This window comes from Cupriavidus sp. BIC8F, from assembly GCF_032465815.1.
Taxonomy (GTDB): domain Bacteria; phylum Pseudomonadota; class Gammaproteobacteria; order Burkholderiales; family Burkholderiaceae; genus Cupriavidus; species Cupriavidus necator.
The window spans coordinates 56,833-113,417 of the sequence record NZ_CP136094.1; the positions used below are offsets into that span (position 1 = coordinate 56,833).

Sequence of the window (56,585 nt, forward strand, 5' to 3'; positions counted from 1 at the left end):
CTCTCGCAGAAGATCGCCAAGATCAGCATGTTCCGCGCCTGGGGCATTACCTCCCCCCAGATGGCGCAGGATCTGGACACGGCTACCAGGGAATTCGCAGCCGCGCAGGAGCTTCTCACCTCGGCGCCGCAAAACACCGAGGCAATCCGTCGCGAACTGCTGCTGGCCGGCTCTCAGTGGCTGTTCTTTGAAGAGGCACTCAATCAGACCGGGGTCAGTCGCGCGGAACAGTTGAGAAACATCGCCACGACCAGCGAGCGCATTCTTCAGGTGATGGATGACGTCACCGGCATGTATGAAGAGATGCCCAGGTAACGTGGGTGCGTGAACGAGCTATGCCAGACGCGGCTCGACAGGCAGCCACGCTTGCAATGCCTGCCAGGCACGCAGCTTTTCCGGGTAGGGCAAGGTATGGGCGGGACTACTGGAAGGAAGCTTGATGATCCGGTGATGGTCGTCATGCTGCCCAAGGGCCTTCAAACCGATACGCGCAGCAGTGCCGCCATTGAAGGCGATGACAGCCAGCCCGGGGAGTGATTCGATCAGGCTTGCCAGGTCGTTGCCGGCGTGATCCCGGATATTGCTGTCCAGGCTGCCCTCACGCTTCGCTTGCGCCACCACGTCCCACAGACCGACGTGATGCGCCAGAAGCGTTTGCAGCCGCGCGGCATAGTCCATGTGGACCAGGTCTTCACCCAGAACCTCACCGGTCAGACGCCAGAACTGATTCTGCCGATGCGCGTAATACTGGCTTTGCGCCAGTGACGCCTCGCCCGGCAGGCTGCCGAGAATAAGGATGCGCGTGCCGGCGTCAACGACAGGCGGGAAGCACCGCTTCAGCGTCATCGGTCACGCGCTCCGTTACAACACATTGAGATGGGAATCCCCCGCCGCGTGCGCGGCGAGGGCAGCCCGGGGGTCAGGCCAGCAGCTTGTTGACGCGCTGCACATACGCAGCCGGATCGTCCAGCATGCCGCCTTCGGCCAGCAGCGCCTGGTCGAACAGCACCTGCACGCGGTCGCTGAAGGCATCGCCCTCGGGGAGATCGCGCAGTTTCTGCACCAGCGCGTGTTCCGGGTTCAGTTCCAGGATCGGCTGGGCGTCCGGCGCCTTCTGGCCGGCCTGCTTCAGCAGGCGCTGCAGGTAGCCGCTCATGTCGCCTTCGTCAGAGACCAGGCACGAGGCCGACGCGGTCAGGCGCAGCGTCACTCGCACGTCCTTGGCCTTGCCGTCGAGCACGGCCTTGGCGCGTTCGACCACGTCCTTCCAGTCGGCCTCGGCCCTTTCCTGCTCGGCCTTCTCGGCTTCGTCGGCGAGCTTGCCCAGGTCCAGGTCGCCGCGCGCGACCGACACCAGTTCCTTGCCGTCGAACTCGCGCAGGAACGACAGCATCCATTCGTCGACGCGGTCGGTCAGCAGCACCACTTCGATCCCCTTCTTGCGGAACACTTCCAGGTGCGGGCTGTTCTTCGCGGCGGACCAGGTATCGGCCGTGACGTAGTAGATCTTGTCCTGGCCTTCCTTCATGCGGCCGACGTAGGCGGCCAGCGCCACGTTCTGCTCGGCGGTGTCGTTGTGCGTGGAGGCAAAGCGCAGCAGCTTCGCCACGCGCTCCAGGTTGGCCTGGTCTTCGCCGATGCCTTCCTTGAGCGCCTGGCCGAATTGCTGCCAGAAGGTGGTGTACTTGGCGCGCTCGGCTTCTTCTTCACTGTCGGCCAGCGTTTCCAGCATCGACAGCACGCGCTTGGTGCAGCCCTCGCGGATGGCCTTGACGTCGCGGCTTTCCTGCAGCAGTTCGCGCGATACGTTCAGCGGCAGGTCGGCGGAATCGACCACGCCCTTGACCCAGCGCAGGTAGCCCGGCAGCAGCTGGTCGGCATCGTCCATGATGAAGACGCGCTTGACGTACAGCTTCAGGCCGGCCTTGTGGTTGCGGTCCCACAGGTCGAACGGGGCGCGCGCCGGGATATAGAGCAGCTGGGTGTATTCGCTGCGGCCTTCCACGCGGTTGTGGGTCCAGGCCAGCGGCGTTTCGCTGTCGTGGTGCGCGATATGCTGGTAGAAGGCGGTGTACTGCTCGTCGGTGATGTCCGACTTGTTGCGGGTCCACAGCGCGCTGGCCTGGTTGACGCTTTCCCACTCGTCCGTGCGCTTGTAGGCGCTGGTCTCGGCATCCCACACCTCCTTGGGCATGCGGATCGGCAGCGAGATATGGTCCGAGTACTTCTGGATGATGCCCTTCAGGCGCCATGCCGAGAGGAAATCGTCCTCGCCCTCGCGCAGGTGCAGCGTGATGGTGGTGCCGCGCTCTGCGCGGGCGATGGCATCGATGGTGAACTCACCGTCGCCAGTGCTTTCCCAGCGCACCGCGTCTTCGGCGCCCAGGCCGGCGCGGCGCGTTTCCACCGTCACCTTGTCGGCAACGATAAAGGCCGAGTAGAAGCCCACGCCAAACTGTCCGATCAGCGCGGCGTCCTTCTGCTGGTCACCGGACAGCTGCTGGAAAAACTCCTTGGTGCCCGAGCGGGCGATGGTGCCGAGGTTGCGGATGGCCTCGTCGCGGCTCATGCCGATGCCGTTGTCGGTGATCGTCAGCGTGCGCGCCTGCGGATCGGCCTCGATGCGGATGGCCAGGTCGGCGTCGTTTTCCAGCAGGGACGGGTTCGCAATCGCCTCGAAGCGCAGCTTGTCGGTGGCGTCCGAAGCATTCGAGACCAGCTCGCGCAGGAAGATTTCCTTGTTGCTGTACAGCGAGTGGATCATCAGGTGCAGCAGTTGCTTCACTTCCGCCTGGAAGCTCATCGTCTCGTGCGGTGCGGTCATGGTTCTCCTCTTGGAAACAGGCGAATCTGGAAAGTGGGTGTGGCCACGGTCATGTGGCCGGTGCCGCCAGACATAGGGCCGCCCGGGCCGTTTTTCAAGGCCCGGGTGCTGCCGGGATGTGACTTAAAGGCGCTCGAGCTGGCGCGCCAGGAAGGCCAGCATGTCCGGGTGGCCGCTGCTGGCAACGTTGAAGCGCATCCAGCCCGACGGCATCTGCGACGGCGAGAACAGGCTGCCCGGGGCGAACAGGTAGCCCTCTTCATGCCCCGCGGTGGCGATCGCGTTGGTATCGCGGCCGGTATCGGCCCACAGGTACATGCCGGCGTGCTGACCGGGAAAGAGGCGCAGGCCCAGCCGCTCCAGCTCGCGCCGGGTTTCGTCGCGGGCGCGGTCCAGCCGGGTGCGCACGCGCTCCACATGCTTGCGGTAGTGGCCCTCGGTCAGCACCTTGTACAGCACGCGCTCGTTGATCTCCGGCGTGGCCAGCCCCGCCAGCAGCTTGCTGTCCGTCAGCGCCGACGCCATCTCCGGGTGCGCGGCGATAAAGCCCACGCGCAGGTTGGCCGCCAGGGTCTTGGAAAAGCTGCCCAGGTAGATCACCCGACGCAGCTGGTCCAGGCTGGCCAGCCGGGTGGCGGCGTGGCCGGGCGGGCACAGGTCGCAGTAGATATCGTCCTCGACGATCAGGAAGTCGTACTGCTCGGCCAGGCGCAGCAGCTGGAAGGCCTTGGCCGCCGACAGCGAGGTGCCGGTGGGGTTGTGCAGCACCGAGTTGATCACGAACAGCTTGGGCCGCCGTGCCTGCACGATGCGCTCCAGCGCCTCCAGGTCCGGCCCCTCGGCGGTGTACGGCACGCCGATCACCTGGGCGCCCTGCGCGGCAAAGCGGCCGAACATCACGAACCAGGCCGGGTCGCCCACCAGCACCGTGTCGCCGGGCTGCAGGTAGAGCCGCGCGATCAGGTCCAGGGCCTGGGTGATGCCCGAGGTCAGCACGATCTGCTCGGCGCTGGCACCGATCTCCAGTTCTTCCAGCCGGGTGCGCAGCTGCTGGCGCAGCGGCAGAAAACCCTGCGGCGTGCCGCTGGCCAGGAAATGGTTGCCGGGCTGGCGGCCCAGCCCGCGCAGCGCGCTGGCAATCAGTTCGCCGTCGAGCCAGTCATTGGGCAGGAAGCCCAGCCCGGGCGCCTTGTGCACCTCGGCGGTATGGAACATGCTGCGCAGCAGCCAGGTCACGTCGATATTGCGCGCCACCGCCACGCCGCCCGACACCGGCGCCGCGGGCGCGGCCGGGGCGCGCTCGCGCACGTAGAAGCCGGAGCCGCGGCGCGATTCCAGGTAGCCCAGCGCCACCAGCCGCTCATAGGCCTCGACCACGGTAAAGCGCGAGATGCCCTTCTCCTGCGCCAGCTGCCGGATCGACGGCATGCGCATGCCGGCGCGGAACACGCGCTCGTCGATGCGCATGCGGGCCCATTCGGTCAGCTGCTCGACCAGCGTCATCTGCGCCGAGGGGATCGGATCCGGGAAGCGCTCGGTGGGCGGCACCACCAGCCGCAGCGCGCGGCCGGAGGCATGCCCCGATGTGCTTTGGGCGTCGCCTCCGCTATCCTTCTGACGGGCGACGGTGGCGGTCTCGCTGCCGGCGTCGCCGTCCCTGCTGTTGGCATCCATGTGCTGCTCCCGCAACTGTACTGAATACGATCCGCTCAACTGTACCGGTACTGTACCGACTACCTTGTCTACCATCAAGCCAAGATGAAGCTCGCCCTCGATCACCTCGTCATCGCCGCGCCCGACCTGGACGCCGGCACGGACTACGTTGCCGGCCTGCTGGGCATTACGCCCCAGGGCGGCGGCGCGCACACGGCCATGGCCACGCACAACCGCGTGCTGGGCATGTTCGGCGGCGTCTACCTGGAAGTGATCGCGGTCGACCCGGCGGCAACGGCGCCGACCCGTGCGCGCTGGTTCGGCCTGGACACCGAGGCCGTGCAGCAGCGCCTGCGCGACGGCCCGTTCCTGCTGCACTGGGCCGCGCGCGTGGAACGCCCCGCCGACCTGGGCCGGTGGCAGGCGCAGTACCCGGAGCGCATCGCCCCGGTTATCCCGATGACCCGCGGCGGCCTGCACTGGCGCATCACCGTGCCCGAGGACGGCAGCCTGCCGGCCTGGCCGGGCGAAGCCGACAGCGCCGGCGATGGCCTGCTGCCCAGCCTGATCCAGTGGGACGTGGCCAGCTACCCCGGCGTCAGCCTGCCGCGGCAGGACCTGGCGCTGCGCAAGCTGTCCGGGCGCCACCCGCGTGCCGAACTGCTGCGCCAGGGGCTGGCCTGGCTGGGCGCCGCCCCCCTCATCGCCATCGAGCAGGCCGACGGCCCGCCCGAACTGATTGCCGAAATCGAAACCGCGCAAGGCATCCGCACCCTGCGCTAGCCACACCCAGAACAAGCCCACCAGGAGACCCCCGATGTCCGCCACCCGCAAGCGCTTCGACGAAGACCCCTACCTCGACCACTGCACCGCCACCGTGGTGGCGGCCGGCGCCGAAGGGGTCGAACTCGACGAAACAGTGTGCTACGCGCGCAGCGGCGGCCAGGCCGGCGACACCGCCATGCTGGTGCTGGCCGACGGGCGCACGGTGGCCATCGCCGACACTGTCTACGCCGACGACCGCAGCCGCATCCTGCATGTGCCCGCACCGGATGCGCCGCTGCCGCGCGTGGGCGAGCGCGTCACCGTGACCATCGACTGGGCGCGCCGCCACAAGCTGATGCGGCTGCATACCTGCCTGCACCTGCTGGGCTCGCTGATCCCGGTGCCGGTGACCGGCTGCGGCATCTCGCCGGAGTCGGCGCGGGTCGACTTCGACCTGCCGGAATCGACCCTGGACAAGGCCGACCTGACCGAGCGCCTGAACGCGCTGATCCACGCCAACACCGCGGTGCGCACCACGCTGATCACGCCGCAGGAACTGGCCGCCCAGCCCGAGCTGGTGCGCACCATCGGCGCCGCGCCGCCGGCGGGCACGGCCAGCATCCGCATCATCGAGATCCCCGGCGTGGACCGCCAGCCCTGCGGCGGCACGCACGTGGCCAACACCAGCGAGATCGGCGCGGTGGTGGTGACCAAGATCGAGAAGAAAAGCCGCACCAACCGGCGCGTGGTGGTCGCGTTCGCGTGATGGCGTCCGGCTTGCTCACCGGCCTGACGGCCGCGCAGTTCCTGGCCCTGCTGACCCTGCTCACGGTGGGCCTGTTCACGCCCGGTCCCAACACCACCATCGCCGCGGTCACCGGCGCCAACTTCGGGCTGCGCGCCACGCTGCCGCACTGCGTGGGCGTGGCCTTCGGCTTTGCCAGCATCCTGGCGCTGTGCGCGCTGGGCGTGGGCGCGCTGATTCTGGGCCAGCCCGCGCTGGCCGCCAGCGTGCATCTGGCCGGCGTGGCCTACCTGCTGTGGCTGGCGTGGAGGATCGCGCGCAGCACGGTGCTGGCGCAGAAGCAGGTGCTGCGCCCGCTGAGCGTGTGGCAGTCGGCGGTGCTGCAGTACGCCAACATCAAGGCGTGGATGCTGGCGCTGGCGGTCGCGGCCTCTTACATGACGGGCGCGCCCTCGCCGGTGCAGCGCGTGCTGCTGGTGTGCGGCGTGTTCGCCGTGCTGGGCTTTGTCAGCAATGGCGTGTACGGCGTGCTTGGCGCATCGCTGCGGCAATGGCTGCAGCAAGGCCAGCGCGTGCGCTGGTTCAACCGCGCCATGGGCGCGGCGCTGGCGCTGACCGCGCTGTGGATTGCGGTCAGCGCCAGCCCGGGCGTGCACTGACCCCCGGCAATCCGATTCCGAGCCAATGACAACCAAGACCCTGACCATGCCCGCCAACCGCCCCGCTTCACCGCCACTGACGTCTGCCCCACCGGCCTCCGGCGGCATGCTGCTCGGCTTTGTCGGCGTGGCGATCTTCAGCCAGACGCTGCCGTTCACGCGCATGGCGGTGGCCGAGCTGGACCCGATCTTTGTCGCAATGGGGCGCGCCGTGCTGGCCGCGCTGCTGGCGCTGGGGCTGCTGGCCTGGCGCGGCGCGCTGTCCGCCAGCCGCCGCCCGCGCGGCGGCCAGTGGCCGCGGCTGGCCGTGACCGCGCTGGGCGTGGTGGCGGGTTTCCCGCTGTTTTCTTCGCTGGCGATGCGCGAGGTGCCGGCCAGCCACGGCGCCATCGTGACCGGCCTGCTGCCGCTGGCGACCGCGGTATTCGCCGCCTGGTTCGGGCGTGAGCGGCCGTCGCCGGCGTTCTGGCTGTCGGCATTGGCCGGCAGCGCGCTGGTGGTGGGCTTTGCCGTCTGGCAGGGTGCCGGCGGCCTGCAGCATGCGGACTGGTACCTGTTCGCCGCCGTGGTGCTGGGCGCGCTGGGCTATGCCGAGGGCGGCAAGCTGTCGCGCGAACTGGGCGGGCTGGAGACCATCAGCTGGGCGCTGGTGGTGTCGCTGCCGGTGCTGGTGCCGGTGGTGGCCTGGCTGACCCTGCGCGACCTGCCGGCGATTGCCGTGGCGTCACCGCGCGCCTGGGGCGGCATGGCCTATGTGTCGGTGTTCTCGATGTTTGTCGGCTTCCTTTTCTGGTACGCCGGCCTCGCAAAAGGCGGCGTGGCGCGCGTCGGCCAGATACAATTGCTGCAGCCGTTCCTGACGCTGGCGGGCGGCGCGCTGATCCTGGCCGAGCCGCTTGACGCCCCCACCATCGCCTTCGCGGTGGCGGTGATCGCCGTCGTGGCCCTCGGCCGCCGCGCCGCCGTGCAGCAAAGCGCACCTGCCGCGGAAACGCCACCGATCCTCCCTGGACGCACTCACTGACTGGAGCCTACATGTCCCAAACCTCGGTCTACGACACCCTTGCCCGCCTCGGCATCGAACTGCCGGCCGTCAACGCCCCCGCCGCCGCCTATGTGATGGCCGCGCAAACCGGCAACACCGTGTTCCTGTCCGGCCATATCGCCCGCAAGGACGGCAAGGTATGGACCGGCAAGCTGGGCAAGGACATCGATACCGAGTCCGGCAAGGCCGCCGCGCGCGCGATCGCCATCGACCTGCTGGCCACGCTGCACGCGCATGTGGGCGACCTGAACCGCGTCACCCGCATCGTCAAGGTAATGAGCCTGGTCAATTCGACCCCCGAATTCACCGAGCAGCACCTGGTCACCAACGGCGCCTCGGAGCTGCTGGCCGAAGTGTTCGGCGACAAGGGCAAGCATGCGCGCAGCGCCTTTGGCGTGGCGCAAGTCCCGCTGGGCGCCTGCGTCGAGATCGAGATGATCGCCGAAGTCAAGGCGGCCTGAGGTCCGCATGCGCATCGACAACCTGCCCTTCGGCACCACCGACTGGTCGGCCATCGCACCGACCCGCCACCCCGGCGAGCAGGGCGAGGCCACCTGGCGCACGCGCCAGTTCGGCGACATCCGCGTGCGCATGGTCGAATATTCGCCGGGCTACCTGGCCGACCACTGGTGCAGCAAGGGCCATATCCTGTTCGTGCTGGACGGCGAGCTCCATACCGAGCTGGAAGACGGCCGGCAGTTCGTGCTCGGCGCGGGCACCAGCTACCAGGTAGCCGACCAGGCGGAAGCGCACCGTTCGTCCTCGCCGAAGGGCGCACGACTATTTATCGTTGACTGAGCGGCAGGCGTGCCGCTCAGCCCAGAATCCCCAGACCACAAGAGACACATCATGAAATGGGCCATCTCCCGCCGGGCGCAGCAACTGACCAGCTCGGCCATTCGCGAAATCCTGAAGGTCACCGAGCGTCCGGAAGTCATTTCGTTCGCCGGCGGCCTGCCGTCGCCGGCCTCGTTCCCGGTAGCGGCCATGGAGGCAGCGACGGCCCGTGTATTCGCCGACAACCCGCAGGCGGCGCTGCAATACGCCGCGACCGAAGGCTACCTGCCGCTGCGCGAATTCGTCGCCAGGCGCCATGGCGCGCCGGTCGAGCGCGTGCTGATCACCACCGGCTCGCAGCAGGCACTGGACCTGATCGCCAAGGTGATGATCGACCCGGGCAGCAAGGTGCTGGTGGAAACCCCAAGCTACCTCGGCGCACTGCAGGCGTTCTCGCTGTTCGAACCTGAATTCGTCTCGATCCCCAGCGACGACAAGGGCCTCCTGCCCGAGGCGCTGACGCCCGAGCTGACCGCCGGCGCGCGCTTCCTGTACGCCCTGCCCAACTTCCAGAACCCGACCGGGCGCCGCCTGCCGCTGGAGCGCCGCGAGGCGCTGGTGGCCCGCGCAAAGGAACAGGGCGTGCTGCTGGTCGAGGACGATCCCTATGGCGCGCTCAGCTACACCGGCGACCAGCTGCCCAGCCTGCTGTCGATGAACCCGGACGGCGTCATCTACATGGGCTCGTTCTCGAAGATCCTGGCCCCCGGCATGCGACTGGGCTATGTGATCGCCCCGCCCGAGCTGCACTTCAAGCTGTGCCAGGCCAAGCAGGCGTCTGACCTGCACACGCCGACCTTCACCCAGCGCGTGGCCTACGAGACCATCCGCGACGGCCTGCTCGACACGCATATCCCGACCATCCGCGAGCTCTACGGCAAACAGTGCCAGTACATGCTGGACGCGCTCAAGCGCCATATGCCCGAGGGCGTGACCTGGAACGCGCCCGAAGGCGGCATGTTCATCTGGATGGAGCTGCCCGAGGGCCTGGACAGCATGGTGATCCTGGAAGAAGCCGTGAAGCGCAACGTGGCCTATGTGCCGGGCGCGCCGTTCTACGCCAGCAACCCGAAGCGCAACGCGCTGCGCCTGGCCTTTGTCACGGTGTCGGCCGAGCGCATCGAGCAGGGCGTGGCGATCCTTGGCGAGCTGTTCCGCGAAGCCATCGCCGCGGCCGCCGCCAAGCAACCGCGCGCGGCCTGAAGCCCGGGCGCGCATCACCACTGGAGCCGACATGTTGCGTATCTGGGGCCGACTCTCCTCCATCAACGTGCAGAAAGTGGTCTGGTGCGCGCGCGAGCTGCACCTGGACCATGAGCGCCTGGATATCGGCGTGACCAAGGGCGACCTCGACACCGAGGCCTATGTGCGCCTGAACCCGAACCGCCAGATCCCCGTGATCGAGGATTTCCGCGGCACCGATGTCGGCGGCGAGCCCTTCGTGCTGTGGGAATCCAATGCGATCGTGCGGTACCTGTGCGCTCGCTACGGCGAAGGCACGCTGTGGCCCGAGGACGTCAAGGCACGCGCCTCGGCCGACCGCTGGATGGACTGGCAGACCACCGCCTTCAGCCCGGCCATGGTGACCGCGTTCCTGAACCTGGTGCGCAAGCCAAAAGCGGAGCGCGACGAGGCCGCCATCAAGGCATCGTGCGAGCGCACCGAGCCGCTGGCCGCTCTGCTGGACAAGGCGCTGGCCGGGCGCGAGTTCATCGGCGGCGACCGCTTCACCATGGCCGACATCTCGCTGGCCTGTGCCGCGCACCGCTGGATGGGGCTGCCGCTCAAGCACCAGCCGCGCCCCGACCTGGAGCGCTGGTTGAGCGCGATGCGCGCCCGCCCCGCCGCGGACGGCATCCTGGAACTGCCGCTGCGCTGAGCCGCGGCAGTTTTTTCTTTCCTGCGGTCCGGCCTTACTTCACGGCGCGCGAGCCCGATGCCGCGGTAAATACCCCCAGCCCGATAAACGCCGCGCCGGTCAGGTAGCGGCCGAACGCGCGCGCCCTGCCGGCGCGGCGCAGTGCCGGCATCACCGCGGCGGCGGCCATCACGTAGCAGGCATCGGTGGTCGCGGCAATCAGCACGAAGGCCACGCCCAGCGCCAGGCTCTGCGTCAGCGCCGAGCCCGCCGGGTTCATGAACTGCGGCAGGAAGGCGGCAAAGAAGATCGCGGTCTTGGGGTTGAGCAACGCCACCACGAAGCCGTCCCGCACCACCTGGCGCGGGCTGCGTGGCGCCACTTCCGCCGTGCCGCCGTCAGCCGCCGCGCCGCCGCCACGCAATGCGCGGATGCCCAGCCAGATCAGGTAGGCCGCCCCCGCGTACTTGACCACCGAAAACGCCAGCGCCGACACCGAGAACAGCACCGCCAGCCCCAGCGAGGCGCCGATCGCGTTGCCCAGGTTGCCCAGCGCCACCGCGCCGATCGATGCCAGCCCCGCCCGCCGGCCCTGCGCCAGCGTGCGCGTGACGATATAGACCACGGCCGGGCCGGGCGTGATGGCCAGCGCCAGGCTGGCCAGCACGAATGCGGTCAGTAAAGGCCAGGGGGGAAGGAATTCGGTCATGGGCAGCCTCATTCAATGGTTGGATGCGGGCAGCGCGCCCACGGCATGACGCCCGCCAGTATGCGCCGACCGCCGGCGCTTGCGCCAGTGCCGGCATGGCTGCCGGGCCAGTCATGCCGGCCGGTGGCAGGCACGCAGACTTTTGCAACAGGCGCCGTTTAGAGTACTCTGGCCGGTGTGCCTGGAAGGCACCACGTGCGCCGCAATGCCCCCCAGGGAAACCCTGATCCCTGAATGTGGCTCATGCCAGGCATGACGCAATGTACGGCAGCGAACACGGAACCCGTTCCTACAATCGCTGGTTCTTTCCCGCGCGCGGCGGATGCCGCTCGCCGGTGCAAAGCGCATGCACGGCGCCGAGGGCACGCAGATCGTCCCGGCGCCCGAGCCAACCTGAGGAGGACATCGATCGTGTGGAGTCAAGTCTATGACCCGCTAGGCAATATGGCGCTGTCGACCATTGCCGCGGGCGTTCCCGTCGCCGTGCTGCTGGCAGCGCTGGCGTTCTTTCATATGCAGGCCCACCTGGCGGCGGGGCTGGCGTTGCTGATCGGCATCGTGGTCGCCTCCACGGTGTTCGGCATGCCGGCGGCGATGGCCGGCAAGGCGGCGGGGCTGGGCATCGTGTCCGGGCTGTTCCCGATCGGCTGGATCGTGCTGAACATCATCTTCCTGCACCGGCTGACAACCCTTAATGGGTCATTCAAGGTCTTGCAGAACTCGATCTCCGGCATCACCGAGGACCGCCGCCTGCAACTGCTGCTGGTGGCGTTCAGCTTCGGCGCCTTCTTCGAGGGCGCGGCCGGCTTCGGCACGCCGGTGGCCGTGACCGGCGCCATCCTGATCGGCCTGGGCTTCTCGCCGCTGGCCGCCTCGGGCCTGGCGCTGATCGCCAACACCGCGCCGGTGGCCTATGGCGCGCTGGGCGCCCCGATCATCGGCCTGGCGTCGGTGACCGGGCTGGACCTGCTCGACCTGTCGGCCATGATCGGCCGCCAGCTGCCGTTCTTCTCGGTGATCGTGCCTTTCTGGCTGATCTGGGCCTTTGCCGGCTTCCGCGGCATGCTGGCGATCTGGCCGGCGATCCTGGTGGCGGGCGTGGGCTTTGCGATCCCGCAGTTCCTGGTGTCGAACTTCCATGGCCCGTGGCTGGTGGACGTGATCGCCGCGCTGGTGTCGATGGGCTCGCTGACGCTGTTCCTGAAGGTCTGGCATCCGAAGGAGATCTGGACCTCGACCAGGATCCTGGGCCGCCACGACGATTCCAAGGTCGACCATCCCGAAGCGCTCGAAGCCGATGCGCGCGCCAGCGCCGCCTCGGTCGGCATCTCGGTGGCCAAGGCCTGGATGCCGTGGGTGATCCTGACGGTGTTCGTCTTCGTCTGGGGCGTGCCCGAGTTCAAGAAACTGATGGACAGCCTGTGGGTGTGGAAATTCCCGATCCCGGGGCTGGACAAGGCCGTCGTCAAGGTGCCGCCGGTCGTGCCCAAGGACGTCATCGAAGGCGCGGTCTTCAACTTCAACGTGCTGTCGATGGCCGGCACCGGCATCTTTGTCTCGGCAATCGCCGGCGGCCTGCTGATGGGCTACTCGGTGCCGCGCCTGTTCAAGGAATACTGGGAAACCATCAAGCTGGTGCGCTACTCGCTCCTGACCATCTGCGCGATGTTCGGCGTCGGCTACCTGACCCGCTACTCGGGCCTGGATGCCACGCTGGGCCTGGCCTTCGCCCACACCGGCGTGCTCTATCCGCTGTTCGGCACCATGCTGGGCTGGCTGGGCGTGGCGCTGACCGGTTCGGACACGGCCTCGAACGTACTGTTCGGCGGCCTGCAGAAGACCACGGCGGAGCAGCTGGGCCTGTCGCCGGTGCTGATGGCCTCGGCCAACAGCTCGGGTGGCGTGATGGGCAAGATGATCGATGCGCAGTCCATCGTGGTGGCCTCGACCGCCACCAAGTGGTACGGCCACGAGGGCGACATCCTGCGCTATGTGTTCTTCCACTCGATCGTCCTGGCGATCCTGGTGGGCCTGTTCGTGACCCTGCAGGCTTATGTGCCGCCGTTCACGCATATGGTGATCCATCACCCCTGACCATTCAGCAGTTTCCGCACTGCGGTTCAGACAAGGCCCCGCCCCTGGCGGGGCTTTTCCATTGTGCAAGGCGCGTATCATGTTGTGTCTGATCCGCCGCACGCGCGCCCCCACATCCCACGAAGACGCCGGGGCGCGCCGGGCACAACGGGAACCCTGCCATGTTGCGTCGCCTGGAAAGACTGATCGACCCCTTCCGGGGCATGCCCGACCACGAGCCGCCCGGCCAGGTCTGGCGCTTCTATGCCTGGTACCTGCGCGAAGTCTGGGGCGTGTTCGCGCTGCTGTTGCTGGTGGGCCTGGTCGGCGCGCTGATCGAGGTGGCACTGTTCAGCTTCCTCGGCCGTCTGGTCGACATGGCCCAGACCACGCCCGGCGCGGAGTTCTTCAGCCGGCATCGCAATGAACTGCTGTGGATGGCGGCGGTGGCGCTGCTGCTGCGCCCGATCTTCTTCGGCCTGCACGACGTGCTGGTGCACCAGGTCATCAACCCCGGCCTGGCCAACCTGATCCGCTGGCAGAACCACCGCTACGTGCTCAAGCAGAGCCTGTCGTTCTTCCAGAACGACTTTGCCGGGCGCATCGCGCAGCGCATCATGCAGACCGGCTTCTCGCTGCGCGACTCGGCCGTGCAGGCGGTGGACGCGATCTGGCACGTGGTTATCTATGCGGTCAGCGCGCTGGTGCTGTTCGCGCAGGCCGACTGGCGGCTGATGATCCCGCTGCTGCTGTGGATCGTCTGCTACGTGGCTGCCCTGCTCCATTTCGTGCCGCGCGTGAAGCAGCGCTCGGTGGTGGCCACGGAATCGCGCTCCCGCCTGATGGGGCGCATCGTCGACGGCTACACCAATATCACCACGCTCAAGCTGTTCGCCCATACCCGGCACGAGGAAGACTATGCGCGCGACGCCATGGCCGACCAGACCGACAAGGTGCGCCTGGCCGGACGCATGATCAGCGGCATGGACATCACCATCACCGCCATGAACGGCGCGCTGATCGCCGGCACCACCGGGCTGGCGCTGTGGCTGTGGAGCGAGGGCCATGTCACCACCGGCGCGATTGCACTCACCACCGGGCTGGTGATCCGCATCAACAATATGTCGGGCTGGATCATGTGGGTGGTCAACGGCATCTTCGAGAACGTCGGACAGGTGCAGGACGGCATGAAGACGATTGCCGTGCCGCGCGTGGTCACCGACCGCGCCGACGCACAGCCGTTGCGCGTCACCCATGGCGAGGTCCGCTTCGAGCAGGTGGGATTCCACTACGGCAAGGGCTCCGGCGTCATCGAAGGCGTGGACCTGACGGTGCGCCCTGGCGAGAAGATCGGGCTGGTCGGTCCCTCCGGCGCCGGCAAGTCGACGCTGGTCAACCTGCTGCTGCGTCTCTACGACGTCGAGCGCGGCCGCATCCTGATCGACGGCCAGGACATCGCCGCGGTCACGCAGGAAAGCCTGCGCGCACAGATCGGCATGGTCACGCAGGACACCTCGCTGCTGCACCGGTCGATCCGCGACAACCTGCGCTACGGCAAGCCCGCCAGCACCGAGGCTGAACTGGCCGAAGCCCTGCACCGCGCCCGCGCCGACGAATTCACCCCGCACCTGGTCGACGCCCACGGCAATACCGGGCTGGAGGCGCAGGTTGGCGAGCGCGGCGTGAAATTGTCAGGCGGCCAGCGCCAGCGCATTGCCATCGCGCGCGTGCTGCTCAAGAATGCGCCGATCCTGATCCTGGACGAAGCCACCTCGGCCCTGGATTCGGAAGTGGAAGCGGCAATCCAGGAAAGCCTGGAAACGCTGATGCAGGGCAAGACGGTGATCGCCATCGCGCACCGGCTGTCGACGATCGCGCGCATGGACCGGCTGGTGGTGCTGGACAACGGGCATATCGTCGAGAGTGGCACGCATGCGCAATTGCAGGCGCATGGCGGGCTGTATGCGCGGCTGTGGGCGCACCAGACCGGCGGCTTCGTCGGCGTCGACTGACCGGACGGCGGGGCTAGACCAGCCCCAGCAGACCGGCCGCGCCGCCGAGCGCAACCAGCACCAGCGGATGCACCCGCGTCTTCAGCATCAGCAGCACCGTGGCGGCGGTGACCACCATCGCCGCCCAGTGCAGGTCGACGCTGCGCGCCAGCACCCAGCCCGACGCGAACATCAGGCCGATGGTCAGCGCCGCCAGCCCGCGCCGGATCAGCCCCGGCCAGCGTGCGTGCGGCGAGCGCCCGGAGAAATACTCGAAACACAAGGCGATCAGGCTCGACGGCCCGCAGATGCCGAGCATGGATATCATCGCCCCGGCCAGCCCCGCCACCTGCCAGCCGAACAGCGATACAAACAGGATGTTCGGCCCCGGCGCCGCCTGCGAGATCGCGTACATCGCCGAGAACTGCGCATCGGTCAGCCAGCCATTGGCCTCCACCAGATAGCGGTGCATGTCGGGCAGCGTGGTGCTGGCGCCACCGATCGCCAGCAGCGACAGCACGCCGAAATGGGCCAGCAGGCTGCCCAGGATTTCGCCCGGACTCATGCCTGCGCGCCCTTGCCGACGCACCACTCCCACACCAGCGCCAGTGGCACCAGCACGGCCATCACCGGCACCAGTGGCCAGCGCAGCAGGCCGATGGTGACAAAAGCGCCGGCGCCGATCAGCACGTTGCGCACGGTCATCGACAGGCTCTGCGCCAGCCGGAAGCCGGTGGCCAGCATCAGTCCGGCCGACACCGCCGTCATGCCGGTCAGCATGCGCCGCACCGCGGCGACGTCCTGGTAGTGCTGGTACAGCAGCATCAAACCCATCACCACCCCCATCGGCACCATCACCAGCCCGCCGAACGCGGCCAGCGCGCCGCGCCAGCCGGCAAAGCGCAGGCCCAGCATCAGCGCGAGGTTGATCACGTTGGGTCCGGGCAGCACCTGTCCCAGGCTGAGCAGCTCGACGAAGTCGCGGTCGTCCAGCCAGCGGTTGCGGTCGACCACCGCGCGCCGCACGAAGGGCAGCACGCCGCCGAAGCCGGACAGGCCCATGCGGGCAAATTCGATGAAAAGTTTGCGCGGACCGGGCGCGGGGGCGAGATCGGAAAGCGGGGGGACGGACATGCGGGACGAAGCGAGCGCTGTTTGATTCTTGTTATTTCGGACCGGCTACATTCCCTTATGCCGGGAATTGCAGGCGCAGCACCTGCCAACGGTTTGCTCCCTCTCCCGCAAGCGGGACAGGGAGCAAACCAACAGCGAACTCAGTTGCCGGCCGGCGGCTCCACGCGTACCGGATCGATGCGCGGCTCCTTGAGCCTGGCCTCGATCGCCTTGCCCTTGCGCGCGCGCTTGCCAACGTAGGCCTGCAAGGCCACGCCTGCCAGCTTCTGCGAGGTCGGCTTGCCGCCGCGCCCCGCGCCCGAGAGCATCAGCCCCGGCGCGCCGGCGCCCACTGCCTGCAGCAGCTTCTCCTTGGGCTCCAGCTCCATCAGGATCACGCCGCGCCCGCCTGCGGACAGCACCTTCACTTCATCGAGCGCCACCAGCAGCAGGCGGCCGTTGCCGGACAGGCAGGCCGCATGAGTCGCCTCGTCGCCCAACGGCGCCGGCACCAGTGGCGTGTCGCCGTCATCGAGCGTCAGGAACGACTTGCCGCCCTTCTGCCGGCTGATCATGTCGCCCACCTTGGTCTGGAAGCCATTGCCGCCCGCGGTGGCAATCAGCATGCGCTGCTCGGCAGCACCCGCGAAGGTATGCGCGACCTGGCTGCCGGACTGCAGCTCGATCAGCGTGGTGATGGGCACCCCGTCGCCGCGCCCGCCAGGCAGGCTGGCGACCGGCACGGAATAGACCCGTCCGTTGGTGCCGAAGGCCAGCAGCACGTCGACGGTGCGGCATTCGAAGGTGCCGTAGAGCGCGTCGCCGGCCTTGAAGGTGAACTGCTGCGCATCGTGGCCATGGCCCTGGCGCGTGCGCACCCAGCCCTTCTGCGACATCACCACCGTCACCGGTTCGTCGACCACGCGCACTTCGGCCGCGGCACGGCGTTCTTCCTGGATCAGGGTGCGGCGCGGGTCCTTGTCTTCCGGGCTGTACTGCTTGGCGTCGGTCTCGATCTCCTTGATGATGCGGCGGCGCATCATGGTTTCGGACTTGAGCAGCACGTCCAGATCGGCCTGCTCCTCGCGCAGCTCCTTCAGTTCCTTCTCGATCCGGATCGCTTCCAGGCGCGCCAGCTGACGCAGCCGGATTTCCAGGATGTCCTCGGCCTGGCGGTCGCTCAGGCCGAAGGCCTCGATCAGCGCCGGCTTGGGCTCGTCGCTCTCGCGGATGATGCGGATCACCTCGTCGATATTGAGCAGCACCAGCATCCGGCCTTCGAGGATATGGATGCGGTCCTCGACCTTGCCCAGGCGGTGGCGCGTGCGGCGCGTGACGGTGTCGAAGCGGAACGCGATCCACTCCGACAGGATCTCGCGCAGGCCCTTCTGGCGCGGGCGCCCGTCGGTGCCGATCATGACCAGGTTGATCGGCGCGCCGGATTCCAGGCTGGTATGCGCCAGCAGCGTCTGGATGAACTCCTGCTGGCCAATGTTCTTGCTCTTGGGCTCGAACACCAGCCGCACCGGCGCGTCCTTGCCGGATTCATCGCGCACCGCGTCCAGCACCGCCAGCATGGTGGCCTTGAGCTGCTGCTGGTCCTGCGTCAGCGCCTTCTTGCCGGTCTTGATCTTGGGGTTGGTGATTTCCTCGATCTCTTCCAGCACCTTCTGCGCCGAGGTGCTCGGCGGCAGCTCGGTCACCACCAGCTGCCACTGGCCGCGCGCCATCTCCTCGATGGTCCAGCGCGCGCGCACCTTCAGGCTGCCGCGGCCGCCTTCGTAGATCTGGGCGATATCGGACGCCGGCGAGATGATCTGGCCGCCGCCCGGGTAGTCCGGCCCCGGCATCAGCGCCAGCAGCTCGGCCAGCGTGATATTGGGATTGCGGATCATCGCCACGGTGGCCGCGGCGACTTCACGCAGGTTGTGCGGCGGGATCTCGGTCGCCATGCCCACCGCGATGCCCGAGGCGCCGTTGAGCAGCACGAACGGCAACCGTGCCGGCAACAGCCTGGGCTCCTGCATCGAGCCATCGTAGTTGGGGGCGAAATCGACCGTGCCTTCGTCGATCTCATCGAGCAGCAGCCGCGAGATCGGCGTCAGGCGCGCTTCGGTGTAGCGCATCGCCGCCGCGCCGTCGCCATCGCGCGAACCGAAGTTGCCCTGGCCGTCGATCAGCGGGTAGCGCAGCGAGAAGTCCTGCGCCAGGCGCACCAGCGCGTCATAGGCGGACTGGTCGCCGTGCGGGTGGAACTTGCCCAGCACATCGCCGACCACGCGCGCGGACTTGACCGGCTTGGCGTCGGCGCGCAGGCCCATCTCGTGCATCGAGAACAGGATGCGCCGTTGCACCGGCTTCTGGCCGTCGGCCACCTCGGGCAGCGCGCGGCCCTTGACCACGCTGACGGCGTAGTCAAGGTAGGCGCGCTCGGCGTAGCGCGCCAGCGTCAGCGAATCGGCCGGCTCTTCAGGTTGAAACGTGATGTCTTGTTGTTCCATGGGTAGGCAAGAATTCGGCGCGCCACGTTGAACTGCCGGCGCGCCGGGTTGCTTGTTGTTCGGGTATGCCGGTCAGGGCATGGGGCGACGCCCGCCGATGACCATCTTCACGCGCGGGCTGTCCGCGCTGGCGCTGGCGCGCTTGAGCACCGCGCCCTGCCGCGGCTGGTACAGCCGGTAAAACTGCAGCACGGTGCTGACATACTGCTGGGTCTCCGGGTAAGGCGGAATGCGGTTGTTGTAGCGCTGCACCGCGCCCTCGCCGGCGTTATAGGCAGCCAGCACCAGCTCCAGGTTGTTCGGGAACAGCTGCATCAGCCAGCTCAGGTAGCGCACGCCCGCGGTGATATTGGTGCGTGGATCGGCCAGCTTCTGCTCGACGGTGCGGCGCGCATCGGCGCTCACGCCGAAGCGCGCGCCGGTGTCGGGGATCACCTGCATCAGGCCGATCGCGCCCTTTGGCGACACCGCGCCCGGGTTGAAACCCGACTCCACCGCCATCACCGCCTTGACCAGCGCCGGGTCGACGTCCTGCTTGTCGGCGATCTGGTGGATCAGCGGCTCGACGGTCTTGATATTGGGATGGTTGACGACGTAGCGGTACAGCTTGTGCTGCTCCAGGTCGATGTCCGCGCCAGCGGCCGCCTGCGACTGCCGCGCCGCCAGGCGCCCGGTATCCAGCTTGCCGCCGTCCCTCATGAACAGCTTGTAGCGCGCATCGAGCTTCTGGTCGGCAAAGTGCGCCACGCCGTCGTCATCGATAAAGCCCCACAGCTCGGCATGCGCCGCCGGCACGAAGGCGAGCCCGGCCAGCGCCACGACGGCTGCCGCCGCCTTGCGCCATGGTTTGCCGGGAGTTCTCGTCGTCATCGTGCGTTCCAGATTACTGTCCGTTGGCGGCCGTCGGGAATGACGGCCAGGCAGACGGGGGATTATCTACCCAATCACCGGCCGCCGCTTTCCGCTCAGGTATCGCTCAGATATCGGCCTCGACCTCGTTGCCCTTCTCTTCCAGCCAGCTGCGGCGTTGCGCGGCCTCGCCCTTGCCCATCAGCATATTCATCATCTCGACGGTCTGCGGCAGGTCATATTCACCCAGCGACACGGGCAGCAAGCGCCGCGTGTCGGGGTTCATGGTGGTTTCCCAGAGCTGCTCGGCGCTCATTTCGCCCAGGCCCTTGAAGCGGGAAATCTGCCACGAGTTTTCCTTGACGCCGTCCTTGAGCAGCTTGTCCTGGATCGCCAGCAGCTCGCCTTCGTCCAGCGCGTACAGCTTCTGCGCCGGCTTCTTGCCGCGCGCGGGCGCGTCGACGCGGAACAGCGGCGGACGCGCCACACAGACGTTGCCGGTATCGATCAGCTTGGGGAAGTGCCGGAAGAACAACGTCAGCAGCAGCACCTGGATATGCGCCCCGTCCACGTCCGCGTCGGACAGGATGCAGATCTTGCCGTAGCGCAGGTTGGACAGGTCGGGCTCGTCGTTGGCGCCGTGCGGGTCCACGCCGATGGCCACAGCGATGTCGTGCACTTCGTTGTTGGCAAAGAGGCGGTCGCGCTCGGTCTCCCAGGTGTTGAGCACCTTGCCGCGCAGCGGCAGGATGGCCTGGAACTCCTTGTCGCGGCCCATCTTGGCCGAGCCGCCGGCCGAGTCGCCCTCGACCAGGAACAGTTCGTTGCGGGTCACGTCGGTGGACTCGCAGTCGGTCAGCTTGCCGGGCAGCACGGCCACGCCGGAGCCCTTTTTCTTCTCGACCTTCTGCGCCGCGCGCGTGCGCGCCTGGGCCTGGCGGATCACCAGCTCGGCCAGCTTCTTGCCGTACTCGACATGGTGGTTCAGCCACAGCTCCAGCGCCGGGCGGCTGAAGGTGGACACCAGCCGCACCGCGTCGCGGCTGTTCAGGCGTTCCTTGATCTGGCCCTGGAACTGCGGGTCCAGCACCTTGGCCGACAGCACGAACGAGGCGCGCGCAAACACGTCCTCGCTCATCAGCTTGACGCCCTTGGGCTGCAGCGCGTGCATCTCGATAAAGCTCTTCACCGCCTGGAACAGCCCTTCGCGCAGGCCGGATTCATGCGTGCCGCCGGCCGGCGTGGGGATCAGGTTGACATAGGACTCGCGCACCGGCGCGCCATCTTCGGTCCAGGCCACCACCCAGGAGGCGCCTTCGCCATCGGCAAAGCCTTCTTCGCCGGGATTGGCGTCGGGGTCGGCGAAGTGCTCGCCCTCGAACATCGGGATCACCAGCTCGGCGCCGCTGCCCTGCGCGAGGGCCTCTACGAGATAGCCCTTCAGCCCCTGGTCGTACTGCCAGGTCTGGCGCTCGCCGGTCTTCTCGGTCACCAGCGTGACCTTGACGCCCGGCAGCAGCACCGCCTTGCTGCGCAGCAGGCGCTGCAGCTCGGCCAGCGGGATCGCGGCCGAGTCGAAATACTTGGCGTCCGGCCACACTTGCACGCGGGTGCCGCTCTTCTTCTCGCCGCGCTCGATCTTGCGCGAGGCCAGCGGCACGGTCACGTCGCCGCCGGAGAAGGTCAGCGTCGAGCACATGCTGTCGCGCCACACGGTCACGTCCATCTGCGTCGACAAGGCATTGGTCACCGACACGCCCACGCCGTGCAGGCCGCCCGAGAAGGCATAGGCACCGCCCTTGCCCTTGTCGAACTTGCCGCCGGCGTGCAGCCGGGTGAAGACGATCTCGACCACCGGCACGCCTTCTTCCGGGTGGATGCCCACCGGGATGCCGCGGCCGTCGTCCTCCACGCTGAGGCTGCCGTCGCGATGCAGGGTCACCAGGATCTCGGAGCCGTGGCCGCCGAGGGCCTCGTCCGAGGCGTTATCGATCACCTCCTGCACGATATGCAGGGGGTTGTCGGTCCGGGTGTACATGCCGGGGCGCTGCTTGACCGGCTCCAGGCCTTTCAGGACCCGGATGGAAGATTCGCTGTACTGACTGGTTTTGCTCGCCATGGAGTCGCTACGAAAGTGATGGTCCCGGCTGCCACGAGGCGCACAACTGTGCACGCGCCGGGGCACCGGGCACTGCATTGTAATGGAAGCGGGCGACGGCAATCCCGCCAAAAAGGGCGCTCGCCCTGCCAGCCCGCGCCGGCGCCGGTTTGCCGGGCCGCCGCCACTTTTTGCCAGGGCGCCGGCAACGCGGGCGGCGCAGTACGCGTTTTTCCGAGCCAGAGTAAACTCGCCACCACCCGGCCCCGGCAAGCCTGATTGCCATCCCGGCACGGACAACAACAAGCACACACAATCCCTGTCGGCGCCGCCCTACCCGGCGGGACTGCCGCACACCGAGCCAAGACATGCAGAACCGACAACTCTCCCTGACCACCGTACTTGTGTGCGGCGGGCTGCTCGTGACGCTTTCGATGGGCATCCGGCACGGCTTTGGCCTGTTCAACCTGCCGATCACGCAGGCCCACGGCTGGAACCGCGAGACCTTCGCCTTTGCCCTGGCGCTGCAGAACCTGATGTGGGGCGCCAGCCAGCCCTTTGCCGGCGCGCTGGCCGACAAGTTCGGCGCGCTGCGCATCATGCTGGTTGGCGTGGCGCTGTACGTGGCCGGGCTGGTGGTGATGGCACTGGCCACCAGCGGCACCGCCTTTGCCACCGGGGCCGGCGTGATGATCGGCATCGCCCAGTCCGGCACCACCTACAGCATCGTCTACGGCGTGATCGGCCGCATTGCCAGCCCCGAAAAGCGCGTCTGGGCAATGGGCATTGCCGCCGCCGCGGGCTCGTTCGGGCAGTTCCTGATGATCCCGGTGGAGCAGGGGCTGATCTCCGGCCTGGGCTGGCAGAACGCGCTCTACGTGATGGCGCTGATGGCCTGCGTGATGCTGCCGCTGGCCCTGACGCTGCGCGAACCGCGCGAGGCGGCCCACACGGCCGGCCACCATCAGACCATCGGCCAGGCCGTGCACGAAGCCTTCGGCAACCGCAACTTCCAGCTGCTGACGCTGGGCTATTTCGTGTGCGGCTTCCAGGTGGTGTTTATCGGCGTGCATCTGGCGCCGTACCTGAAGGACCAGGGCCTGACCGACCCGAAAGTCGCGGTCGTGGCGCTGGCGCTGATCGGGCTGTTCAATGTCTTCGGCACCTATACCGCCGGCGCGCTGGGCCAGCGCCTGCCCAAGCGCTACCTGCTGTCCGCCATCTACGTGACGCGCTCGGTGGTGATCGCCGGCTACCTGCTGCTGCCGCTGACGGTGGCCAGCACCTGGGTGTTCGCCGCGCTGATGGGCTTCCTGTGGCTGTCCACGGTGCCGCTGACCAACGGCATCATCGCCCAGGTGTTCGGCGTGAAATACCTGTCGATGCTGTCGGGCGTGGTGTTCTTCTCGCACCAGATCGGCAGCTTCCTGGGGGCCTGGCTGGGCGGCTACCTCTATGACCGCACCGGCGGCTACAACACGGTGTGGCTGATCTCGATCGCGCTGGGCGTGGTGGCCGCGCTGGTGAACCTGCCGATCCGCGAGCAGGCGCTGGTGCGCGCGCAGCCGGCGGCGGCATGATGACAGCGGCCCGCGTCCGCGTGGCGAAGGCAGCCGGGCTAGCGGTGCTGGCCGGGCTGCTGGCGCTGGGGTTCGTGGGCTACCTGCGGCCGGGTTTTGTAGTCGATCTGACCAATATGGTGTTGGCGTGGTGCGGGTGACGCAGCCAGGCGCTCACCCGCCCTCGCCCTTCGACTTCGCTTCCAGCACTTCCCAGCGCTCCAGCGCTTCCAGCAGTTCCATCTCGATCTCGTCGTGCCGCGTGCCCAGCTGCACGGCCTTGGGCGCATCGCTGACATAGAGCGAACCGTCTTCCAGCTGCGCCGAGATCGCCTTCTGCTCCGTTTCCAGCGCGGCAATGCGCTCCGGCAGGCCGTCCAGCTCGCGCTGCTCCTTGTAGGACAGCTTGACGGTCCGGTTGGCGCCGCGCGCCTCGCGCGTATCCTTGCCCCGGGCCGGCTCCGCCGATTTCTGTTCTGGCTTGCGCGCCGCCTGCAGCGCCGCGCTGCGGGCCGACTGCTCGACCCAGTCGGAATACCCGCCCACCGACTCGCGCCACACGCCATCGCCCTCGGCGGCCAGGGTCGAGGTCACCACGTTGTCCAGGAAGGCGCGGTCGTGCGAAACCAGGAACACGGTGCCGCTGTAGTCCTGCAGCAGTTCTTCCAGCAGTTCCAGCGTGTCGATGTCAAGATCGTTGGTCGGCTCGTCCAGCACCAGCACATTGGCCGGGCGCGCAAACAGGCGCGCCAGCAGCAGCCGGTTGCGCTCGCCACCAGACAGCGACTTGACCGGCGAGCGCGCGCGTTCCGGCGCGAACAGGAAGTCGCCCAGGTAGCTCATCACATGCTTGCGCTGGCCGTTGACCTCGACCCAGTCGCTGCCCGGGCTGATGGTGTCGGCCAGCGAGCGCTCCAGGTCCAGCGCGGTGCGCATCTGGTCGAAGTACGCCACCTGCAGGTTGCTGCCATTGCGCACGGTGCCGCTGTCCGGCGCCAGTTCGCCCAGGATCAGCCGCAGCAGCGTGGTCTTGCCGGCGCCGTTGGGGCCGATCAGGCCGACCTTGTCGCCGCGCATGATGGTGGCGGTGAAGTCGCGCACCACCACCTTGTCGCCATAGGCCTTGCTGACGTCGGTCAGCTCCGACACGATCTTGCCGGAGCGGTCGGCCTGCGACACTTCCAGCTTGACGTTGCCCTGTACCTCGCGCCGCGCGGCGCGCTCGTTGCGCATCGCCACCAGCCGCTGGATGCGCGACACGCTGCGCGTTCGGCGCGCCTCCACCCCCTTGCGGATCCACACTTCCTCCTGCGCCAGCAGCTTGTCGAACTTGGCCTGCTCGACCTGCTCGGCCGCCAGCATCTCTTCCTTGCGCGCCTGGTAGGCGGCGAAGTTGCCAGGGAAGGACACCAGCCGGCCGCGGTCCAGTTCGATGATGCGCGTGGCCACGCGGTCCAGGAAGGCGCGGTCGTGGGTGATCAGCAGCACGCTGCCGCGGAAGCCCAGCAGCAGGTCCTCCAGCCAGCGGATCGCTTCCACGTCGAGGTGGTTGGTGGGCTCGTCCAGCAGCAGGATGTCGGGCTCGGCCACCAGCGCCTGCGCCAGCGCCACGCGTTTCTGCAGGCCGCCGGACAGTGCCTCGACGCGCGTGTGCGAATCCAGCCCAAGCCGTGCCAGCGTGGTTTCCACGCGGGTGCGCAGCTGCCAGGCGCCGGCGGCGTCCAGCTCGGACTGCAGCCGGTGCAATTCGGCGAGCGCGGCTTCGTCGTCGTGGTTCTCGGCCACGCGGTCGGCGGCGGCCTCGTAGCGCACCAGCAGGTCGTGCGCATCGCCCATGCCCTGGGAGACGGCGTCGAACACGGTGATGCCCGCCTCGAACTGCGGCTCCTGCGGCACGTAGGCGCTGGTCACGCCGCTCTGGCGCGCGATCAGCCCGTCGTCCGGCGCCGACAGCCCCGCCACGATCTTCAGCAGCGAGGACTTGCCCGAGCCGTTGCGCCCGATCAAACCCACGCGCTCGCCGGCCTCCAGCGAAAAGTCGGTGTGATCGAGCAGGGCCACGTGCCCGAAGGCAAGCTGGGCGTCGGTAATGGAAAACAGGGCCATGGGAAAAAAAACGAGACGACGAGAGAAAGGAGGGACGGCCTGGCAGCCAGGGCTGGCGTGGCACGGCAGCCCGCATTGTAGACGACCGGGGCCGGGCCAAGGCCGGCCCCAAAAAAGAAGGGCCCGCGCACTGCGGGCCCAAGAGTCTCTCCTCGGTGCCCTGCTCGCAAGGCACGAAGCCAGCATAACAACGACCCCCTGCCCGCTCCAGTCGGAAAAGTCCGTAAGGGAAAGCCCCGTCAACCGCGATTTCGGGATGCCGCCGCGGCAAATTGGTACGGCCAAGGCGCTCATGCGAAGATGTCGGCCGTGCCAATAGCCTGCCGCCGCCCCTTCCGATGACCACCGCTTCACTGAAATTGTCCGACCTGTCCGTGTCCGCGCTCGTCGCCGGGCTGGTCGCCACGCTCACCGGCTATACCAGTTCGCTGGTGCTGATGATCCAGGCCGGCCAGGCCGCCCACCTGACCGATGCCCAGATCTCGTCCTGGATCTGGGCGCTGTCGATGGGCATGGGGATCACCACCATCGGCCTGTCGCTGGCGCTGCGCGTGCCGATCGTGGTGGCTTGGTCCACGCCCGGCGCCGCGCTGCTGATCGCCAGCCTGCCCGGCGTGCCCTACGCGGAAGCCATCGGCGCCTTCCTGCTGGCCGGGCTGATGATGGCCGCGGCCGGCATGACCGGCTGGTTCGACAAGCTGATGCGCGCCCTGCCGGCCAGCATCGCCTCTGCCCTGCTGGCCGGCATCCTGTTCCGCATCAGCGTGGATGTGTTCGTGCAGGCGCAGCACCAGACTGTGCTGCTGCTGGCGATGTTCGCCGCCTACCTGCTCGGTCGACGGCTATGGCCGGCCTATGCGGTGCCAGGGGTGCTGCTGACCGGGGCGGTGATCGCCGGCATGCTCGGCCAGCTCGATTTCTCGGGCGTGCGGCTGGCGTTGGCGGTGCCGGTGTGGACCACGCCGGCGTTTTCGCTGTCGGCCTTGGTCAGCATGGCGGTTCCGCTGTTCATCGTGGCGCTGGCCTCGCAGAACATCCCCGGGCTGGCCGTGCTGCAAGCCGACGGCTACCACGTGCCGGCTTCGCGCCTGATCTCGATCACCGGCCTGACCTCGGCCGTGCTGGCGCCGTTCGGCTCGCACGGCGTCAACCTGGCGGCGATCACCGCCGCCATCTGCACCGGCCCGCAGGCCGACCCCGACCGCAACCGCCGCTATACCGCGGCCGTGGTCTGCGGCGTGGGCTACCTGGTCGCGGGCACGCTGGCCGCCAGCATCGCGGCGCTGTTTGCGGCCTTTCCGCAAGCGCTGGTGGTGGGCGTGACCGCGTTCGCGCTGATGGGCTCGATCGCCAACGGCCTGACCGTGGCCATGCAAATCCCGGCAGAGCGCGAGGCCGCGCTGCTGACCTTCATGATCACGGCGTCCGGCATGACCCTGGCGGGTGTCGGCTCTGCGTTCTGGGGCGTGGTGGGCGGCATGCTGGCGTTCCACGCGCTGCGCCAGCGCGCCGCCTGAGCATCGCCCTTCAGGCGCTAGAGCATCAGGAAAGCCACGTCCGCGTAGCCGATATGGTCGGGCGACACGCCCCTGCGGCGCTGGAACAGGACATGCTGCAGCACGCGGTCGCGGTGGGCCGCGAAGGTTTCCGGATCCAGGTTCAATGCCACGCGCGCGTAGTGCTCGGCCATCAGCTTGTAGACGCGATGGCGCACCTGCAGCATCTCGCTCGCCGCCTGGAGCCGGCTCATTTCCCCCATATGGTCGTCGTCCAGCTGACGCATGCTGACCACCACCCGGGCATGCATGCCCCGGTAGCGATCGACCTCGGCATGGGCCTTGCGCAACTCCTCGCGCAGCGACCGCACTTCCTGCAACAGCTTCAGGTTGTGCTGCACGCCGCGTTGGATGCGCGAGGCCTCTTCCAGTGCGTGGTCCGCCGCGGCAATGGTGTCCTGCCACGGATTCGCGTCCGGCGCGGGCTCCCCGTCCCCGGGCTGCGAAGACGTCCAGGCGGACGTGTCGTCGATGCCAATGTGATGCATACCGCTCCCCTTACCCCATGCCCGCCGCCGGCATCGTGAGGTTCGTGCCGGCTTGGTCGGGCTAACTACCGCGACTGCTTTATAGGACTTTCTTGTGCCGCGGGCCGGCCATGCGCCCGCTTGTTTTCGCCTTTATATCCACATTCAATCCCCCATCGCAGCTTTGCACAACCACCGCAAGGGAGGGACGCGGCTTTGGCGCAACATGCGGGGACGCTAAGATGCCGGCTTCGGCCCATTTCGGCCCACCCACTTGTGCGCTCCCATGAACGGATACCTGCTTCTTGCCCTCGCCATCGTCGCCGAAGTCATCGCCACCAGCAGCCTGAAAGCGTCACAAGGCTTTACGCGGCTGGTCCCCAGCGTGCTGGTCGTGACCGGCTATGTGGCAGCGTTCTATTTGCTGATGCTGGTGATGCGGACAGTGCCGGTAGGGATTGCCTATGCGATCTGGAGCGGGGCCGGGATCGTGCTGGTGTCGCTGATCGCGGTGGTGCTGTACCGGCAGGTGCCGGACCTGGCGGCTTGCGCGGGGATTGGTCTGATTATTGCCGGCGTCGCCGTCATTCAGCTGTTTTCGAAGACGAGCGCGCATTGATCGTGGGTATGCTCGGCAGTGGACGACATCCACCCACTCTTGCCGCAGTCCCATTTTGGGACTAGCATTGCCCACATGCGAATCATAGCGAAGAGGTCTTTGCTGCAATTCAGCAACTTCCACCCCGAAGCCAGGCAACCGTTGCTTGCCTGGCATGAAGAAGCCCGCTGCGCGGCCTGGACCGCGCCCAGGGACATCAAGGCGCGCTATGCCAGTGCCAGCTTCGTTGGCAACAATCGCATGGTCTTCAATCTCGGCGGGAACAAGTACCGGCTCATCGTCGCTGTCGCATACCGGTTGGGCATCGTCTACGTGAAGTTCGTCGGCACCCATCTCGACTATGACCGCATTGATGCCGCCACCGTGGAAATGGAGTGATCACCATGGATATCCGCCCCCTGCACACCGAAGCCGACTACCAGGAAGCGCTGGCCGCGGTCTCCGCCCTGGTCGACGCAGACCCTGCGCCCGATACGCCTGAGGGCGACAAGCTGGAAATCCTCTCCATGCTGGTGGAACGGTATGAAGCCGGGCACTTTCCACTGGATCTGCCGGATCCGATCGCCGCAATCCGCTTTCGCATGGAACAAGCTGGCCTCACGCCACGCGACATGCAACCGTACCTGGGTAACCTCAACCGCGTATATGAAGTGCTGAATGGCAAGCGCGCACTGAGTCTGGCCATGATCCGGCGGCTGCACCGTGACCTGAAGATTCCTGCGAACGTCCTGATCGCCGAGCGCAGTGCGGCGTGAGCACTGGGGAACCGATGGTGCGCGCTAGCCAAAGCGCGCATCGATCTGCGTCCTGGCCCAGTCCGAGGCATGCTGCCATGCCTCGCCTTCGCTGAAGAACAGGCCCGGAACAAGATGGTGATCGAAGACCTTGAGTGGCGCTCCATCTGCCGCTTTCGCGCAGATGGTCACCTCACCTTGCCAGGGCCCGCCAACGCCAAGGGACGTTGCCGATGCTTCATACCAGTGGTCGCGGTAATACGTGAACCCTTGGAGATCCATGTCTTTCTCCACTAGTGAGAGCTCAGGAAGGGTCAGTCGTTGGCGTCGCCCGATGTGGCCTGGTCAATCTCCCGTTTCGCGGACGCGTAGGCGTTATCGATCGCGACCGATTCCGAAGGAGCAAGCGCCCCGGTGTTGTGCCGGTGTCCGTGACCGCGGATGCCATATGACCAGTCCCACTGGCCGCTCGCGTCCTTTTTGGCCTGGATCGAGATCTCGCGGCCTTTGTATTTCAGTTCCATGGCGATCTCTCCGGAGTTTGGAGGATTGATGTGCAACGGAATGTTGTCCCCGGCGTCGGGCTAGTCCACTGTAACGCAGCCTGAGGTCAGTCGCCGCGCCGCTTGTCCTCATGCCGCGTCAGGCACTTCTGCAGGAAGCGGAACAGGGTGGTGCCGCAATGCACATTGACACGCGGCAGGCCGAAAGGGTTGTCATCGGCACACGCCAGCCCGCGCTGCGTCAGCGTGGCGTTATCGTAGCCGGCCTCGCGCACCATTTCCCGGTGCACCGCCTGCTGTTCGCCATAAGGGTAGCAAAACGCCGTGACCGGCATCGCCACCAAGTCCTCCAGCACTGCCTTGGAGGTTTCAATCTGCCGGCGGGCTTCCGCCGGCGGCAATGCCGGCAGGTGCACGTGGTCGACCGTATGGGCGCCAACCTCCTGGCCGAGACGGGCCCATTCCCGCACCTCTTCGGCATTCATCAGCGGAGCAGGCGGCACGCCCTGGCTGGCGTCCCAGACATTGCTGCCGTCGATCTGGCCGGACACAAAGTAATTGGTGGCACTAAAGCCGAACTCCGTCAGGACGGGCAGCGCATGCCGGTGGACATTGCGGAAACCGTCGTCAAACGTAATCCCGAACACTTTGCCGGTAGACTCGCCCCGAACATAGGGCATGAGTTCGCGCATCGACAGGCCGCGATAGCCCAGCCGGCGCATCCAGGCGATCTGCTGGCGGAACTGCGCGGGACTGACGGTCAGGCCACGAAACGGCGCGCCATGGGGCGGCACGCTATCAATCTGGTGATAGGTCAGGATCGGGATCGACATGGCGGGCGAGGCGCGCGGTTACTGGGTGGGGCTCCGGGTCAGCGCGGCTGGAAGGGGTTGAGGCCGCGCTCCCGGCTCGAGCACCGCGTGGTACACGGCGAGTGTGCCGGCGACGAAGGTATCCATGCCAAAGTACGCCCGACTCTTTGACAGGGCAGCCTCACCCATCTCGGCCAGCCGCTCGGGCGCCGACAGGATTTGCTCCAGCCGCGCCCGTAGTGCCTCGATGTTGGCGCATGGCACCACCCAGCCGTCCTGCCCGTCGGTCACGTTCTCGGGCAGGCCGCCGGCATCGGAAACCAGTGCCGGCAGGCCCATCGCCATTGCTTCGCGGCAGGCAAACGACAACGTCTCGCTCCGCGACAGCACAAAGGCGGTGTGCCCTGCCGCCAGGGTGGGGCGAACATCGTCCAGCAAGCCCGTAAAAACGACCTGACCGCCGAGTCCTAGCGCGGCGACCTTCCCGGTCATGCATGGCAAGGGCGCTTCGCCAGCCAGGATTACGCGCACACCGCTACGCAAGTGGACGGGCAATTGTGCAACGGCTTCCAGCAGGTCCGTCCAGCCCTTCTCGTAGCGGGTACCCGCGGTACTGACGAAGACCGTGCATGCCGAGCCCGCACCGAAGTATCGCGCCCGCAGCGCATCGGCCTCTGCCGGCGCCGGCGGTGCAAAGTGACCCATGTCGATGCCATGGGACACGGTGGTCACCGGCACACGGCTGTACGGGGAGGTGTGCAGCTTCCGGGCGACATAGTCGCTGACCGCAATTACGTGGTGGGTACCAAGCCACGCGCGCAGCCAGTTGCCGACACTGTTGCTGCGGTGATCGTTGTGCTTTGTATAGACAACGCGCGGCCGGCGCAAGGCAACCAGGCGCACCAGCATGATCAGCTTGTGGTCGGCTGAACCGTTGACATGGATGATATCGAAGCGCCCAAGGGTAATGAGCCGCCAGAGCGCCCACAGCTCGCGCAGCCAGCGCAGGCCTCGGGGCGCAAAATCAACCGCCGCCACCTCGACGCCTGCCTGCCCACTGGCAAGCCGGAACAGACGGCTGGTCCGGGGAGCCGCCACGGTCACTTCATGTGCCGGCGCCAGCCCTGCCAGCAGGTTGATGACATAGGTGTCATGCCCTCCACCGTTTCCCCGGTGAAAGTTCGTGAACAGCACTCGCAATTCTTTCTCCACCGCTGGCATTCCTTTATTGCCAGACTAGCACTCAATCATTACAGCAAATTACAGAACCACCCATGAGGGTTCGCCCGAAGTCGCAGCGGGCGGGTCCGCTTTGGCCCACATTTTCCACCTTCTTCGGCAAAAGTTCGCTAAAGCAGCGGCGGGTTAGCCATCACATTGCTTTGGGATCGGCAGCTACCACAATTGCACAGCTATCGATTGTGCCATTGTCGTAAGATTCAGTAACGTGTTGAGAATGCTTCTCGATGACAGCATCTGTCAAGGCAGCGAGCGGCAGATACCGGCCGTGAAGGGGGAGCGCTGCCAGCTTGCGCCTCGCGCTGGGTGGCAGCCAAGTCTTGTACGGCGGTATGTCGCGTGGGAAAAAAGGAACCGCCTGGCAAAGATCGGGGCCTTGCGCTGCCGTGTTTGAGGGGGTTTTTGGGGGGAAGGCCTGGTTGTGGTCCCGCCGACAGGAATCGAACCTGTATCTAGCGCTTAGGAGGCGCTCGTTCTATCCATTGAACTACGGCGAGGGACAGGACTGCCAGGATCGGGAACCGCGGGCGCGGTGATCCTGGAGACGGCCCGGAGTATATCAAAATCCGCACCTGCCCGGCTCGCCGGCGGTGGCGGATCCGTCCCGGCGGCCTCGCCCGGCAAGGCGGCCGGACGACGGCAGGCGCGTCGGCCGGCCGGCATGGCGCAGGGCACGGCGCCCCGGCCGGCGGCGGCCGCGGGCGCAACTGGCGGCGGCAGTGGCACAACTGCGGTGGCAAGCTTGTCCGCACAGGTTGCAGCGCAGTTCCCAGTCGATCAGTCCGGACATGGCAGTCTCCTTGATTCGGTGATGGCCGCGCGCCTCAGGCGAGGCTCAGGCCCAGGTTCAGGCCGCCCAGTTGGGCTTGCAGCAGCACGCCCAGCAGCAGCCAGCCGATTTGCAGCGCGGCGCGCGGGCGGCGCATGCATGTTTCCACTTGCTCGCTGCGGCTTTCGCCTGACAGGCACCAGGAGCAGAAGTGCTCACAATTGTTGGTCAGCAAGTGATAGGCGTTTTCGCCCACGCGGGAACGGGCGCGTTCGACGGCCTGGCGGCCGGCGAAGCGGGCGCAGGGTTCCGGCTTGACGGCGATGCCGAAACCGGCGGCGAACGATTCGAGGGTAGTTTCTTCAACCGGGGCGGCTTGCAGGGAGCGGGCGAAACCGGCGTAGTGGATGACGCGGCCGGCGCCGGCATAGATCCCATGATGGGCGTAGCCGTGGCGTTCGGTGACCAGGTGGGCGCCGAGCGGCAGCGGGTCGGCGAAACGATCGTCGCCGCCGGTAGCGCGTTCTTGTTTTTCCTGGATGTTCATGGCTGGCCTCGGTCTGTCTGGTTGCTGCAGGCATTGCTGCTTCATGCCAGACCAACCGCATCAACCATGCCAATACCAGGAAGGCACGGCAGGGCAACGGTTTGGCGGGAATCCGAGGGTTCTGGAGGGGATGGACTGTCGGATGGCAGCCAACCGCATGGCGGCCGATCTGTTGGCTGGCAGCCACCATTCGCCGCGCGCCGCGAGGCTTGGGCGGGCTGGCGGGAGGGATCGCGCGATGCGTACGCTGTGGTGGGTGAATGCCCGCACTGGCTGGCCGGGGTGTCGGGTCCACGCCAACGTGGCTGGCCTGCCGGCGTGCGTCCCGTTGTCCCCACCCCGCCCTGCGGCCTGCGCCAGCCTTGGGTTTCCAGCCATCCTTCTGCCGCACCCATGCTGTGGCACGTGCCTTGCTCCATACCGGTACCGCCGCCATGGCCGGCGTGCGCGGCGCCGGCGGGCAGCGGGTATTCGGGTGGATCCGCCCGTTCGTACCCTCGTCTGCGCTGCCGCTCGGGGCAGTGATCAACTTTTGCGAGATCAACTACAGCTTCTATGCTGATCAGATGAACAACCAGTTCCAGAACATCGATATCCGCAACAACGCGCCAAACGCCAATATCAATGTCCAGGGCGACCAGGGCGCGAGGAACGACGGCCGGCTGATCTGATGCTGATCTGAGAGCCAGCGCCGCCGTGCAGCGTCCCGGCTAGTCCGGGGCTTCACGCGGACCGGAGACAAGAGATTGGGTTTCGACTCGCACTTCCAGTGGACCTCGGCCGCATGCACGGACGTCGGGCGCGTGCGCGAACGCAACGAGGACGCTTGCCTGGACCTGCCCGGCCAGGGCCTGTGGGCGGTGGCCGACGGCATGGGCGGCCATGCCGTGGGGGACTTCGCCAGCCAGGCAGTGGTACAGGCGCTGGCCACGTTGCCGCCGCACCCCCGGCTGGAAGACCGGGTCGACGCCACGCGCGCGGCGCTGCAGGGCGTGAACCTGGCACTGGTCGATGAAGCGGCGCGCCTGGGCGTGCGCTGCATCGGCAGCACGGTGGTGGTGCTGCTTGCGGGCGATCGCCGATGCGCCTGCGTGTGGGCCGGCGACAGCCGCCTGTACCGGCTGCGTGGCGGCCAGTTCGCCCGCCTCACGCGCGACCATAACCAGGTCGAGCGCCTGCTGGCGCGCGGGCTGATCACACCGGAAGAAGCGCGCCACCACCCCGCGCAAAACACCATCACACGCGCCGTCGGCGCGGCCCCGACGCTGGCGCCGGAGCAGCTGCTGGCCGAGGTGGCCGATGGCGACGTCTACCTGCTGTGCAGCGATGGCCTGAGCAACGAGGTCGACGATGACGACATCGCGGCGGTGCTGGCACAGCAGGACGTTGCGCAGGCCGCGCAGACGCTGGTGCAGATGGCGCTTGATGCCGGCGGCCGCGATAACGTGTCGGTGGTGGTGCTGCGTGCGGCGGACCCCTACGGCTCAGACAAGACGCTGGTCAATCCCGAGCTGGACGCCTGAAGGCACGACCGCCAGCAGCCTCGGCCCCCTGCCCCCTGCTACCCCTTGCCGCCTTCGGCCTGCCGGCTGGCGCGGAAGTCCTTCGAGTGGATGCCGTGCTTCTTCAGCAGCATCTGCAGGTGCGAGCGGTTCATGTCGAAGCGCCGCGCCAGTTCGGCGACGGTGCCGCCGACTTCCTGCAAGCCCCGTTCGAGGAAGGCCCGCTCGGCCTCGTCGCTGGCGGCGCGCTTGGCCTCGCTCAGCGACGTCGCCATGGTGATGTCCGCGGCTGCCGTGCCCGCGCCGACCACCGCCAGCGCGGCGGGTTTCGGCCGGATATCCTGCGGCAGATGGGCCAGGTCGGCGGTATCGCCGGCCAGGCAGCTCAACCGGTACAGCAGGTTGCGCAGCTCGCGGATATTGCCCGGGTAGTCGTAGTGCAGCAGGAAGTCGCGCAGCCGCGGCGTCAGCTTGAGCGGCCGCCGCTTGAGCATGCCGGCGGCCTCGTCACTGAAGTACGACACCAGCAGCGGGATCTCGTCGCGCCGCTCGCGCAGCGACGGCAGGCTGACGTGGATCACGCTCAGGCGATAGAACAGGTCCTCGCGGAAGGTGCCGGCCTGGCTCATGCGGCGCAGGTCCTTGTTGGTCGCCGCGACGATGCGCGTATCCACCGAGATCGCCTCGTCCGAGCCCACGCGTTGGATCTCGTGCGCTTCCAGCACGCGCAGCAGCTTGACCTGCCCGGTCAGCGGCAGCTCGCCGATCTCGTCCAGGAAGATGGTGCCGGTATGCGCGCTCTCGAACTTGCCGCGGCGGTCGTTGCTGGCGCCGGTGAAGGCGCCCTTCTTGTGGCCGAACAGCTCGGATTCGAGCAGGCTGTCGGGAATCGCCCCGCAGTTGACCGAGATAAACGGCTTGTCGGTGCGTGAGCCATTGGCATGGATCACCTTGGCCATCAGCTCCTTGCCGGTGCCGCTCTCGCCATCGATCAGCACCGGCAGGTCGGTCGGCGCCGCCTTCTCGGCGATCTCCAGCGCCTCCAGCAACTTGGGGTTGTCGCCGAAGGTGCCTTCGAAAATAAAGCTGCGCTCCACCAGCGCCTGCCGGCGCTCGCGCGGCATGCGCTCGACTTCTTCCTGCGGCGGGGCGGCCTCGGCCGACGCCGCCTGCACGAAGCGCTCCTTGTGCGACAGCCCCATCACCTCGTCGCGCAGCGTGGTGGCCTGCTTGAGCAGCTTCTCGATCTCCGGCCGGTCAAGCCGCGACGACCAGCGCAGCGTGGAGCGCAGGATCTCGATCTTCTCGATCAGGCCGGCGAACGACACCGGCGAGGTGGCCGAGGCGGGGGTGGCACCCTGGTTATATAGCTTCATGCGGCACTCAGTTGCTTCTGCACCAGTTGGAAATACATGCCCTTGCGCTCGATCAGCTCCTCATGCCGGCCCTGCTCGACGATGGCGCCTTCATACAGCACCAGGATCTTGTCGGCCTGCATGATGGTGCTGAGCCGGTGCGCGATGATGACCGCGGTGCGCCCGCGCAGGATCTCCTGCATATTGGCCAGGATGTTGCTCTCTGACTGCGTGTCGAGTGCCGAGGTGGCCTCGTCGAACACCAGCAGGCGCGGGTCGTGGTACAGCGCGCGGGCAATGCACAGGCGCTGGATCTGCCCGCCGGAAAGCCCGATGCCGCGCTCGCCCACCACCTGCTCGTAGCCCAGCGGCAGCTTGCTGATAAAGGCATGGGCGTCGGCCATGCGCGCCACCTCCTCGATACGGCGCCGGTCGGGGCTGTCGTCGCCGCAGGCGATGTTCTCGGCGATGGTGCCCGAGAACAGCAGGTTGGACTGCATCACGTAGCCCACCTGCGCGCGGTAGAAGGCCGCGTCGATCACGTTCAGGTCGTAGCCGTCCACCGACATCGAGCCCTCGGTGGGCTTGTAGAAGCCCACCAGCAACTTGGCCAGCGTGGTCTTGCCGGAGCCGCTGCGCCCGACGATGGCCACCATCTCGCCCGGCCGGATGGCGAAGCTGATGTTCTCCAGCACGTAGGGCGTGTCTTCGCCGCCGTAGCGGAAGTACAGGTCCTTCATCACGATCTCGCCCTGCAGGTCGGGCAGCATCACGCGCGACAGTACGTCCTGCGGCTTCTGCTCGGGCTCCAGGTCGAGCACGTCGCCCAGGCGCTCCATCGCCACGGCGGCATCGTTGAGCTGGCCCCATAACGCCACCAGCCCCATCAGCGGCGCCAGCACGCTGCCCATGAAGGCGTTGAAGGCAATCAGCTGGCCGATGGTGAGCTCACGCTCCAGCACCAGCGTCGCGCCCACCCACAGCACCGCGATGGTGGTGGCGGCGTTGAGCAGCTGGCTCACCAGCCCCACCAGGATATGGAAGGCCTGCGCCCGGTATTGGGCGTCCAGCGCCTTGGCGTACTTGCGCTCCCAGCGCAGCCGCACCGGGCGCTCGATGCCCATGCCCTTGACGGTCTCGGCGCCGCCCAGCGTCTCCATCAGGTAGGCCTTGGCATCGGTCGACGCCGAAAACACCTCGCGCGCATAGGTCTTGACCTTCGGCGTCACCACCACCGTCAGCGCCGCGATCGGGATCACGAAGGCGATCAGCAGCAGGGTCAGCTTGACGTTGTAGAGGAACATGATGGTGAAGTAGATAAACACCATCAGCAGATTCAGCGCCGTGGTCACCGTCGACTCGGTCAGGAAGGCGCGGATGGTCTGGTTCTCCTGGAAGCGCGCGAAGATGTCGCCGGTCTTGCGCTTGGCAAAGAACGACAGCGGCAGCGACAGCGTGTGCTTGAAGAACTGCGACATCATGGCGAAGTCCATGTTGCGCACCATGAAGTTGGCCAGGTAGGCGCGGATGGTCGCCATCAGCTGCGAGAACACGCTTGAGATGATCAGCCCCACGATCAGCAGGTGCAGCAACCCCACGTTCTGGTGCACCACCACGCCGTCCAGGATGTTCTGGATGATCAGCGGCGGCACCACCCCCAGCATCTGGATCACAAAGGTGGCCAGGAACAGGTGCGCCAGGATCTTCCTGTACGGCGCCAGGTAGCCGATAAAGCGCAGCCACGGCGAGCGCGACACCGCCAGCTGGGTCATGCTCTCGCCCGGCCTGAACAGCAGGCAGGTGCCGCTCCAGCCGCGCTCGAACTCCTCCGCGCTCATCTTGCGGAAGCCGATGGCCGGGTCTGCCACCCACACCCAGCGCGACGAGATCCCGTACACCACCACGTAGTGGTAGCCCTCCCAGTGCACGATAAAGGGCAGCTCGAAGCCCATCAGCGAATCCCGCGTGCACTGCACCCCGCGCGTGGTGAAGCCGAGCGATTCGCCGGCGCGTGCCAGGCTGTCCAGCGTGGCGCCCTGGGTGGTCACGTTGGCCATCTCGCGCAGCTTGCCCAGCGTCATCGGGATGCCGTAGTGCCGGCAGATCATCGCCAGGCAGGCCGCGCCGCAATCCATCTCCTCGGCCTGCTCCACCAGCGCGAAGCGGCGGATCAGCTTCTCGCCCAACTCCGGTTTGGAATGCAGGTCCAGCAGCACCGGGCGCTTGCGCCGCTCGGCCAGCTTCTTCTGCCGATGCAGCTCGCGGTCCAGCACGCGGATGCGCTCTTCCAGCACCTCGCGCAGGCGCGGGTTGCGCTCCAGGATCAGTTGCACCGTCTTCTCGGGGATCACCAGCAGACGCACGTCGGTCTCGGCGATGGCCGAGGCCAGCTGCTCCTGCCGCATCACGCAGGCGCGCTCGCCGAAGATATCGCCCTGCCCCAGCGTGGCCAGCGGGAACTCGCTGCCCTCCTCGCTGCGCACGATGCGCACCGTGCCCTGGCGCACCACATAGAGGCGGCGATCCTCGCGCCCGTCCTGCTTCAGGATCTCCTTGCCGGCCGCCACGCGCTTGACGCCGACGCTGCGCACGGCGTCTTCCAGCTCCTGCTTGTCGAGCTTGCCGCGCAGGTCGAAGAGCCGCGCGACAAAGCCGCCGGCCGAACTGATCGCGACATAGCTGGTGATAAACGCAAGCGCCGCCGGGTTGCCCGCCACCACGGGCTCGCCCACGCTGCGCGGGATCATCAGCAGCTCGGCCTTGCCCGAGGCGCGCACCGACGACTCATGCCGGTAGTCGCGCAGCAGCGCAATATCGGCAAAGACCTCGCCGGCCTTGCGCACACCCATGCTGATTTCCTTGCCGTGCTCCTCGTTGAACACGCGCACCGAGCCGGACTTGACGACAAACAAGCCCGGCGCCGCTTCGCCGGCATTGCAGACGGTGTCGCCAAAACCGAAGGTCAGCACCTGCGCGGCTTCCGCCAGGCGTGCCAGCTCCTCCGGCGTCAGCACCGACAGGATCTCGACAGAGGCAAGAAAGGCGGCCAGCGCCGATCCTGCCTCCGGCTGGTCCGGGGCAGCCGCGGCGGCGCGATCACCGGCCTGGCCGGACTCGCTAGCGGGCTTCGATGACATGTTCCTGCGCCCTGGCCATCAGCCAGTCTTCGCGCAGCAGGCGGCGCACTTCCACCGCCACCTCGCTGTCCAGCGTGGCCGGGTGCTTGCTGCGCACCAGGAAGACCTCGAAGAAGGAACGGTCAGCCGCCGGGAACGGCCCCAGCAGGTCGCCCGGCTCGGCGTTGAAGACCTTGGCCTCGATATCGGTCTTGAGCGAGCCGCGCAGCACCTTGCCGATCTCGCCACCGCGCTCGCGCGTGTCGGCAATGGAATGCTCGCGCGCCATCTCGGCGAAGGCATCCGGATCATCCTGCAGGTACGAGATCAGCTCCTTGGCCTTGCCCTCGCTGTCGACCACGATATGGCTGACCTCGATGCTGTCGAAGCGCGGCGAGTTGAGCGCAAAGTACGCCTGCACCGCGGCCTCGCTGCAGACCTGCTCCATCATCCGCTCCTGGTAGAGGCTGTCGGTGACAAAGGCCTCGAACTCATCCAGGCTGATGTTCAGCGCATCCAGGTAGTGGTTCATGTCGGCAGCGCGATGCAGGCCCTGCACGCGGCGGAACTGGTCCGCGCGTTCCTGGATCTCCTCGGGCGTAACCACCATGCCTTGCCGCTTCGCCGCGTGCACCGTCAGTTTGTCGCGCACGATCTGCTCGATCAGCCCTTCGAACTGCCCGGTCAGCTTGAGCAGCCGCACGAACTCCTCGACGCCGAGCACCTCGTCGTCGATACGCACAATGCCAGTCATTTTCTCGGCTCCTTTGGCGGCCCCGCGCGCTTGCGCGCCAGGCTGCTGTGCTTGTGTTTCCCCCGACTGCCCCGGCAACGCTAGCCGGCCACCTCTCGGAAGGGGTCCAGCCCCAGGTCGATCAGGCGGCGTTCGCGCACCACGATCTCCGCAGTCGCGGTCATGCCGTAGCGCAACGGATACTTGTTGTCGGCCACGGCGTAGTAGTCGCGTGCCAGGCGCACGCGGCCCTCGTAGACCGGCTGCTTGTCGGGCCCGCCCGGCTTGGTGGCGGGCGAGATGAATTCCAGCGTGCCCTCGATGATCCCGTAGCGCTGGTACGGGAAGGCACTGAACTTGAGCTTGACCGGCAGGCCCTCGCGCAGGAAAGCGCGGTCACGCTCGGCGATGACGATCTTCACCACCGGGCGCGCATCCTTGGGGGCAATGCCGCCCAGCGGCGTGTTGGCCTGTACCTTGTCGCCGCGCTGGGTGGAGGTGACATCGGTGATCACGCCCGACACCGGCGCCAGGATCAGCAGGAAGTTGTCCTTGTCGATGTTCTCGAAGCGGATGCGCGCCGCCGCGTCCGCCACCAGGCGGGCGGTCTGCACCTGCAGGCGCAGCTTGTCCTCGGTGTTGGCGATCTCGCGCAGCGCCGCGTCGTACTGCACGCGCAGCCCGGCCAGGTCCTGGCCGCTGCTTTCGAGCTGGGAACTGGCCTGGGTAAGCTCGCGGCCCAGGCGTGCGTCCAGCTCTGCCAGCCGCGACTGCGCCACGCGCAGGTTGTTCTCGGCGTCCTGCGCCGCGGCGCGCTTGGCATCCACCTGCGACTGCGAAACGCCACCGCCACCCGGCAACGCCAGCAGGCGCGCGTAGCGGTCCTGCTCCTGGCGCGCGAATTCACGCGCACGCCGGGCGTTCTCGAGGTTGCTGCGCGCTTCCTGCAACTGCGCGCGCTGCTGTTCGGCAAGCCGCGTGGTGCCTTCGGCGATGCGGGTCTCGTGCTGGCGCGTGGCCACGTCGATCTGCTGCTTGAGCGCCGCCGCGCGGCGTTCCATCAGCGCCTTCTTGTCGGGGAACTGCTTCCATTCACGCTCGGAGTCTTCCAGCTTGAGCTGCGCTTCCAGCGCATTGGCCGCGGCCTCGATCGCGCCGCGAGCATTCAGGCGCGCCAGCACGTCGTCCTTGGACACGGGCTGCCCTTCGGCCACGTAGAGGTCAGCCAGCTCGCCGTCCACCGGGGCATAGAAGCGGCGTACCTCGGATTCCGGCGCCAGCGTGCCCTGCGCCGTGACAATGACATCGGCATGCCCGACGAAGGACCACACCAGCCCGCACAGCACCAGCGCGAAAGTCGTGACGATGGTCAGCAGTCCCAGGCGCGACGGCTCGGCACTCAACAGGCCAATGCCCTCGGCGCTGTGGTCTTCCAGCGCCTCGGAGAGTGGCTTGAGGCCGCCCTGGCGGGCATCGTCCTTCATGGCTGCCCCGCTTGCTGTGGCGCCGCGGCGGCCGCGGCTGGTTCCGGCGCCTTGCCGGTGTCTTCACCGCCGATCAGTTCCAGCTTGGTCTTGAGCACGGCGGGATCGAGCACGGTGCGCAGCTCGCGCAGCGCGTGCCGCTGCTGGTCGGCCTCGGCGCGGATCTCTTCCTCGATCTTGGCGAGCTGCGCCAGGTCGGCGCTTTCCCCCGCGCGCAGTTGCGTGAAGATGCGCATGCCCTGGCGCGCATCTCCCAGCGCCTGCGACAGCAATCGGGCCTGCGCGCGGAACTTGGGCGAGATGCCGGGCTCAAGCCGCTGCTCGCTGCCGATCACGCCATTGCTGCGGTATTGCTTCCATGCGGCGACGGCGCTGCCCATCAGCTCCCGCGCGCGCCGCAGGGCACTGTCGCGCACGCCGTTGACGTCGGCCTCGACCGCCCTGGCGAAATGGCCGTCTTCGTCGGCATCGAGCATGGCGTAGAAGCCCAGCAGCCGGTCCTCATAGTCCTTGCTGCCGCGCGCGGACTGCAACTCGGCGAACTGCGCCGCCACCTTCTGCTTGTGCGACAGGTCGCGCGCGAGGTCATCGGCCCAGGGGCCGCCGCTGATCTGCTTGATCCCCGCGAGCGCCGCGGCGCTGTCGCCCTGCTGCCACGCCCTGGCCGCACTGGCATACTGGCGCACCATCTCCGGCGGCGGCAGGCGCGCGGCCAGGTGGTTGAACTGCGCCTGGAACGGCGGCGTGGCGAAGCGGCTGTCGGCCAGCCGCGCCACCAGCGGCCCGGGCCGGCGCGCGCGCAGTGCCTGCATCAGCGCGGTGTAGCGGTCCAGGTCTGACTGCACGCGGTCCAGCCCGGCCAGGCGCGGATACTTCTCGCGGTACTCGGCGATGACCGGCTGCAACGCCTCCGGGCGGTCGCGGCCGAGTTCGGCAGCGATGGTGGCGTTCAGCCGGTCGATCGCCGCCAGGTAGACCGAGGCATCGTTCTGCAGGCGGCGCACATCACTGAGCGCATCGGCATAGAGATCGCGGAACGCCGGCACATCGGCCGCGATGCGCCCGAGTGCGCGCTGGTGCGCGGTGGTGTCCTGGTTCCAGTACGCCAGCAGTTGCCGGATCGGGGTCTCGTCGGTGTAGAGGCGGATCGGCGCGTCGGCGCCGCGCTGCGCGGTGAAGCGTTCGAGCCGGCCGATCCAGTCGAGCTCGGCCACCAGCGGCCGCGCATCGGCGTTGTGCGCACTGGGCTTGCGCATCCGGGCCAGCGCGGCATCGGCGCCGCTGACATCACCGGCCTTCAGCCTGGCTGCAAAATCGGGCACGTAAGCGCGCATCAGTGCCTCGGCGCCGAGGGCCTGCACCTGGGCATCGTCGGGATGACGCGCGAGGTAGTCGTCGGCGGCCTGCGCCGCGCGGGCGTGATCGCCGGCGGCAAACAAGGCCTGCACTTCGCGCTCCGCCGCACCGCGCCAGTACACGGCCGCGCCCGCCAGTATCGCGAGCAACAGCAACGCGCCGCCCCATCGCCCCGCGCGCCGCGTGCGTGCGGGATCGTCCAGGCCGAACAGCCTGGCGCCTTCCGCAAGCAGCAGCGCGGCACGTCCGCGCTTGCGGCGTGCCTGCGCGCCGTCGTGCGCCGCCGTGGCCGCCGCGGCCTGTGCCTCGGCCTCGGCGTTGACCTCGTCGTCCTGCTGCGCGGCATAGTCGACGCAGAAGATGTCGAGGAAGGAATCGGCCGCGCCGACAAAGGTGGTGCGGTCATCCTCGTCGCGTGCGGCCGGCGCCGGGGAAGCGGCCGGCGTGTCCGGTGCTGCGGCGACGGGCTGCAGCATCGAGCGCGTCGCGGTGGCATCGCCATCGCCCGTGCGCTGGACCTGCGCCTGGTAGACAAAGTGGTTGCCGCCGAAGGCGATCAGGTCGCCGTCGTCCAGCGGCACGCCGTGGTCTGCCAGGCGCTTGCCGTTGACGAAGGTGCCGTTGGTGCTGCCCAGGTCTTCCACGAACGGCACGCCACCCTTGAGGTACACGTGCGCGTGGCGCCGCGACAGGTAGTTGACCTGCTGCGGATAACTGTCGCGGTAGCGCGCGAAGGCATCGTCGGCCTTGCTGATCAGGTACGGGAAGCCGTCCACGTGCAGCGGCTGCAGTCCGACATCGCCGCGTTCGGGCACCAGCGTCACCGCCACCCGCGGCGGCTCGGGCTGCGGCGCGCGCGGCGACAGCCGGACCCGGAACGACAGCGCAGGGCCGAAGGCCACCTCATCGCCATCGCTGAGCTGCGCCGGCTGGCGCGCCACCGCCGCGCCGTTCACGCGCGTGCCGTTCTTGCTGCCGAGATCCGCCACATAGACCGCGCCATGCTCGGCGAAGATGCGCGCATGCCGGCGCGACAGCGGCGCGGCCAGGTCTTCCGGGTAGGCGGCGAACGGCAGTTCGCTGCGGCCGACGGCGAACAGGTCTTCGTCGATGCGGATCTCGCCCAGCTCGGGGCGCGCGACGGGCGTCAGGAATACATCGAATTCCTGTGCCAGATCCTGAGAGAACTCCCGAGCGAATCCCTGGGCCATTTTCACCGGCATTTCCATGATCAGTGCTTCGTCAGGAGCCATGTTTCCAGCGAGCCAACAGCGCGGCTGCCGCGGCGGCAGGCCAGGGGGGTGAAGCGACTAAGAACATAGTAGGCGACGGCTAAGGCTAGTCAATCGGGCGCGGGACGCGCGGTTGGCACGGGAGCGGCACATGCAGCGGGGCAAGCGGCCAGGGCTACGAACGCGTTGCACAACGCGTTGCTTACGCCGGCATCACATGAACACCGCCACGGAACCTCTGGCAGCACTTATTGCACTGGATTCGAGGCCGCATTGCGCACATCGGTATCGGGCCAGCCGCCGCCAAGCGCCTTGTACAGGGTGACGGTGTCGGCCAGGATCTGTTGGTGGACCGCCAACAACTGCAGTTGCGCGGCCAGCAGCGAGCGCTCGGTCTCAAACACTTCCAGCTGCGAGACCACGCCCTCTTTCAGTTGCGCCTCGATCTGCGCGGACACGACGCGCAGTTGCTCAACCTGCTGCTGCAACTCGATGCGCTGCTTCTTGTGCGCGTCGACGTTGACCAGTGCGCTCTCCACCTCTTCGAACGCGGTCATCACGGTGCGGCCATATTCGTTTTCCACCACGCCCACCTGCGCCTCGGTGGTCTTCACGCGCGCCCGCACGTTGGGATCGAGCATCGGCAGGTTGATGCTGGGCATCAGGCCGAAGGTGAATGACTTGAGCAGGGAGTTCAGCGCAATGCTGGCGGCGCCGCCGCTCGCGGTCAGGCTGATGGTGGGCAACTGCGCCAGGCGTGCCTGGCCGACGATGTTGTAGGCCGCCAGCACGCGGTATTCAGCGGCCACCACATCCGGACGGCGCGCCAGCAGCTGCGACGGCAGCCCGGCCGGCACCGCGGGCGGCTGCACGCGGTCCTGCAGGCGCCCTGGCGGGACCTTGAGATTGCCCGCAGGCACGCCGACCAGCGTCGCCAGCGCGTTTTCGGCCACATCGCGCGAGCGGCGCAGTTCGAGCAGGTCCTTGTTGAGACGGTTGATTTCCGCCTGTTGCTGCATCACGCGGATCTTGGGCACCAGGCCGTTCTGGTACATCGCCTGGAAGGTGGACAGGATCTGCCCGTTCTTGGCGACGGTGCGCGCTTGCTGCTCGATCTGCTCGTCGAACTGCAGGATCTGGAAGTAAGTGGTCGATACATTGGACACCAGCGTCAGGTAGCCGGCACGCCAGTCGGCCTCGGTCGCGTTGAACTCGGCGGTCTGCGCCTGCACGCCCTTCTCGACCTTGCCCCAGATATCGATGTCCCAGTTCAGCTGGGCGGCGGCGTTATAGGTCGTGATGGACTTCTGCCCCGAGGTCTTCTGGAAATTCGCGCTGGCGCCGATACCGATCACGGGCAGCGCTCCCGCGCGGGCCTCGCCGATCTGCGCGTTGGCCACGCGGATGCGCGCCGCCAGCACCTTGATGTCGTAGTTGCCGCCCAGTGCCTGTTCGATCAGCTTGTTCAGGTAGGGATCCTTGAAGCCGTGCCACCAGTTGGGCTGCACCGCTTCGGCCGGCGACACCGTGATCGAACCCTGGCGCGTCCATTCGGCCTTGGCCGGGGTTTCCGGGCGCTGGTACACCGGCGGCCGGAAGTCGGCGCAGCCTGCCAGCAGCGCCGTGCAGGCAGCCAGCGCGGTCAGCCAGGCAGTACGGTGCGGCGCGGCGGTTGACGTAACCCCGGGCGAGGCAATGATGGATTCGGGCACGATGGGTTCCTGCGTGCGACGACGGCCGGCGGCATGCACTTGAGTTATCCATGACATGCCGGGGGCCGCGAAGTCTGTTTGTATTGTGGTGCGCGCGGACGCGCGCACCAACCCCGATATGCATGGGGTCAGCGGAAGGTGTTGTCTAGGGGGTTGGTCTCGAGCATCGGGTTGGAAGAGACAACAGCAGGGAGCATGCCAGCTCCAGCGCCATGCCCGCGCGGATCACGGAAGTGCCTGTAAACACGGGGGTTTTTCATTGCCGCCGGCGCCGGCCGCGAATGCGCGGCGAGCTGGCGTCAAGGCGTACTGGCGGGGCGCAACCAACAGATCGCGCGTCGGTGTTGGATGGCACGCGACACTCGCGGAGCCGGCGCAAGAAATACGGCGGCGCACGCGAGCCGCCGTCACCGCAAGGTCCGGGTCACTTCACGTAGATCGTGATCTTCTTCGAATAGACCGGCGGGTTGGTGGGAATGTGCTTGTCATCGCCCATCAGCAGCTGCAGCGTATGCTTGCCAGGCGGCAGCTCGATCATGGTCTCGGTCTCCCCCGCCCCGAAATGCAGGTGATTGCGGTCATTGGGGATTTCCTTGTCCATCGGCGGCAGATCCGCATCGACAAGCAGGTGATGGTGCCCGGTATTGGGATACTTCACGTCCTTCGGCGCCACCCCCATATTGCGCAGCCCGAACCACACCTTGAATGGCTTGCCCGCGGGCATCGTCTGCCCGTCGTTGGGCCAGCCGATATAGAGGTAGGCGTTGGGCGGCGCCGGCGTCGAGCCACCCTGCACCACCGCTGACAGCAGCAGGCTGGCGGCGAAGACAGCCGCGGCAAGTAGTCTGGACATGGTGCTCTCCCCTGTTTGCTGATCGGCCTGGTTCGGCATCTGCGGCGCGCGCGGCACCGTTATTTCACCGTGACCGTGATCTTCTTCGAATAGATCGGCGGCTCGAACGGCACGTGCTTGGCATCGCCCATCAGCAACTGGAGCGTGTGCTTGCCGGGCGGCAACTCAAGGCGCGCGTCGGTCTCGCCCGCCCCGAAGTGCAGGTGGTTCTTGTCCGAAGGGATTTCCTTGTCCAGCGGCGGCAGCTCGGTGTCGACCAGCAGGTGGTGGTGCCCGCAGCGCGGCGACTCGACGCCCTTGGGGCAGACGCCCATATTGCGCAGGCCCATGCGCACCCAGAACTTGCCGCCGCTGATGACCGTGCCATCGTGCGGCCAGATGATGTAGGCCTCGGCATTGGGCGGCGCTGCAGTCGACAGCGAAAGCGACGGCGCAGCGGCCAGGGTGGCAGCCGCCAGCAGGCGGAACAGAAATCGTCTGGACATACGCGGCGCCTCCCGGAAACAGTCCGAAACCCGATCACGTTGTCCCGAAAGCCCATTCTTGTTGCTTGTTGGTCAGCGCTCGGCGATTCGTCATTCAGGTTAGGTCGCAAGCCCGGAAAAAGCGAACCCGGCGCGTCGCGGCGGCAAGGCGATGTCCCGCCGGAGACACAAGCGCTGTGCTATCTTGAAGCAAGCCGGTCGACGTCTCGGCAACACCACAATGCGCCCCCGACGCATGTTCCGGCAGCTACCGGCATGCAGCGGGATCGCCGCGGCTCCAGCGAGGTGTGAAGATGTGGCGCAATCTACCAGTCGTATGCGCGGCCATGGCCGCGATGCTCGCCGCCGCGCCGCTGCCTGCGCAGCCGGCCACCGCTGCCGCTGGCCCCGCGGCCACGGAACCGCTGCTGCTCGCCGGCATCATGCCCAAGAACACCGACGAGCAGTACGAGCTGAGCTTCTGGGAATCGATCAAGAACAGCAATTACGCCGCCGACTACGAGGCCTACCTGAAGCAGTACCCCAACGGACGCTTCGCGGTGCTGGCCAGGGCGCGCCTGGAGCGGCTGGCGGCGTCCGCCTCCGCACCCAAGGCCCAGGCGCCCGCGCCCGTCCCGCCGCCCCGCTCCGGCGCCACTGCCGGGGCCAGGTCACGCGGCCCCCGCCCGCCCCGGCACCCGCCGCGGCAGCGCGTCCGGCATCGCCGCCTGCCGCGCCACCGGCTGCACCACCGGCTGCACCACCGGCAACGGCATCGCCGCGCGCGGGCATGGCGGCGGGCGGCGCGGTCAGCACCACACTGCGCACCGGCGAGATCCGCGATTGCCCGACTTGCCCGGTGCTGGTCTCCTTGCCGGCCGGCAGCTTCACCATGGGCAGCGGTGCCAGCGATCCCGCCGAGAAGCCTCCGCATCATGTCACCATCGGGCAGCCGTTCGCCATCGGCCGCTATGAGGTCACGGTCGAGCAATGGAATGCCTGCGCCGACGCCGGCGGCTGCCAGCGCGTCCCCACCATCGCCGACAGCCCGAAGACCGCGCCGGCGCGCGACGTCAGCTGGGACGACGCGCAGCAGTACGTGGCCTGGCTCAGCAAGACCACCGGCAAGACCTACCGGCTGCCCACCGAGGCGGAATGGGAATACGCAGCGCGCGGCGGCACCGCCAGTGCCTACTGGTGGGGCGACCAGATGCGCAAGGGCAATGCCAACTGCAAGGACTGCGGCGACCCGTGGAGCCAGGATGCACCGGCCCCGGTCGGGACGTTCGCGGCCAACCCGTACGGCCTGCACGACGTCAACGGCAGCGTGTGGGAATGGGTGGCCGATTGCTGGCACAGCACGTACAAGGGCGCGCCCGCCGACGGGCGCGTGTGGAACGAGAACGCCTGCGGCGCACGCGTGATCCGCGGCGGCTCCTGGCGCGAAGGGGCGAGCTACATGGTGTCGTCCACGCGCTTCAAGTACAGCCCCAGCGTGCGGCAGTCGCAGAACGGCTTTCGCGTGGCGCGCGACCTGAAGTAGCGGCTGGCGGAATCGGCAAGCCGGCCAGGCGGCGGCAATCAGCGCGCGCGCGTGGAGATCTGCACCAGGTCCGCGCTGATGCGGTCCCGCCCATAGGTGCGTGCCATCTGCGCCAGCGGCTTTTCCAGTGCCTTCAGGTAGTCCTTGTGCGACTCGACCTCGGCGCGCCGGCCCTCGAACAGCGGCACGGGCGTGGTCAGCAACACCACCAGCTCGGTGCCGAAGGGCCTGGAGATGATCCAGTCGCCACCGTCGCCAACCGTGGCGGCATGGCCGGGCGGCGCCTGGTGGGCGGGCACGCGCGCGCTCGGCACCATGTGCGCCACCTTGCCGTCGGCCGCGAAGTAATCGACATAGACATAAGAGTCGCGCGCCGGCGTGCGCAGATCCAGCACCAGCGGTGACCCCTCGGTCAGCTGCGTGCCCTGGCCACGCAGCCGCAGCGATGAAGCCGTGCCCCCTTCGCGATGGCCCGACCAGTACGGCGCGATCAGGGTGGCCACGTCGCATTTGTCGGCGGCCAGCGGCTGGGTGTCGATCGACACGCCCTTCAGCTCCTTGACGCCCGGCAACGCGCTGAGCTGCTCGCGCAGCCGCGCGGCGCCCACGCTCTCGGCCAGGAAGCCGCGCACGCGCAAGGTCTGCGCCTGCTGGGTGGCGGCGAGCAGCGAGCACGGCACGCTGGCCAGCATCTTCGTGACGTCGGCCATCGACAGCACTGCCGGACGGGCAGCCGGTGCGGGCGGGGTGACCGGCGCAGCGGGCACAGGTGTAGCCGGGGCCTCGACGCGCGCTTCGCCAGCCGGCGCTTGGGCCTGGCGCTGCGAATACCACGCGTAGTAGCCGATCGCCGACACGCCCGCCAGCACGGCCAGCACGCCGCCAGCCATCATCGGCGAGGGGCGCCGCGAAGGTACCACCGGCACCGCGCTCATGCCATGCAGGAAGCGCGCGACGGTGGGCGTGCGCGTTTCGCGATCGAGCGACAGCGCCTCGCGCAGGGTCTTCCATTGCGTGCGGCTCAACTGCGGCGGCTGCGCCGGCTTGAGCCCGGCGTCGCGCGCCTGGTTGGCCGAGAGCCGCTGGTAGGGATGCTTGCCGGTCAGCAATTCATAGGTCACGCAGGCCAGCGCAAAGATGTCGTCGCGCGGGTCGGGCTCGCAATGGTCGAACATCTCCGGGCTGGCGTAGGCCGGCGTCATGCCGCCCAGCGAGCCGGGATCGAACACGGTCCGGTCGGACTCGTCGGCCGGCGGCAGGAAGCCGCGCGCGATGCCGAAGTCGATCACCTTGACCTCGCCGTTGGCGGTCAGGAAGACGTTGGCGGGCTTGAAGTCGCAGTGCACGAAGCCGCGCTCGTGCGCATACGCCAGCGCATTGCCCATGCCGTTGACGATCGACATGGCACGCGCCATCGGCATGCCGGTGAAGCCCGGGGCCTTGAGCACATGGTTGAGCGACGAGCCGGACAGGTATTCCATGGTCAGGAAGACCACCGGCCCGTCGCGGTCGAAGTCATAGACGGTGACGATGTTCCGGTGCGCCAGCGTCTGCGCCTTGCGCGCCTCGCGCTGCAGTGCCATCAGCGACTTGGGGTGCCCGCTGAACTGCAGGTTCAGCACCTTGATGGCGATATAGGGCTTGCGGTCCGAGGCTTCCAGCTTGCGCAGGTCGAGCGCCTTGTAGACCGTGCCCATGCCGCCCACGCCCAGGCATTCTTCCAGCACGAAGCGGCCGTTCAGCGTATCGCCCACGCCCTTGGTATGCGCCGCCTGCGGCAGCGTGCCCGGCTCGGGCGAGGTCGCATACAGCGAGCCCGTCTGCGTTCCGGCCAGGCGCGTGGCTTCGGTGGCGCCGTTGTACTGCGTGGCGCCGCGGCGCTCGATGCGCCGCATGACTTCGGCATAGACCGCGGGCGGGAACGGGAAGCGCGTGTTTTCCTCGATGACCACGCGCGCGGCCTGGCTGGGCGTGGTGGGGTCCTGCGCCAGCGCCGTTTCGAACGACGCAACAAACTCGTCGTCGGAGAGACCGCCGTTCTGGAACTTGCGGATCAGTTCTTTGAGACTGGCCACGGGATGCCCCGACATGGTTGCTGGCACGGCGCATCCCGCGATGCGGATATGCCCTGCCTTCGAGATGGATACTAGTGCGCACCCATGGCATGCGCAAACCATGCGAGGCTGGCGTGCATCGCCCCGCGCGCGCGCCCCCTGCCAATCGCATCGCCTGCAGTTCGCCACTGTCGCGGCCACGCCAACACCGGCACGCCGCCTGTTGGCCGCAGCCCGTCACCCGCGGCAGGCGGCAGGCCCCGCAGCCAGTGCGCGCGAGCCGACATCGAAAATAAATGCCCCGTGTTTTCAGGCAGTTGCACGTGCCCGGACGAGGTCGGCAACGGCGTTGGCACACTCCCTGCGTTAGTCCGTCCCGATGGGCCGGCAATTTCGCCGCCATCCGAGCGCACCGCGCGGCGGCCCCGCAGTCAAGACCGCGGACCGCCTCGCCTATACTGAAGCGTCCCGCGGCCGCATGGCCGTGGCGCCGCTTGACCGGAGACAGCCATGGCAGTGATCGTCATCAAGGATTTGCCCGACAGCATGGATCTCGACCGGCAGGCCATGACCGCCATCCTGGGCGGCGGGCGCACCGCCGGCGGCCAGGCATGGCATGGCTTGCGGCGCCAGAGCGCCGCGCGCATCGTCGACTACCCGGGCGGATTGCCGGGCAACCGCTATGTGATGCCGCAGGAGCAGCCGCTCGGGCGGCTGCCGCGCAAGGCCGCTGGCAAGGATGCAGGCGACTGAGCGGCAACCAGGACCGCCCAAATGAAAAGCCCGCCATCGCTGGCGGGCTTTGGATGCGGACGGGCCCGGACCACCTGGGTCACGCGGTCAGCAGTTCGGTCATTCTGTTCCAGGCAGGCTTCCCATGATTCCGCCCATGAAGCATGTTGCGGACGCCCATCCGGACCACCCGGATAGTCGCAGAAAGACTGGCGCGTGGAGTCAATGACCGCAGTGCTCGCCGCGAACAGCGGCGCAATGTCGCTGTAGGAGGTCAAGCGGGAGCGTTTTTCGTCCGCCCCGTGCGGGCATCCTGTGTACTCGCGCCTCCAGTATAGGCGGGGGTTTCAGCCTTGCAACCCGCCCACGACCGCGGCTTCGCGGGCCTGCAGGGAAGGTGACTCGCGCCTGACATATCCGGTTACGTTTTCGCAGTGCAACAAAAATTCCGTACTCTGCTATAATCCGCGCCGTGAGTTTCGCAACTGTGAGATCCGCCAAACGCCCGGCTTCCTGCCGCGGCGAATCCGCTGCCCTCCCAAGCTCTGTTTCCTCGCTGCCGGACGCCTAGTCATCACTTCATGGCCCCAGCCGCCCAGCAGAACGCACCGCTCACCTGACGTCGCCTCGTCTCCGATCCTGTTGAACAGCCTGAAACCTGAGCTGTTTGCCTGCCAGGGATACGGCCGGACCGCCTAGCGGGACCAGCCACCGCCCTGCCTGCCGCCGTACTGCCAGCTGTGTCTGTCGTAACGGCCTCACCGATTGGCGCCGAAGCCTTTTTAAGACTTTGCACTGCGCCCACCCCATTTTGCTTTGCCGGGGTGCCATGCATTTATTTGACCATTCCGACATGACCCAGCACGACATTCGTGCGGAGCAAGCTATTGCCTCCGCGACCGACGCTTCGATCACTTCCGACGCTGCCCAGAGCCCGCTCGACAAGCTCGACGCCCTGCTCAACCCCAGCCCGGCAGTTGAAGAAGCCCCGGCCGTGGAAAGCGGTTTCGCCACGCTTGGCCTCGATGCGGCCATCCTGCGCGCCCTCTCCGAACTGAACTACAACACGCCCACGCCGGTGCAGGCCCAGGCCATCCCGGCGTTCCTGGCCGGCCGCGACCTGCTGGTCTCGAGCCAGACCGGCTCGGGCAAGACCGCCGCGTTCATGCTGCCCGCGATCCAGCGCATCAGCGAAATGCCGGCGCCGCAGCGCGCGACCGAGCCCGCCAAGCGCATGAAGGGCAAGCGCCCGCGCCCGTCGCCGGCCCAGCCCGCACTGCTGGTGCTGACCCCGACGCGCGAACTGGCCCTGCAGGTGACCGAAGCCGCCGCCAAGTATGGCCGCAACCTGCGCCGCATCGTCTGCGCCAGCATCCTGGGCGGCATGCCCTACCCCAAGCAGCTGGCCGCGCTGGCCAAGATGCCTGACATCCTGGTGGCCACGCCGGGCCGCCTGCTCGACCATATCGACGCTGGCCGCATCGACCTGTCGGCCCTGCAGATGCTGGTGTTCGACGAAGCCGACCGCATGCTCGACATGGGCTTTGCCGACGACATCGACGCCATCGTCAATGCCACGCCGGCTTCGCGCCAGACGCTGATGTTCTCGGCCACGCTGGATGCGCGCATTGCCCAACTGGCCTCGCGCCAGCTGCGCGACCCGCAGCGCATCGAGATCGCCGCGGCCCGCGCCGACCAGAGCCATATCGAGCAGCGCCTGCACTTCACCGACGACATGTCGCACAAGGAACGCCTGCTGGACCACCTGCTGCGCGACGCGACCCTCAAGCAAGCCATCGTCTTCACCGCGACCAAGCGCGATGCCGATTCGCTGGCCGAGCGCCTGTCCGACACCGGCTTCTCGGCTGGCGCGCTGCACGGCGACATGACCCAGGGCGCGCGCAACCGCACCCTGACCGCGCTGCGCCGCGGCAACCTGCGCGTGCTGGTGGCCACCGACGTGGCCGCGCGCGGCATCGACGTGCCCGATATCACCCACGTGGTGAACTTCGACCTGCCCAAGCAGGCCGAGGACTACGTGCACCGCATCGGCCGTACCGGCCGCGCGGGCCGCTCGGGCACCGCCATCAACCTGGTGAACCACAACGACATGTTCCAGTGGAAGCGCATCGAGCGCTTCACCAACCAGCGCATCGACGCTTCGGTGATCGAAGGCCTGGAGCCGCGCCGTTCGCCCAAGCCGCGTTCCAACTTCGGCGGCAAGCCGGGTGGCGGCCGCGGTGACTTCCGCGGCAATGGCGGCGGCTACCGTGGCGGCGAACGCAGCTTCGGCGACCGCAAGTTCGGCGGCGGCGAGAACCGCACCGGCTTCGGCGAGCGCAAGTTCAGCGGCGAGAGCCGTGGCTTCGGCAACCGCCCGGAAGGCGCGCGCCCGTTCGGTGACGACAACCGCGGCGGCTTCGGCAACCGTGAAGGCGGCTACCGTGGCCAGGGCGGCCAGGGCGCCGGCTACCGCGGCGCCAACGACGGTGCGCGTGGCTTCGGCAACCGCGAAGGCGGCCGCAGCTTCGGCGACGACAACCGCGGTGGTTTCGGCAACCGCGACAGCGCTGCCCCCCGCAGCTTTGGCGACAACAACCGTGGTGGCTTCGGCGACCGCACCGGCGGCGGCTATCGTGGCAACACCGGTGGCAACGGCGAAGGCCGCAGCTTCGGCAACCGCGACGGCAACCGCGACGGCAACCGTGACGGCAATCGCAGCTTTGGCGGCGGTTTCAGCGGCAATGGCGGCGGCAACGGCAACCGCAACAGCCGCTCGCGCTACGAGCGTTGATGTGGTGGTGCGCTAGGCGCACCTGCCAGACAGAAGAAAGGGCACCCTCGGGTGCCCTTTTTTGTTGTCGCGCACGGCCCGCTACAGCGCGCAGGTGCGAAAGCCGATAAAGGAAAGATCATCCTCCGGCAACCGCGCCCACCTTGCCCGCACGTGGCGCAGCCGCGCGGGGCTGGCGAACGACACACCGCGCACCGCCTGGTGCGTGCCAAAGCGCCCCACCACCTCGCTGTCGGACGTCGCGGCGGCAAATCCCGCGTACGGCTCATAGGGCGTGGCAGTCCACTCGCGCAGCGCCCCCCACTGCAGGCCGCGGTTCTGCGTCGCGGCGAGTTCCCATTCCGATTCCGCCGGCAGGCGCCGCCCCGCCCACACACACCACGCCTGCGCCTCGTACAGCGTGACGTGGCGCACCGCCTCGTCCGGATTGAGCGTGCGCAGCGTGCCGAAGCGCTCCACCATCCAGGCGCGCGATTCCGGATGGCGCGACCAGTAGCGCGGTGCCGAGCGTTCCTGCGTCATCAGCCACTGGCGCCCCGCTGCCGACCACCACGCCGGGTGCTCATAGCCGCCGTCCTCGACGAACTCGAGGAACTGCGCGTTGCTGACCGGTGCCATGTCCATTTCAAACGCGGGGACATAGGTGGGCTGCGGCGGCAGCTCATCCGGCCAGGCAAAGCCGTCGGGATCGCTCCAGCCGAGCGTGAAGCGACCGCCCGGGAAATGCAGCGTGCCGCCATGCCCCGCAGGCTGCACCGGACCGGCGCCGATGGCCTCCGTGGGCGCCATGCCCAGCGCCTGCAACAGCGCGGCCACGCCTTCGCCCTGCGCATCCTCATGCAGCAGCGCGCGGCGGTACGGGTACAGGGTCAGGTCGCTGTCGTCGGGCAGCAGCGCGATCCGGCGCAGCACGCCGTCGAGCACGTCGGCGGCATAGCGCTTGACCACCGCAACATCTGGCAGCGCGATCTCCCAGCGCTCGTCGGGGCCGATGCGGTCGGGGTCGAACCACTCGTCGGCGCCGTCCAGCAGCGACGGCTCGGTCGCCACCGGCACCGGCACGCCGCCGCGGTCCAACTGGCGCACGCCGCGCAGGCACCACCACTCCGCATGCCAGGCCACGTGCCCAAGCGTCCACAACGGCGGATCGGCATCGTACTGATGCGGTACGTCCCAGGCGCGGCGCGTCTGCCCGAACGATGCCAGCCACGCCAGCGTGCGGTTGCGGGCATCGACCAGCGCCTGCGCCAGCCCTTCGCGCGGCAGCCGGCGCGGGTCGGACCAGGTCGCCTTGCCGCCGGTGAAGTAGAGATCGGGAAGCATGGGAAAGCCGCTCATCGGGAAAGTCCGTGCAGGGAGTGAACAGTGGACAGGCAGTGACTGAAGCAGGCAACTGCTGGCCTGGCGCTCGCACGCCAAGCCGGCTGCGGCCATTATGACACTACCTGCCATCCCTGCCGGATGGCGCCCGCGCGGGCGGATCATCCGCGCGCGTGGAACACGGCGAACCAGCCGCTCGGGTCGGTCCAGTACACCGGGTCGTCAAACCCGGCTGCTTCCAGCAAGAGCGTGAAGTCCTCCGGGCGGTACTTGTAGGAGTCCTCGGTATGGATCCGTTCGCCGGCGGCAAACTCGCGCGCCCCGCCCTGCCACTGCACGCGCACGTCGCGGCACGCCTGCAGGTGCATCTGGATGCGCGATGCCGCGCGGTCGAAGCTCGCCACATGGCGCCAGTCGTCCAGCGAGAAATCCGTGCCGACGATGCGGTTCACGTTGCGCAGCACGTTGCGGTTGAACGCAGCGGTCACGCCCAGCGCATCGTCATAGGCCGACACCAGCGTGGCTTCGTCCTTGTGCAGGTCGACCCCGATCAGCACGCCGTCCCCGCGCCCGGTCGCGCCGCGCATGCGCTGCAGCAATGCCAGGGCCTCGACCGGGGCGAAATTGCCGATGCTCGAGCCCGGATAGAAGAACAGCCGCCTGCCGCGCCTGACGTTGGCGGGCAGATCGAACGGCGCACACAAGTCGGCGCCCAGGCCCAGCATCGGAATTTCGGGATGCTGCTGCTGCAGCGACGACAGCGTCGCGCGCAGGAACTCCACCGAGATATCCAGCGCCACGTACTGCGCCGGGCGCAGGCTGCCAAAGAGCCTGGCAGCCTTTTCGCAATTGCCCGCACCCAGGTCCACCAGCACGCAGCCGCTGCCGGCACGCGCGGCGATGGCGGGCGCCGCGCTGGCAAAGATCGCGGCCTCGGTGCGGGTCGGATAGTACTCAGGCAGGTCGGTGATGGCCTCGAACAGGCGCGAGCCCAGCACGTCGTAGAAGAACTTGGGGCTGATGGCGGCCTGCCCGGCGCGCAGCCCGGCCAGCACCTGCTCGCGCAGCGCGCCGCTGTCCTCGCGGTACTGCTGCACGAACTCCGGCTGGGGCGACGGCCAGTGCGCGCGGCCATTGGCCAGCGCGACCAGGGCGGGCGGTGCGGCCGCATGGCCGTTGTGGTGGTTCAGGGGTGGGAGAGGTGTCTGCGGGGCTTTGTTCTGGAAGGGGGTATTCGGCGGATTCGGGACAGCCGGCATGTCGTTTCCTTGTGTGGTCGCGAATGGTCACTGCTTCACTGCGTATTCCCCAAGGCCGCGCTGTGCATGTCGTGCGCGCCGGTCTCCGCAACACCTCCCTGTGCCGTCCGGGACGCGTCGGGCGAAGCCGAGCTTTAAGGATAGGCCCATCCGGCGGATCGCGCACCGCCCGATCCTCATATGCGCCGTATGCAACACATCAAGAACCTTGAGTCAGTATCTTTCCTAATGAGGCATATCCCTTGCGGTTCGTTTATAATGCGGCCCAACGCGACCCCAACGGGTCGTGTCCCTCAAAGGGGAGTAGCTCCGGGGCCATGCCCTTAGCACAATCGTCATTCCGGGACCCGTGTCCCCGGTTGTGCTGACCACCGGTGCGCATACCGCGCCCATGGTCGAGCAAGACCTTTGCAACCTGGTTTTCATGGTTTGCAAAGGCGGCCCC

The 56,585-nt window shown here is 67.7% G+C and carries 49 protein-coding genes and 1 tRNA gene (1 of these 50 running past the window's edge); 22 read left to right on the forward strand and 28 right to left on the reverse strand.

Features of this window, described 5'->3' with window-relative positions:
* On the forward strand, window positions 1–315 hold the end of the coding sequence (locus tag RS901_RS00275) for a type IV pili methyl-accepting chemotaxis transducer N-terminal domain-containing protein (RefSeq protein WP_316150815.1). 480 nt of this gene lie to the left of the window's left edge; 315 of the gene's 795 nt are visible here — the last part of the coding sequence; its start codon lies off the left edge, out of view; the stop codon is at window positions 313–315.
* An 18-nt stretch (window positions 316–333) separates the two neighbouring features.
* Here RS901_RS00275 and RS901_RS00280 read toward each other — a convergent pair whose 3' ends face one another.
* The 3 genes from RS901_RS00280 to RS901_RS00290 form a co-directional block, all read right to left on the reverse strand.
* Window positions 334–846, reverse strand: coding sequence for a DNA-deoxyinosine glycosylase (locus RS901_RS00280; RefSeq protein ID WP_316150816.1), 513 nt, complete (start codon window positions 844–846; stop codon window positions 334–336).
* Window positions 847–919: 73 nt separating this feature from the next.
* Complete coding sequence (gene htpG, locus RS901_RS00285) at window positions 920–2,824, reverse strand: molecular chaperone HtpG (protein ID WP_316150817.1); 1,905 nt, start codon at window positions 2,822–2,824, stop codon at window positions 920–922.
* A gap of 123 nt (window positions 2,825–2,947) precedes the next feature.
* The gene (locus RS901_RS00290) at window positions 2,948–4,498 is read right to left on the reverse strand and encodes a PLP-dependent aminotransferase family protein (RefSeq protein ID WP_316150818.1); all 1,551 of its coding nucleotides are present in this window, start codon (window positions 4,496–4,498) and stop codon (window positions 2,948–2,950) included.
* Window positions 4,499–4,582: 84 nt separating this feature from the next.
* On the opposite strand from RS901_RS00290, the gene RS901_RS00295 reads away from it, so the two are divergent.
* The 8 genes from RS901_RS00295 to RS901_RS00330 are packed head-to-tail and all read left to right on the forward strand — an operon-like array spanning window position 4,583 to window position 10,407.
* A complete protein-coding gene (locus tag RS901_RS00295) occupies window positions 4,583–5,260 on the forward strand; it encodes a VOC family protein (protein ID WP_316150819.1) in 678 nt (225 codons plus the stop codon).
* A 34-nt stretch (window positions 5,261–5,294) separates the two neighbouring features.
* The gene (locus RS901_RS00300; RefSeq protein ID WP_316150820.1) at window positions 5,295–6,008 is read left to right on the forward strand and encodes an alanyl-tRNA editing protein; all 714 of its coding nucleotides are present in this window, start codon (window positions 5,295–5,297) and stop codon (window positions 6,006–6,008) included.
* Complete coding sequence (locus tag RS901_RS00305; RefSeq protein WP_316150821.1) at window positions 6,008–6,646, forward strand: LysE family translocator; 639 nt, start codon at window positions 6,008–6,010, stop codon at window positions 6,644–6,646. Before RS901_RS00300 ends, RS901_RS00305 begins: the two co-directional genes overlap by 1 nt.
* 46 nt (window positions 6,647–6,692) lie before the next feature.
* Entirely contained in the window at window positions 6,693–7,670 is a 978-nt protein-coding gene (locus RS901_RS00310) for a DMT family transporter (RefSeq protein ID WP_316153611.1), read from the forward strand.
* An 11-nt stretch (window positions 7,671–7,681) separates the two neighbouring features.
* Window positions 7,682–8,152 (forward strand): RidA family protein, encoded by a 471-nt coding sequence (locus RS901_RS00315; RefSeq protein ID WP_013957456.1) that lies wholly within the window; start codon window positions 7,682–7,684, stop codon window positions 8,150–8,152.
* 7 nt (window positions 8,153–8,159) lie between these two features.
* Window positions 8,160–8,489, forward strand: coding sequence for a DHCW motif cupin fold protein (locus RS901_RS00320; protein WP_010813560.1), 330 nt, complete (start codon window positions 8,160–8,162; stop codon window positions 8,487–8,489).
* Window positions 8,490–8,540: 51 nt separating this feature from the next.
* The gene (locus tag RS901_RS00325; protein ID WP_013957457.1) at window positions 8,541–9,731 is read left to right on the forward strand and encodes a PLP-dependent aminotransferase family protein; all 1,191 of its coding nucleotides are present in this window, start codon (window positions 8,541–8,543) and stop codon (window positions 9,729–9,731) included.
* Window positions 9,732–9,762: 31 nt separating this feature from the next.
* A complete protein-coding gene (locus RS901_RS00330; RefSeq protein ID WP_316150824.1) occupies window positions 9,763–10,407 on the forward strand; it encodes a glutathione S-transferase family protein in 645 nt (214 codons plus the stop codon).
* Window positions 10,408–10,441: 34 nt separating this feature from the next.
* On the opposite strand, the gene RS901_RS00335 is transcribed toward RS901_RS00330, so the two are convergent.
* On the reverse strand, window positions 10,442–11,095 hold the full coding sequence (locus RS901_RS00335; protein ID WP_316150825.1) for a LysE family translocator: 654 nt from the start codon (window positions 11,093–11,095) through the stop codon (window positions 10,442–10,444).
* A gap of 411 nt (window positions 11,096–11,506) precedes the next feature.
* Between RS901_RS00335 and RS901_RS00340 the strand changes: the two genes are divergently transcribed.
* Together RS901_RS00340 and RS901_RS00345 are read left to right on the forward strand one after the other, a co-directional pair.
* Window positions 11,507–13,189, forward strand: a complete 1,683-nt coding sequence (locus RS901_RS00340; protein ID WP_316150826.1) for an L-lactate permease — start codon at window positions 11,507–11,509, stop codon at window positions 13,187–13,189.
* Window positions 13,190–13,350: 161 nt separating this feature from the next.
* Entirely contained in the window at window positions 13,351–15,180 is a 1,830-nt protein-coding gene (locus tag RS901_RS00345) for an ABC transporter ATP-binding protein (protein WP_316150827.1), read from the forward strand.
* 13 nt (window positions 15,181–15,193) lie between these two features.
* Here the strand turns inward: RS901_RS00345 and RS901_RS00350 are convergent, their stop codons facing one another.
* From RS901_RS00350 to RS901_RS00370, 5 genes are all read right to left on the reverse strand, one after another.
* Window positions 15,194–15,724 (reverse strand): chromate transporter, encoded by a 531-nt coding sequence (locus tag RS901_RS00350; protein ID WP_316150828.1) that lies wholly within the window; start codon window positions 15,722–15,724, stop codon window positions 15,194–15,196.
* Window positions 15,721–16,293: a chromate transporter gene (locus RS901_RS00355; RefSeq protein ID WP_316150829.1), complete on the reverse strand. Its 573-nt coding sequence runs from the start codon at window positions 16,291–16,293 to the stop codon at window positions 15,721–15,723. The genes RS901_RS00350 and RS901_RS00355 overlap by 4 nt, the downstream gene beginning before the upstream one ends.
* A 140-nt stretch (window positions 16,294–16,433) precedes the next feature.
* A complete protein-coding gene (gene parC, locus RS901_RS00360) occupies window positions 16,434–18,773 on the reverse strand; it encodes a DNA topoisomerase IV subunit A (protein WP_316150830.1) in 2,340 nt (779 codons plus the stop codon).
* A gap of 72 nt (window positions 18,774–18,845) precedes the next feature.
* Window positions 18,846–19,643 (reverse strand): lytic transglycosylase domain-containing protein, encoded by a 798-nt coding sequence (locus tag RS901_RS00365; RefSeq protein ID WP_316150831.1) that lies wholly within the window; start codon window positions 19,641–19,643, stop codon window positions 18,846–18,848.
* 106 nt (window positions 19,644–19,749) lie between these two features.
* Complete coding sequence (locus RS901_RS00370) at window positions 19,750–21,741, reverse strand: DNA topoisomerase IV subunit B (protein ID WP_114131773.1); 1,992 nt, start codon at window positions 21,739–21,741, stop codon at window positions 19,750–19,752.
* Window positions 21,742–22,088: 347 nt separating this feature from the next.
* On the opposite strand from RS901_RS00370, the gene RS901_RS00375 reads away from it, so the two are divergent.
* Together RS901_RS00375 and RS901_RS00380 are read left to right on the forward strand one after the other, a co-directional pair.
* On the forward strand, window positions 22,089–23,300 hold the full coding sequence (locus tag RS901_RS00375) for an MFS transporter (protein ID WP_316150832.1): 1,212 nt from the start codon (window positions 22,089–22,091) through the stop codon (window positions 23,298–23,300).
* Window positions 23,297–23,440 carry a hypothetical protein gene (locus RS901_RS00380; protein ID WP_316153625.1) on the forward strand — a complete coding sequence of 48 codons (144 nt, stop codon included), beginning with the start codon at window positions 23,297–23,299 and terminating at the stop codon, window positions 23,438–23,440. Before RS901_RS00375 ends, RS901_RS00380 begins: the two co-directional genes overlap by 4 nt.
* Window positions 23,441–23,453: 13 nt before the next feature.
* Here RS901_RS00380 and RS901_RS00385 read toward each other — a convergent pair whose 3' ends face one another.
* Window positions 23,454–25,385 carry an ATP-binding cassette domain-containing protein gene (locus RS901_RS00385; protein WP_316150833.1) on the reverse strand — a complete coding sequence of 644 codons (1,932 nt, stop codon included), beginning with the start codon at window positions 25,383–25,385 and terminating at the stop codon, window positions 23,454–23,456.
* A gap of 338 nt (window positions 25,386–25,723) precedes the next feature.
* Between RS901_RS00385 and RS901_RS00390 the strand changes: the two genes are divergently transcribed.
* Window positions 25,724–26,902 (forward strand): benzoate/H(+) symporter BenE family transporter, encoded by a 1,179-nt coding sequence (locus RS901_RS00390; protein ID WP_316150834.1) that lies wholly within the window; start codon window positions 25,724–25,726, stop codon window positions 26,900–26,902.
* 17 nt (window positions 26,903–26,919) lie between these two features.
* Here the strand turns inward: RS901_RS00390 and RS901_RS00395 are convergent, their stop codons facing one another.
* Entirely contained in the window at window positions 26,920–27,429 is a 510-nt protein-coding gene (locus RS901_RS00395) for a hypothetical protein (protein ID WP_316150835.1), read from the reverse strand.
* 265 nt (window positions 27,430–27,694) lie between these two features.
* Between RS901_RS00395 and RS901_RS00400 the strand changes: the two genes are divergently transcribed.
* The 3 genes from RS901_RS00400 to RS901_RS00410 all read left to right on the forward strand — a co-directional run bounded on the left by RS901_RS00400 (window position 27,695) and on the right by RS901_RS00410 (window position 28,782).
* Window positions 27,695–28,027 carry a DMT family transporter gene (locus RS901_RS00400; protein ID WP_010813574.1) on the forward strand — a complete coding sequence of 111 codons (333 nt, stop codon included), beginning with the start codon at window positions 27,695–27,697 and terminating at the stop codon, window positions 28,025–28,027.
* 75 nt (window positions 28,028–28,102) lie between these two features.
* On the forward strand, window positions 28,103–28,405 hold the full coding sequence (locus tag RS901_RS00405; RefSeq protein WP_316150836.1) for a type II toxin-antitoxin system HigB family toxin: 303 nt from the start codon (window positions 28,103–28,105) through the stop codon (window positions 28,403–28,405).
* A 5-nt stretch (window positions 28,406–28,410) separates the two neighbouring features.
* Window positions 28,411–28,782 (forward strand): transcriptional regulator, encoded by a 372-nt coding sequence (locus RS901_RS00410; protein ID WP_316153612.1) that lies wholly within the window; start codon window positions 28,411–28,413, stop codon window positions 28,780–28,782.
* Between the two features lie 24 nt (window positions 28,783–28,806).
* On the opposite strand, the gene RS901_RS00415 is transcribed toward RS901_RS00410, so the two are convergent.
* The 6 genes from RS901_RS00415 to RS901_RS00440 all read right to left on the reverse strand — a co-directional run bounded on the left by RS901_RS00415 (window position 28,807) and on the right by RS901_RS00440 (window position 32,631).
* Window positions 28,807–29,043: a hypothetical protein gene (locus RS901_RS00415; protein ID WP_316150837.1), complete on the reverse strand. Its 237-nt coding sequence runs from the start codon at window positions 29,041–29,043 to the stop codon at window positions 28,807–28,809.
* A 32-nt stretch (window positions 29,044–29,075) separates the two neighbouring features.
* Window positions 29,076–29,285, reverse strand: a complete 210-nt coding sequence (locus RS901_RS00420) for a hypothetical protein (protein WP_018313432.1) — start codon at window positions 29,283–29,285, stop codon at window positions 29,076–29,078.
* An 86-nt stretch (window positions 29,286–29,371) separates the two neighbouring features.
* Window positions 29,372–30,097, reverse strand: a complete 726-nt coding sequence (locus tag RS901_RS00425) for a polysaccharide deacetylase family protein (protein ID WP_316150838.1) — start codon at window positions 30,095–30,097, stop codon at window positions 29,372–29,374.
* Window positions 30,098–30,115: 18 nt separating this feature from the next.
* Window positions 30,116–31,297 carry a glycosyltransferase family 4 protein gene (locus RS901_RS00430; RefSeq protein ID WP_316150839.1) on the reverse strand — a complete coding sequence of 394 codons (1,182 nt, stop codon included), beginning with the start codon at window positions 31,295–31,297 and terminating at the stop codon, window positions 30,116–30,118.
* 440 nt (window positions 31,298–31,737) lie between these two features.
* A tRNA-Arg gene (locus RS901_RS00435) sits at window positions 31,738–31,812 on the reverse strand.
* 327 nt (window positions 31,813–32,139) lie between these two features.
* On the reverse strand, window positions 32,140–32,631 hold the full coding sequence (locus tag RS901_RS00440) for a lecithin retinol acyltransferase family protein (protein WP_316150840.1): 492 nt from the start codon (window positions 32,629–32,631) through the stop codon (window positions 32,140–32,142).
* A 434-nt stretch (window positions 32,632–33,065) separates the two neighbouring features.
* On the opposite strand from RS901_RS00440, the gene RS901_RS00445 reads away from it, so the two are divergent.
* Together RS901_RS00445 and RS901_RS00450 are read left to right on the forward strand one after the other, a co-directional pair.
* Complete coding sequence (locus RS901_RS00445; RefSeq protein WP_316150841.1) at window positions 33,066–33,302, forward strand: hypothetical protein; 237 nt, start codon at window positions 33,066–33,068, stop codon at window positions 33,300–33,302.
* 75 nt (window positions 33,303–33,377) lie between these two features.
* The gene (locus RS901_RS00450; RefSeq protein WP_316150842.1) at window positions 33,378–34,154 is read left to right on the forward strand and encodes a PP2C family protein-serine/threonine phosphatase; all 777 of its coding nucleotides are present in this window, start codon (window positions 33,378–33,380) and stop codon (window positions 34,152–34,154) included.
* Window positions 34,155–34,192: 38 nt separating this feature from the next.
* Here the strand turns inward: RS901_RS00450 and RS901_RS00455 are convergent, their stop codons facing one another.
* The 8 genes from RS901_RS00455 to RS901_RS00490 all read right to left on the reverse strand — a co-directional run bounded on the left by RS901_RS00455 (window position 34,193) and on the right by RS901_RS00490 (window position 46,459).
* Entirely contained in the window at window positions 34,193–35,509 is a 1,317-nt protein-coding gene (locus RS901_RS00455; RefSeq protein WP_114131784.1) for a sigma-54 interaction domain-containing protein, read from the reverse strand.
* Window positions 35,506–38,625, reverse strand: coding sequence for a peptidase domain-containing ABC transporter (locus tag RS901_RS00460; RefSeq protein ID WP_316150845.1), 3,120 nt, complete (start codon window positions 38,623–38,625; stop codon window positions 35,506–35,508). Before RS901_RS00460 ends, RS901_RS00455 begins: the two co-directional genes overlap by 4 nt.
* The gene (locus tag RS901_RS00465; RefSeq protein ID WP_018313441.1) at window positions 38,606–39,358 is read right to left on the reverse strand and encodes a peptidylprolyl isomerase; all 753 of its coding nucleotides are present in this window, start codon (window positions 39,356–39,358) and stop codon (window positions 38,606–38,608) included. Before RS901_RS00465 ends, RS901_RS00460 begins: the two co-directional genes overlap by 20 nt.
* Window positions 39,359–39,438: 80 nt before the next feature.
* Complete coding sequence (locus tag RS901_RS00470) at window positions 39,439–40,821, reverse strand: HlyD family efflux transporter periplasmic adaptor subunit (protein WP_013957493.1); 1,383 nt, start codon at window positions 40,819–40,821, stop codon at window positions 39,439–39,441.
* A complete protein-coding gene (locus RS901_RS00475) occupies window positions 40,818–43,430 on the reverse strand; it encodes an FHA domain-containing protein (RefSeq protein ID WP_316150853.1) in 2,613 nt (870 codons plus the stop codon). Before RS901_RS00475 ends, RS901_RS00470 begins: the two co-directional genes overlap by 4 nt.
* A gap of 227 nt (window positions 43,431–43,657) precedes the next feature.
* The gene (locus RS901_RS00480; RefSeq protein ID WP_316150855.1) at window positions 43,658–45,178 is read right to left on the reverse strand and encodes an efflux transporter outer membrane subunit; all 1,521 of its coding nucleotides are present in this window, start codon (window positions 45,176–45,178) and stop codon (window positions 43,658–43,660) included.
* Window positions 45,179–45,545: 367 nt separating this feature from the next.
* A complete protein-coding gene (locus RS901_RS00485; protein ID WP_013957496.1) occupies window positions 45,546–45,974 on the reverse strand; it encodes a DUF4399 domain-containing protein in 429 nt (142 codons plus the stop codon).
* Between the two features lie 59 nt (window positions 45,975–46,033).
* Entirely contained in the window at window positions 46,034–46,459 is a 426-nt protein-coding gene (locus tag RS901_RS00490; RefSeq protein ID WP_316150857.1) for a DUF4399 domain-containing protein, read from the reverse strand.
* Window positions 46,460–47,330: 871 nt separating this feature from the next.
* On the opposite strand from RS901_RS00490, the gene RS901_RS00495 reads away from it, so the two are divergent.
* Window positions 47,331–47,981: a formylglycine-generating enzyme family protein gene (locus RS901_RS00495; protein ID WP_410054189.1), complete on the forward strand. Its 651-nt coding sequence runs from the start codon at window positions 47,331–47,333 to the stop codon at window positions 47,979–47,981.
* A gap of 38 nt (window positions 47,982–48,019) precedes the next feature.
* Here the strand turns inward: RS901_RS00495 and RS901_RS00500 are convergent, their stop codons facing one another.
* Window positions 48,020–50,071, reverse strand: coding sequence for a serine/threonine-protein kinase (locus tag RS901_RS00500; protein WP_316153614.1), 2,052 nt, complete (start codon window positions 50,069–50,071; stop codon window positions 48,020–48,022).
* A 474-nt stretch (window positions 50,072–50,545) separates the two neighbouring features.
* Between RS901_RS00500 and RS901_RS00505 the strand changes: the two genes are divergently transcribed.
* Window positions 50,546–50,788 carry a hypothetical protein gene (locus RS901_RS00505; protein ID WP_316150859.1) on the forward strand — a complete coding sequence of 81 codons (243 nt, stop codon included), beginning with the start codon at window positions 50,546–50,548 and terminating at the stop codon, window positions 50,786–50,788.
* 832 nt (window positions 50,789–51,620) lie between these two features.
* The gene (locus tag RS901_RS00510; protein ID WP_316150863.1) at window positions 51,621–53,561 is read left to right on the forward strand and encodes a DEAD/DEAH box helicase; all 1,941 of its coding nucleotides are present in this window, start codon (window positions 51,621–51,623) and stop codon (window positions 53,559–53,561) included.
* Between the two features lie 81 nt (window positions 53,562–53,642).
* Here RS901_RS00510 and RS901_RS00515 read toward each other — a convergent pair whose 3' ends face one another.
* Both RS901_RS00515 and egtD read right to left on the reverse strand, forming a co-directional pair.
* Window positions 53,643–54,899, reverse strand: a complete 1,257-nt coding sequence (locus RS901_RS00515) for an SUMF1/EgtB/PvdO family nonheme iron enzyme (RefSeq protein ID WP_316150866.1) — start codon at window positions 54,897–54,899, stop codon at window positions 53,643–53,645.
* A 143-nt stretch (window positions 54,900–55,042) separates the two neighbouring features.
* The gene (gene egtD, locus RS901_RS00520; RefSeq protein WP_316150868.1) at window positions 55,043–56,140 is read right to left on the reverse strand and encodes an L-histidine N(alpha)-methyltransferase; all 1,098 of its coding nucleotides are present in this window, start codon (window positions 56,138–56,140) and stop codon (window positions 55,043–55,045) included.
* Between the last annotated feature and the right edge of the window lie 445 nt (window positions 56,141–56,585).

Coding starts and splice junctions, on each gene's coding strand:
- RS901_RS00410 (WP_316153612.1), top strand. CDS start 28,411: ATGGATATCCGCCCCCTGCACACCGAAGCCGACTACCAGGAAGCGCTG.
- RS901_RS00280 (WP_316150816.1), bottom strand. CDS start 846: ATGACGCTGAAGCGGTGCTTCCCGCCTGTCGTTGACGCCGGCACGCGC.
- RS901_RS00290 (WP_316150818.1), bottom strand. CDS start 4,498: ATGGATGCCAACAGCAGGGACGGCGACGCCGGCAGCGAGACCGCCACC.
- RS901_RS00380 (WP_316153625.1), top strand. CDS start 23,297: ATGATGACAGCGGCCCGCGTCCGCGTGGCGAAGGCAGCCGGGCTAGCG.
- RS901_RS00365 (WP_316150831.1), bottom strand. CDS start 19,643: ATGACGACGAGAACTCCCGGCAAACCATGGCGCAAGGCGGCGGCAGCC.
- RS901_RS00325 (WP_013957457.1), top strand. CDS start 8,541: ATGAAATGGGCCATCTCCCGCCGGGCGCAGCAACTGACCAGCTCGGCC.
- RS901_RS00330 (WP_316150824.1), top strand. CDS start 9,763: ATGTTGCGTATCTGGGGCCGACTCTCCTCCATCAACGTGCAGAAAGTG.
- RS901_RS00495 (WP_410054189.1), top strand. CDS start 47,331: ATGGGCAGCGGTGCCAGCGATCCCGCCGAGAAGCCTCCGCATCATGTC.
- RS901_RS00355 (WP_316150829.1), bottom strand. CDS start 16,293: ATGTCCGTCCCCCCGCTTTCCGATCTCGCCCCCGCGCCCGGTCCGCGC.
- RS901_RS00455 (WP_114131784.1), bottom strand. CDS start 35,509: ATGAAGCTATATAACCAGGGTGCCACCCCCGCCTCGGCCACCTCGCCG.
- RS901_RS00510 (WP_316150863.1), top strand. CDS start 51,621: ATGACCCAGCACGACATTCGTGCGGAGCAAGCTATTGCCTCCGCGACC.
- RS901_RS00430 (WP_316150839.1), bottom strand. CDS start 31,297: ATGCCAGCGGTGGAGAAAGAATTGCGAGTGCTGTTCACGAACTTTCAC.
- RS901_RS00310 (WP_316153611.1), top strand. CDS start 6,693: ATGCCCGCCAACCGCCCCGCTTCACCGCCACTGACGTCTGCCCCACCG.
- RS901_RS00305 (WP_316150821.1), top strand. CDS start 6,008: ATGGCGTCCGGCTTGCTCACCGGCCTGACGGCCGCGCAGTTCCTGGCC.
- RS901_RS00505 (WP_316150859.1), top strand. CDS start 50,546: ATGGCAGTGATCGTCATCAAGGATTTGCCCGACAGCATGGATCTCGAC.
- RS901_RS00440 (WP_316150840.1), bottom strand. CDS start 32,631: ATGAACATCCAGGAAAAACAAGAACGCGCTACCGGCGGCGACGATCGT.
- RS901_RS00445 (WP_316150841.1), top strand. CDS start 33,066: ATGGCCGGCGTGCGCGGCGCCGGCGGGCAGCGGGTATTCGGGTGGATC.
- RS901_RS00400 (WP_010813574.1), top strand. CDS start 27,695: ATGAACGGATACCTGCTTCTTGCCCTCGCCATCGTCGCCGAAGTCATC.
- RS901_RS00460 (WP_316150845.1), bottom strand. CDS start 38,625: ATGTCATCGAAGCCCGCTAGCGAGTCCGGCCAGGCCGGTGATCGCGCC.
- RS901_RS00335 (WP_316150825.1), bottom strand. CDS start 11,095: ATGACCGAATTCCTTCCCCCCTGGCCTTTACTGACCGCATTCGTGCTG.
- htpG (WP_316150817.1), bottom strand. CDS start 2,824: ATGACCGCACCGCACGAGACGATGAGCTTCCAGGCGGAAGTGAAGCAA.
- RS901_RS00370 (WP_114131773.1), bottom strand. CDS start 21,741: ATGGCGAGCAAAACCAGTCAGTACAGCGAATCTTCCATCCGGGTCCTG.
- RS901_RS00485 (WP_013957496.1), bottom strand. CDS start 45,974: ATGTCCAGACTACTTGCCGCGGCTGTCTTCGCCGCCAGCCTGCTGCTG.
- RS901_RS00405 (WP_316150836.1), top strand. CDS start 28,103: ATGCGAATCATAGCGAAGAGGTCTTTGCTGCAATTCAGCAACTTCCAC.
- RS901_RS00515 (WP_316150866.1), bottom strand. CDS start 54,899: ATGAGCGGCTTTCCCATGCTTCCCGATCTCTACTTCACCGGCGGCAAG.
- RS901_RS00350 (WP_316150828.1), bottom strand. CDS start 15,724: ATGAGTCCGGGCGAAATCCTGGGCAGCCTGCTGGCCCATTTCGGCGTG.
- RS901_RS00480 (WP_316150855.1), bottom strand. CDS start 45,178: ATGTCATGGATAACTCAAGTGCATGCCGCCGGCCGTCGTCGCACGCAG.
- RS901_RS00395 (WP_316150835.1), bottom strand. CDS start 27,429: ATGCATCACATTGGCATCGACGACACGTCCGCCTGGACGTCTTCGCAG.
- parC (WP_316150830.1), bottom strand. CDS start 18,773: ATGGAACAACAAGACATCACGTTTCAACCTGAAGAGCCGGCCGATTCG.
- RS901_RS00300 (WP_316150820.1), top strand. CDS start 5,295: ATGTCCGCCACCCGCAAGCGCTTCGACGAAGACCCCTACCTCGACCAC.
- RS901_RS00475 (WP_316150853.1), bottom strand. CDS start 43,430: ATGGCTCCTGACGAAGCACTGATCATGGAAATGCCGGTGAAAATGGCC.
- RS901_RS00345 (WP_316150827.1), top strand. CDS start 13,351: ATGTTGCGTCGCCTGGAAAGACTGATCGACCCCTTCCGGGGCATGCCC.
- RS901_RS00425 (WP_316150838.1), bottom strand. CDS start 30,097: ATGTCGATCCCGATCCTGACCTATCACCAGATTGATAGCGTGCCGCCC.
- RS901_RS00315 (WP_013957456.1), top strand. CDS start 7,682: ATGTCCCAAACCTCGGTCTACGACACCCTTGCCCGCCTCGGCATCGAA.
- egtD (WP_316150868.1), bottom strand. CDS start 56,140: ATGCCGGCTGTCCCGAATCCGCCGAATACCCCCTTCCAGAACAAAGCC.
- RS901_RS00470 (WP_013957493.1), bottom strand. CDS start 40,821: ATGAAGGACGATGCCCGCCAGGGCGGCCTCAAGCCACTCTCCGAGGCG.
- RS901_RS00415 (WP_316150837.1), bottom strand. CDS start 29,043: ATGGATCTCCAAGGGTTCACGTATTACCGCGACCACTGGTATGAAGCA.
- RS901_RS00385 (WP_316150833.1), bottom strand. CDS start 25,385: ATGGCCCTGTTTTCCATTACCGACGCCCAGCTTGCCTTCGGGCACGTG.
- RS901_RS00320 (WP_010813560.1), top strand. CDS start 8,160: ATGCGCATCGACAACCTGCCCTTCGGCACCACCGACTGGTCGGCCATC.
- RS901_RS00500 (WP_316153614.1), bottom strand. CDS start 50,071: ATGTCGGGGCATCCCGTGGCCAGTCTCAAAGAACTGATCCGCAAGTTC.
- RS901_RS00295 (WP_316150819.1), top strand. CDS start 4,583: ATGAAGCTCGCCCTCGATCACCTCGTCATCGCCGCGCCCGACCTGGAC.
- RS901_RS00465 (WP_018313441.1), bottom strand. CDS start 39,358: ATGACTGGCATTGTGCGTATCGACGACGAGGTGCTCGGCGTCGAGGAG.
- RS901_RS00390 (WP_316150834.1), top strand. CDS start 25,724: ATGACCACCGCTTCACTGAAATTGTCCGACCTGTCCGTGTCCGCGCTC.
- RS901_RS00420 (WP_018313432.1), bottom strand. CDS start 29,285: ATGGAACTGAAATACAAAGGCCGCGAGATCTCGATCCAGGCCAAAAAG.
- RS901_RS00490 (WP_316150857.1), bottom strand. CDS start 46,459: ATGTCCAGACGATTTCTGTTCCGCCTGCTGGCGGCTGCCACCCTGGCC.
- RS901_RS00375 (WP_316150832.1), top strand. CDS start 22,089: ATGCAGAACCGACAACTCTCCCTGACCACCGTACTTGTGTGCGGCGGG.